Annotated in this window: 49 protein-coding genes (1 of these 49 running past the window's edge); 24 read left to right on the top strand and 25 right to left on the bottom strand. The window is 71.9% G+C overall.

The features are described 5' to 3' along the window. On the top strand, positions 1-2,575 hold a 2,575-nt coding region (locus AB0G16_RS16860), incomplete at its 5' end, for an ATP-binding protein (RefSeq protein ID WP_362805392.1). A 3-nt stretch (positions 2,576-2,578) separates the two neighbouring features. Further along, the gene (locus AB0G16_RS16865; RefSeq protein ID WP_362805394.1) at positions 2,579-3,211 is read left to right on the top strand and encodes a response regulator; all 633 of its coding nucleotides are present in this window, start codon (positions 2,579-2,581) and stop codon (positions 3,209-3,211) included. A 124-nt stretch (positions 3,212-3,335) separates the two neighbouring features. Here the strand turns inward: AB0G16_RS16865 and AB0G16_RS16870 are convergent, their stop codons facing one another. Continuing rightward, positions 3,336-4,679: an NYN domain-containing protein gene (locus AB0G16_RS16870; RefSeq protein WP_362805396.1), complete on the bottom strand. Its 1,344-nt coding sequence runs from the start codon at positions 4,677-4,679 to the stop codon at positions 3,336-3,338. 276 nt (positions 4,680-4,955) lie between these two features. Beyond that, entirely contained in the window at positions 4,956-7,460 is a 2,505-nt protein-coding gene (locus AB0G16_RS16875; RefSeq protein ID WP_362805399.1) for a sigma factor, read from the bottom strand. Positions 7,461-7,712: 252 nt separating this feature from the next. On the opposite strand from AB0G16_RS16875, the gene pyrE reads away from it, so the two are divergent. Further along, complete coding sequence (pyrE, locus tag AB0G16_RS16880) at positions 7,713-8,249, top strand: orotate phosphoribosyltransferase (RefSeq protein WP_362805401.1); 537 nt, start codon at positions 7,713-7,715, stop codon at positions 8,247-8,249. A 76-nt stretch (positions 8,250-8,325) separates the two neighbouring features. Here pyrE and AB0G16_RS16885 read toward each other — a convergent pair whose 3' ends face one another. Next, positions 8,326-8,745, bottom strand: coding sequence for a hypothetical protein (locus AB0G16_RS16885; RefSeq protein WP_362805403.1), 420 nt, complete (start codon positions 8,743-8,745; stop codon positions 8,326-8,328). Between the two features lie 294 nt (positions 8,746-9,039). Here AB0G16_RS16885 and fbaA point away from each other — a divergent pair, with 294 nt between their 5' ends. From fbaA to AB0G16_RS16905, 4 genes are all read left to right on the top strand, one after another. Then, complete coding sequence (gene fbaA / locus AB0G16_RS16890; protein WP_362805405.1) at positions 9,040-10,062, top strand: class II fructose-bisphosphate aldolase; 1,023 nt, start codon at positions 9,040-9,042, stop codon at positions 10,060-10,062. Positions 10,063-10,270: 208 nt separating this feature from the next. Continuing rightward, the gene (locus tag AB0G16_RS16895) at positions 10,271-10,690 is read left to right on the top strand and encodes a DUF3151 domain-containing protein (RefSeq protein ID WP_362805407.1); all 420 of its coding nucleotides are present in this window, start codon (positions 10,271-10,273) and stop codon (positions 10,688-10,690) included. Between the two features lie 323 nt (positions 10,691-11,013). Then, positions 11,014-12,297 (top strand): adenylosuccinate synthase, encoded by a 1,284-nt coding sequence (locus tag AB0G16_RS16900; RefSeq protein WP_362805409.1) that lies wholly within the window; start codon positions 11,014-11,016, stop codon positions 12,295-12,297. Positions 12,298-12,382: 85 nt separating this feature from the next. Next, positions 12,383-13,309, top strand: a complete 927-nt coding sequence (locus AB0G16_RS16905; protein ID WP_362805411.1) for a glycerophosphodiester phosphodiesterase family protein — start codon at positions 12,383-12,385, stop codon at positions 13,307-13,309. A gap of 85 nt (positions 13,310-13,394) precedes the next feature. Here the strand turns inward: AB0G16_RS16905 and corA are convergent, their stop codons facing one another. Further along, entirely contained in the window at positions 13,395-14,525 is a 1,131-nt protein-coding gene (gene corA / locus AB0G16_RS16910) for a magnesium/cobalt transporter CorA (RefSeq protein ID WP_362805414.1), read from the bottom strand. A gap of 529 nt (positions 14,526-15,054) precedes the next feature. On the opposite strand from corA, the gene purD reads away from it, so the two are divergent. The 5 genes from purD to AB0G16_RS16935 all read left to right on the top strand — a co-directional run bounded on the left by purD (position 15,055) and on the right by AB0G16_RS16935 (position 21,514). Further along, on the top strand, positions 15,055-16,299 hold the full coding sequence (purD, locus tag AB0G16_RS16915; protein ID WP_362805416.1) for a phosphoribosylamine--glycine ligase: 1,245 nt from the start codon (positions 15,055-15,057) through the stop codon (positions 16,297-16,299). Between the two features lie 82 nt (positions 16,300-16,381). Further along, positions 16,382-17,416: a hypothetical protein gene (locus tag AB0G16_RS16920; RefSeq protein ID WP_362805418.1), complete on the top strand. Its 1,035-nt coding sequence runs from the start codon at positions 16,382-16,384 to the stop codon at positions 17,414-17,416. 216 nt (positions 17,417-17,632) lie between these two features. Next, entirely contained in the window at positions 17,633-18,901 is a 1,269-nt protein-coding gene (murA, locus tag AB0G16_RS16925; protein ID WP_362805420.1) for a UDP-N-acetylglucosamine 1-carboxyvinyltransferase, read from the top strand. A 282-nt stretch (positions 18,902-19,183) separates the two neighbouring features. After that, positions 19,184-20,416, top strand: a complete 1,233-nt coding sequence (locus AB0G16_RS16930; RefSeq protein WP_362805527.1) for a GTP cyclohydrolase IIa — start codon at positions 19,184-19,186, stop codon at positions 20,414-20,416. 144 nt (positions 20,417-20,560) lie between these two features. Then, positions 20,561-21,514, top strand: coding sequence for an EamA family transporter (locus AB0G16_RS16935; protein WP_362805422.1), 954 nt, complete (start codon positions 20,561-20,563; stop codon positions 21,512-21,514). Positions 21,515-21,638: 124 nt separating this feature from the next. On the opposite strand, the gene hisC is transcribed toward AB0G16_RS16935, so the two are convergent. Continuing rightward, positions 21,639-22,700 carry a histidinol-phosphate transaminase gene (hisC, locus tag AB0G16_RS16940; protein ID WP_362805424.1) on the bottom strand — a complete coding sequence of 354 codons (1,062 nt, stop codon included), beginning with the start codon at positions 22,698-22,700 and terminating at the stop codon, positions 21,639-21,641. An 83-nt stretch (positions 22,701-22,783) separates the two neighbouring features. Here hisC and AB0G16_RS16945 point away from each other — a divergent pair, with 83 nt between their 5' ends. Next, the gene (locus AB0G16_RS16945) at positions 22,784-23,470 is read left to right on the top strand and encodes a Uma2 family endonuclease (protein ID WP_362805426.1); all 687 of its coding nucleotides are present in this window, start codon (positions 22,784-22,786) and stop codon (positions 23,468-23,470) included. 189 nt (positions 23,471-23,659) lie between these two features. On the opposite strand, the gene AB0G16_RS16950 is transcribed toward AB0G16_RS16945, so the two are convergent. The 5 genes from AB0G16_RS16950 to AB0G16_RS16970 all read right to left on the bottom strand — a co-directional run bounded on the left by AB0G16_RS16950 (position 23,660) and on the right by AB0G16_RS16970 (position 30,815). Next, entirely contained in the window at positions 23,660-24,328 is a 669-nt protein-coding gene (locus AB0G16_RS16950; protein ID WP_362805428.1) for an NUDIX domain-containing protein, read from the bottom strand. Positions 24,329-24,349: 21 nt separating this feature from the next. Further along, positions 24,350-26,206, bottom strand: coding sequence for a DUF4434 domain-containing protein (locus AB0G16_RS16955; protein WP_362805430.1), 1,857 nt, complete (start codon positions 26,204-26,206; stop codon positions 24,350-24,352). Between the two features lie 63 nt (positions 26,207-26,269). Then, positions 26,270-27,358 carry a glycosyltransferase gene (locus AB0G16_RS16960; RefSeq protein WP_362805432.1) on the bottom strand — a complete coding sequence of 363 codons (1,089 nt, stop codon included), beginning with the start codon at positions 27,356-27,358 and terminating at the stop codon, positions 26,270-26,272. A 19-nt stretch (positions 27,359-27,377) separates the two neighbouring features. Then, positions 27,378-28,640: a nucleotide sugar dehydrogenase gene (locus AB0G16_RS16965; RefSeq protein WP_362805434.1), complete on the bottom strand. Its 1,263-nt coding sequence runs from the start codon at positions 28,638-28,640 to the stop codon at positions 27,378-27,380. Positions 28,641-28,769: 129 nt separating this feature from the next. Further along, the gene (locus tag AB0G16_RS16970; RefSeq protein ID WP_362805436.1) at positions 28,770-30,815 is read right to left on the bottom strand and encodes a glycosyltransferase; all 2,046 of its coding nucleotides are present in this window, start codon (positions 30,813-30,815) and stop codon (positions 28,770-28,772) included. 167 nt (positions 30,816-30,982) lie between these two features. Between AB0G16_RS16970 and wecB the strand changes: the two genes are divergently transcribed. Beyond that, a complete protein-coding gene (gene wecB, locus AB0G16_RS16975) occupies positions 30,983-32,152 on the top strand; it encodes a UDP-N-acetylglucosamine 2-epimerase (non-hydrolyzing) (RefSeq protein ID WP_362805438.1) in 1,170 nt (389 codons plus the stop codon). A 63-nt stretch (positions 32,153-32,215) separates the two neighbouring features. Further along, positions 32,216-34,273 carry a glycosyltransferase gene (locus AB0G16_RS16980; protein WP_362805440.1) on the top strand — a complete coding sequence of 686 codons (2,058 nt, stop codon included), beginning with the start codon at positions 32,216-32,218 and terminating at the stop codon, positions 34,271-34,273. A gap of 510 nt (positions 34,274-34,783) precedes the next feature. Here the strand turns inward: AB0G16_RS16980 and AB0G16_RS16985 are convergent. The 5 genes from AB0G16_RS16985 to AB0G16_RS17005 all read right to left on the bottom strand — a co-directional run bounded on the left by AB0G16_RS16985 (position 34,784) and on the right by AB0G16_RS17005 (position 39,383). Further along, a complete protein-coding gene (locus AB0G16_RS16985; protein WP_362805442.1) occupies positions 34,784-36,031 on the bottom strand; it encodes a hypothetical protein in 1,248 nt (415 codons plus the stop codon). Positions 36,032-36,491: 460 nt separating this feature from the next. Then, positions 36,492-37,157: an RloB family protein gene (locus AB0G16_RS16990; RefSeq protein WP_362805444.1), complete on the bottom strand. Its 666-nt coding sequence runs from the start codon at positions 37,155-37,157 to the stop codon at positions 36,492-36,494. Further along, complete coding sequence (locus AB0G16_RS16995; protein ID WP_362805446.1) at positions 37,154-38,413, bottom strand: AAA family ATPase; 1,260 nt, start codon at positions 38,411-38,413, stop codon at positions 37,154-37,156. Before AB0G16_RS16995 ends, AB0G16_RS16990 begins: the two co-directional genes overlap by 4 nt. Positions 38,414-38,607: 194 nt before the next feature. Continuing rightward, a complete protein-coding gene (locus AB0G16_RS17000; RefSeq protein WP_362805448.1) occupies positions 38,608-39,099 on the bottom strand; it encodes an ATP-binding protein in 492 nt (163 codons plus the stop codon). Next, positions 39,096-39,383 carry a hypothetical protein gene (locus tag AB0G16_RS17005; RefSeq protein ID WP_362805450.1) on the bottom strand — a complete coding sequence of 96 codons (288 nt, stop codon included), beginning with the start codon at positions 39,381-39,383 and terminating at the stop codon, positions 39,096-39,098. Before AB0G16_RS17005 ends, AB0G16_RS17000 begins: the two co-directional genes overlap by 4 nt. Between AB0G16_RS17005 and AB0G16_RS17010 the strand changes: the two genes are divergently transcribed. Together AB0G16_RS17010 and AB0G16_RS17015 are read left to right on the top strand one after the other, a co-directional pair. Next, on the top strand, positions 39,374-39,937 hold the full coding sequence (locus AB0G16_RS17010; protein WP_362805452.1) for a DUF5753 domain-containing protein: 564 nt from the start codon (positions 39,374-39,376) through the stop codon (positions 39,935-39,937). The genes AB0G16_RS17005 and AB0G16_RS17010 overlap by 10 nt on opposite strands. Continuing rightward, positions 39,930-40,133 carry a DUF397 domain-containing protein gene (locus AB0G16_RS17015; protein ID WP_362805454.1) on the top strand — a complete coding sequence of 68 codons (204 nt, stop codon included), beginning with the start codon at positions 39,930-39,932 and terminating at the stop codon, positions 40,131-40,133. The genes AB0G16_RS17010 and AB0G16_RS17015 overlap by 8 nt, the downstream gene beginning before the upstream one ends. Before the next feature lie 213 nt (positions 40,134-40,346). Here the strand turns inward: AB0G16_RS17015 and AB0G16_RS17020 are convergent, their stop codons facing one another. Next, entirely contained in the window at positions 40,347-41,243 is an 897-nt protein-coding gene (locus AB0G16_RS17020) for a LysR family transcriptional regulator (RefSeq protein WP_362805456.1), read from the bottom strand. A gap of 110 nt (positions 41,244-41,353) precedes the next feature. Between AB0G16_RS17020 and AB0G16_RS17025 the strand changes: the two genes are divergently transcribed. After that, positions 41,354-41,920 carry a pyridoxamine 5'-phosphate oxidase family protein gene (locus AB0G16_RS17025; protein WP_362805459.1) on the top strand — a complete coding sequence of 189 codons (567 nt, stop codon included), beginning with the start codon at positions 41,354-41,356 and terminating at the stop codon, positions 41,918-41,920. An 86-nt stretch (positions 41,921-42,006) separates the two neighbouring features. After that, positions 42,007-42,579 carry a dihydrofolate reductase family protein gene (locus tag AB0G16_RS17030; protein WP_362805461.1) on the top strand — a complete coding sequence of 191 codons (573 nt, stop codon included), beginning with the start codon at positions 42,007-42,009 and terminating at the stop codon, positions 42,577-42,579. A 135-nt stretch (positions 42,580-42,714) separates the two neighbouring features. Here AB0G16_RS17030 and AB0G16_RS17035 read toward each other — a convergent pair whose 3' ends face one another. Further along, positions 42,715-42,987 carry a GlsB/YeaQ/YmgE family stress response membrane protein gene (locus tag AB0G16_RS17035; RefSeq protein ID WP_362805463.1) on the bottom strand — a complete coding sequence of 91 codons (273 nt, stop codon included), beginning with the start codon at positions 42,985-42,987 and terminating at the stop codon, positions 42,715-42,717. Between the two features lie 333 nt (positions 42,988-43,320). On the opposite strand from AB0G16_RS17035, the gene AB0G16_RS17040 reads away from it, so the two are divergent. Next, positions 43,321-45,306 (top strand): NAD(P)-binding protein, encoded by a 1,986-nt coding sequence (locus AB0G16_RS17040; RefSeq protein ID WP_362805465.1) that lies wholly within the window; start codon positions 43,321-43,323, stop codon positions 45,304-45,306. 68 nt (positions 45,307-45,374) lie between these two features. On the opposite strand, the gene AB0G16_RS17045 is transcribed toward AB0G16_RS17040, so the two are convergent. Both AB0G16_RS17045 and AB0G16_RS17050 read right to left on the bottom strand, forming a co-directional pair. Further along, on the bottom strand, positions 45,375-46,403 hold the full coding sequence (locus AB0G16_RS17045; protein WP_362805467.1) for an acyltransferase family protein: 1,029 nt from the start codon (positions 46,401-46,403) through the stop codon (positions 45,375-45,377). Positions 46,404-46,591: 188 nt separating this feature from the next. After that, entirely contained in the window at positions 46,592-47,398 is an 807-nt protein-coding gene (locus AB0G16_RS17050) for an SDR family NAD(P)-dependent oxidoreductase (RefSeq protein WP_362805469.1), read from the bottom strand. 161 nt (positions 47,399-47,559) lie between these two features. Between AB0G16_RS17050 and AB0G16_RS17055 the strand changes: the two genes are divergently transcribed. The 4 genes from AB0G16_RS17055 to AB0G16_RS17070 all read left to right on the top strand — a co-directional run bounded on the left by AB0G16_RS17055 (position 47,560) and on the right by AB0G16_RS17070 (position 51,481). Then, a complete protein-coding gene (locus AB0G16_RS17055) occupies positions 47,560-50,106 on the top strand; it encodes a nitrate- and nitrite sensing domain-containing protein (protein WP_362805471.1) in 2,547 nt (848 codons plus the stop codon). Beyond that, on the top strand, positions 50,103-50,510 hold the full coding sequence (locus AB0G16_RS17060) for a roadblock/LC7 domain-containing protein (protein WP_362805473.1): 408 nt from the start codon (positions 50,103-50,105) through the stop codon (positions 50,508-50,510). Before AB0G16_RS17055 ends, AB0G16_RS17060 begins: the two co-directional genes overlap by 4 nt. 67 nt (positions 50,511-50,577) lie before the next feature. Then, complete coding sequence (locus tag AB0G16_RS17065) at positions 50,578-50,925, top strand: DUF742 domain-containing protein (protein ID WP_362805475.1); 348 nt, start codon at positions 50,578-50,580, stop codon at positions 50,923-50,925. Further along, a complete protein-coding gene (locus AB0G16_RS17070; RefSeq protein WP_344891567.1) occupies positions 50,906-51,481 on the top strand; it encodes an ATP/GTP-binding protein in 576 nt (191 codons plus the stop codon). The genes AB0G16_RS17065 and AB0G16_RS17070 overlap by 20 nt, the downstream gene beginning before the upstream one ends. Positions 51,482-51,678: 197 nt before the next feature. On the opposite strand, the gene AB0G16_RS17075 is transcribed toward AB0G16_RS17070, so the two are convergent. The 6 genes from AB0G16_RS17075 to xylA form a co-directional block, all read right to left on the bottom strand. Then, positions 51,679-52,050, bottom strand: coding sequence for a DUF742 domain-containing protein (locus AB0G16_RS17075; protein ID WP_362805477.1), 372 nt, complete (start codon positions 52,048-52,050; stop codon positions 51,679-51,681). Continuing rightward, entirely contained in the window at positions 52,047-52,436 is a 390-nt protein-coding gene (locus AB0G16_RS17080; RefSeq protein ID WP_362805479.1) for a roadblock/LC7 domain-containing protein, read from the bottom strand. Before AB0G16_RS17080 ends, AB0G16_RS17075 begins: the two co-directional genes overlap by 4 nt. A gap of 126 nt (positions 52,437-52,562) precedes the next feature. Beyond that, a complete protein-coding gene (locus AB0G16_RS17085; RefSeq protein ID WP_362805481.1) occupies positions 52,563-54,893 on the bottom strand; it encodes a nitrate- and nitrite sensing domain-containing protein in 2,331 nt (776 codons plus the stop codon). Between the two features lie 205 nt (positions 54,894-55,098). Further along, complete coding sequence (locus AB0G16_RS17090; RefSeq protein WP_362805483.1) at positions 55,099-55,749, bottom strand: DUF998 domain-containing protein; 651 nt, start codon at positions 55,747-55,749, stop codon at positions 55,099-55,101. A 195-nt stretch (positions 55,750-55,944) separates the two neighbouring features. Continuing rightward, on the bottom strand, positions 55,945-57,327 hold the full coding sequence (gene xylB / locus AB0G16_RS17095; protein ID WP_362805485.1) for a xylulokinase: 1,383 nt from the start codon (positions 57,325-57,327) through the stop codon (positions 55,945-55,947). After that, positions 57,324-57,671, bottom strand: partial view of a xylose isomerase gene (gene xylA, locus AB0G16_RS17100; RefSeq protein WP_362805487.1) — the 3' end only. Its footprint extends 804 nt past the window's final position; the window shows 348 of its 1,152 coding nt (coding positions 805-1,152); the start codon falls outside the window, past its right edge; the stop codon is at positions 57,324-57,326. Before xylA ends, xylB begins: the two co-directional genes overlap by 4 nt.

Raw genomic sequence — 57,671 nt, forward strand, 5'->3', positions numbered from 1 at the left:
CCGCGAGGTCGGCACCGAGGGCCAGCTCGGCGGCCAGGCCCGCGTACGCGGCGTCTCGGGGGTCTGGAAGGACCTCACCGACAACGTCAACTCGATGGCCAACAACCTCACCTACCAGGTCCGCAACATCGCCGAGGTCACCACCGCCGTCGCGTCGGGCAACCTCAACCGCAAGATCGACGTGAACGCCCAGGGCGAGATCCTGGCGCTGAAGACGACGATCAACACGATGGTCGACCAGCTCTCCTCCTTCGCCTCCGAGGTCAGCCGGGTCGCCCGCGAGGTCGGCTCCGAGGGCAAGCTCGGCGGCCAGGCCCGCGTCGAGGGCGCCGAGGGCATCTGGCGGGGTCTCACCGAGAACGTCAACGAGCTCGCCGCCCGCCTGACCACGCAGGTGCGCGCCATCGCCGAGGTCACCACCGCCGTCGCCACCGGCGACCTGACCCGTTCCATCACCGTCGACGCCGAGGGCGAGATCGGCGAGCTGAAGGACAACATCAACATGATGGTGGCGGTGCTGCGCGACACCACCACCGCCAACCAGGAGCAGGACTGGCTGAAGTCCAACCTGGCGAGGATCTCGCGCCTCATGCAGGGCCACCGCGACCTGATGGAGGTCGCGAGGCTCATCATGAGCGAGCTGACCCCGCTGGTCTCGGCCCAGTACGGCGCCTTCTACCTCGCCGAACCGGCCGGCGACCACGACCTGCACCTCATCGCCGGGTACGGCGTCCGCCCCGGCAACGGCCCCCGGCAGCGGTTCGCGACCGGGGAGGGCATCGTCGGGCAGGCCGCGCTGGAGGGCCGGGGGATCATCCTCGGCAACGTGCCCGCCCGCTACCTGACCGTCGACACCGGCCTGAGCACCTCCACGCCCGCGCAGATCGTCGTGCTGCCCGTGCTGTTCGAGACCCAGGTGCTCGGCGTGCTGGAGCTGGCCTCGTTCAACGAGTTCAGCGAGGTCCACCACGACTTCCTCAACCAGCTCGTCGAGACCATCGGCGTCACGATGAACACGATCATCGCCAACTCCCGCACCGAGGACCTGCTGACCGAGTCGCAGCGCCTCACCACGGAGCTGCAGGAACGCTCCGACGAGCTCCAGCGCCAGCAGGAGGAGCTGCGCCGCTCCAACGCCGAGCTGGAGGACAAGGCCGCGCTGCTGGCCAAGCAGAACCGGGCCATCGAGATCCAGAACTTCCAGATCGAGCAGGCCCGCCGGACGCTGGAGGAGCGCGCCGAGCAGCTCGCGGTCTCCTCGCGCTACAAGTCCGAGTTCCTCGCCAACATGTCCCACGAGCTGCGCACCCCGCTGAACAGCCTGCTGGTGCTGGCCAAGCTGCTCACCGAGAACGCCGACGGCAACCTCACCGCCCAGCAGGTGGAGTTCGCCCGCACCATCCACGGCGCGGGCTCGGCCCTGCTGCAGCTCATCAACGACATCCTCGACCTGTCCAAGGTCGAGGCCGGGCGGATGGACATCCACCCCCAGCAGATCTCGCTGCCCAAGCTCGTCGACTACTTCGAGTCCACCTTCGCCCCGCTGGCGCAGGACAAGGGCCTGTCGTTCACCGTCGAGGTGGACCCGTCGATCCCGCAGGAGCTGCGCACCGACGAGCAGCGCCTGCAGCAGGTGCTGCGCAACCTTCTCTCCAACGCGATCAAGTTCACCCCCAAGGGCGAGGTGAGGCTGCGCGTGATGCACGCCGGGCGCGCCGTCGCCTTCGTCGACGACACCCTGCGCGGCGCCGACGGCATCCTGGCCTTCGAGGTGGTCGACACCGGCATCGGGATCGCCTCCGACAAGCTTGAGGTCATCTTCGAGGCGTTCCGCCAGGCCGACGGGACCACCAGCCGCAAGTACGGCGGCACCGGCCTGGGGCTGTCGATCTGCCGGGAGATCGCCCGCCTGCTCGGCGGTGAGATCCACGTGGTCAGCCAGCCCGGCGAGGGCAGCACCTTCACCCTCTACCTGCCGCCCTCCTACGGCGGGCCGCTGGCCTCGCGCGACGGCGGGGCCAGCGCCCTGACCTCCTCCCCCCGCGGCCCCGAACTCCTCGCCGTGACCGAGGAGCCCGAGGAGCTGCCGGCGCTGCCGCTCAGCGACGACATGCCGCTGCCGCACTTCCCGCAGGGCGAGGGCAAGCCGTGGAAGGGCGACGACCCGCTGACCGGCGCGAAGATCCTGATCGTGGACGACGACATCCGCAACGTGTTCGCCCTGACCAGCGTGCTGGAACGCTACGGCTCCACGGTGATCTACGCGGAGAACGGCCGCGAGGGCATCGAGCAGCTCGAACGCAACGAGGACGTCGCCCTGGTGCTCATGGACATCATGATGCCGGAGATGGACGGCTGGGCCACCACCTCCGCGATACGCCGGATGCCCCAGTTCGCGGACCTGCCGATCATCGCGCTAACCGCTAAGGTCATGCGAGGCGACCGGGAGAAGAGCATCGCTTCCGGCGCCTCCGACTACGTGCCCAAGCCCGTTGACGTCGACCGCCTGCTCGAACGGCTGCGCGGCTGGCTGACCCGGGGCAAGCCGGCCGGCGACCCGAACGAAGGCGTGTGATCGATGCCGGACAGAGCCAAGATCCTCCTGGTCGACGACCGGGAGGAGAACCTCATCGCGCTCGAGGCCATTCTCAGCTCGCTCGACCTGATACCGGTCCGCGCGAAGTCCGGGGAGGAGGCGCTGAAGGCCCTGCTCGGCACGGAGTTCGCGCTGATCCTGCTGGACGTGCGCATGCCGGGCATGGACGGGTTCGAGACGGCCGCCCACATCAAGCGGCGCGAACGCACCCGCAACATCCCGATCATCTTCCTGACCGTGGTCGACAGCGCTCCCGACTACGCCTTCCGCAGCTACGCGGCGGGCGCGGTGGACTACCTCACCAAGCCCTTCGACCCGTGGGTGCTCAGGGCCAAGGTCGCGGTGTTCGTGGAGCTCTACAACATGAACCGCAGGCTGGCCGAGCAGGCCGCCATGCTCCGCGAGCGCGTCGGCGCCGAGCTGCCCGCCGGTGAGCCGGCCGACCAGGCGGCCGTGCTGCCGGAGCTGTCGCGCCGCCTGGCCGCGGTCGAGGAGGAGCTCGTACGGGTCGTCGAGCTGGTCCGCAAGAACGGCGATCCCGGCCTGGCGGGCCCGGTCGCCGACCTGTCGGGCCGCCTGGACCACCTGCGCGCCGGTTTCGACGCCCTGACCTGACGGGCGCTCCGGCGCCGTGAGGGTCCTCCGGCGGGTGAGGGCCCGGGGGCGGTGCGGGCGCGCGGGCCGCCGGAGGGCACCGAGCGGCGCGGCTCCGGCTCCGCGCGGGCGCGCCAAGGGCGTCTCAGCGCCGGGCGCGCTCCAGGGCGTCCCAGAAGCCGCGGCGCAGCGCGTGGCGGACCTCGTCGTGCAGCAGGAAGTCGATCGGCAGCGACGAGCCCTGGAGCAGGCGTGCCTCCAGGTCGGAGGGCATCCGGGGCTTGCGGGCCAGGACGGCCTCCAGCCACAGGGCGGGCGCGTCCTTGGCGACGGACTCGCCGAAGTCGTGCCCTTCCTTGTGCGCGGCCTGCACCGCGTCGGAGAGGGTCGTCGCCGCGCCCGTGCCGGTGCTCTGCTGCGGCACCGGCGCGGCGTGGGGACCGGTGTAGGCGCCCATCTGCGACGGCTGGTACGCCGGCATGCCGCCGGTGTTGCCCCCCACGTTGCCGCCGGTGTTGCCGCCGACGTTGGTGCCGGTGCCGCCGCCGGCGTTGGTGCCGCCCAGCGAGTACTGCGGGGCGGCCGTGAGCGGTCCGGTACGACCACCCGGGGCGGCGTGGGACGGCGTGGAGGGCGCCGGGGACACCGGGGACACCGACGCCGAGGACGGCGGAGAAGCCGTGGACCCCTGGGGCCCCGGCACCGGGGGCGCCGGAGCGGGCGGGGTGGGCGCGGAGGCCTGGGGGAGCGGCGACTCCTGGGGGTAGGCCTGGTAGGCGGGGGGAGACGGCAGCGCGGGCTGGGCGTGGGCCGCGCGGGACGTCTGGACCGCCGGGACGGGAGTGGTGACCGGGCTGCCGATCGGGGAGCCGTTGCCGCCGCCCGCGCGGGAGCCCGTGGACTGGCCGTTGGTGCCGTGCCGGTGGCCGTTGGCCGCCAGGGCGGGCGTCTCACCGCCGACCAGGCTGACGTGCGGGCGCAGGTGACCGGCGCCGATCTCGATGAGGTCGTCGCACTCCTGGCGCAGCGTCCGGGAGACCGCCCAGTTCCCGTCCGCGCTGATGTGGACCACGGTCACCCGGACGCCGAGGTCCTGCGCGTCGCACACGACCTGCGCCAGGTCCTCGTCACCGCTGACCACGACCGCGTCGCAGACCGCGCCGTTGCGGGCCAGCGTCATCAGGTCCCGGTGGACCTGGGCGTCGACGCCCTCGCGGCGGCCGGGGCGGATGCGCGACAGGCGGAGCTTCAGGCCGGGGATGTCGGCCAGCGTGTCGTGCTCCGGGGTGCGGCGGCCCTCCACGGTCGCCTCGTACCAGTAGCAGCGCAGCAGCGGCAGGCCGGTGCGCTCCCTCGACAGCTTGTTGAGCAGCTGGAGCAACCCCGGATAGTCCCAGGCGACCGACTCGCGGTGACGGGTCCCGTGCACCGCCATCGCGCCGTCGGCCAGCAGGTAGCCGGCGTCCACGAACAGCGCGCAACGATCCACACGACACCGCCCTTCCTACGTGGCCCGATCCTTCGGCTCAGACAGGCCTGAAACGGCCCCTGAGAGTCTGGACAGACGGCCCTTCCTCAGGGTAATCAAGCGGCTGACCCTTGGAGGGTGAATCCCGACGATTCCACCCGCGCTCGACCAAACGTTGGAGTGTTCACCGAAGACCGTACCAGTTCGTCCCGTTCACAGACCGGCTCGATGAGACACGCGCGCCCGCTCCCCGACATCCTGTCATCCGCACCCCGGACTCCGGGAGTGTCGCCCGCGTCAGGGGGTCGTCCGGACGCTCACCGCCGCCACGCCGAACAGCAGGACGTCCTGGCGCGTGCTGAGCTCCAGCACCGGGTCGTGGCCCAGCGGGGCGCGGAAGCGGTCCACGTCCGTGCCGAACGTCGCCCCGCCCCGCGCGCCGGCGGCGGAACCGTCGAACGGGTTGCGCGGGTCGCGCTCCCCTCCGGCGGGCCGCAGCGTCCGGCCGCCGATCCGCACCCGGTCGCCCCGGACGTCCGCGTCGCCCTCCCAGGTCACCAGCGCCATCCTCGCGGCCACGCGGGCGGGCCTCAGCCCGTCGAGCGGCACGCGCACGGAGCGCCGCCCCGCTCCCAGCACGGTCGCGTCGTCCACGACGACGGCCTGGCTGTACGGGCGGCGCGGATCGGCCACGATGACCACCAGGCCCCACCCCGCGTGCCGCGACACCCCCGGCCGCACCGAGGCGTCGGCCACCCAGTACGTCCCGTCGACCCTGTCCAGCAGGCGCGTCACGTCGGCGAACGCCTGGTACCCGCTCCCCACGGGGAGCTCCCTGTGGACCACCTGCTCCGCCCCGACCCGCGTGTACTCCCTCTCCCCGGGGGCCTTGAACCTGACGTGCCCGCCACCGGGCGCGCTCGCCGACCAGTACAGGCCCGCCCAGACCACCTTGCCGCCCGGCGGCAGCACGAGACGGGCGGCGCTCGAGACGCGCGTCGACGGGTCGTCGTCCCGGTCGAGGGGCCGCATCTCCCAGCCGTTGTTGTCACGCCTGCCGCCCCGCCGCGCGCGGGCGCTCTCGCACTCCGGGCGGGAGGAGGAGCAGCTCAGCAGGGTGTTGCCGATCGCGGAGACCGCCACCCGGCCGTCGGTGGCGAACCTGGCCGGGGCGCCCGTCACCCGCACCCCGGTGCGCGCCCCGGCCGTGGTCCGCGTCCCCGGGGCGGAGACCGTGACCGAGGGCGCCGCCCCCGGGGCCGCCTGGTCCGACACCAGGACCCGGAGGAACACCGCCGTGATCCGGCCCCCGGGGAGCGGCCCGCGGACGCACCTGGCCCCCCTGCTCCGGGCCCGGCAGGACCAGCCGTCGACCGTGCCGACGGGTGTCACGGCACCGACGGCCTGCCCCCTGCGGGAGGCGGGCGGCAGGCTCACGCCGCGCGGCAGGACGACGTCGGCGACGACCTCCCCGCTCGGCCCGCCTCCGGCGTTGCGCAGCCGCACCGCCACGATGCCCGCCTTGGACCTGACCAGGGCGCCGAGCACGTCGATCGTGGCCACCAGGTGGGGCGGCGGCGAGCCGGGACTCACCCCGGCGGCCCCGGGCGCCGGGGCACCCGGGACATCCGGGGCGCCTGAGGCGGCCGGGGCGTCCGGGGCACCCGGCCGGGCGGTGACGTCCCCGGGGGGCACCAGCGGCTCGCGGGCGCCGGGGGCCGGCGTGGCGGCTCCGGGCGTGACGGCTCCGGGCGTGCGGGCGGGGCCGGTGCCGGGGATCGGGAAGGCGACGATCGGCTCGGTGGCCGCGCTCGGCGAGGGCGCCGTCCGCCGGCCCGGCGTCAGGACGACGACCGCCGCCACCAGGACCACGACCGCGACGATGACGGTTCCGGCGGCGAGGGCGAGCCGCGTGGAACGTGGCGTCCTGCGCCAGAGACCGGGCAGCCCGCCCCCGTCCGCCGCGCCCGTCCTGGCGAGCGCCGCCAGATAGGCGGGGAAGGCGGGACCGACGATGAGCGGGCCGACGACGGAACGCATGCTCCGGCCGATGCCGGTCGCCTCCGCGAGCACCGCCCGGCAACCGGAGCAGCCGTCGAGGTGCTCGTTCACCACCCTGGCCTGCGCCCGGCCCAGGCTGCCGCGGACGTGGGGGCCCATCCTGGCCAGCACGGGCCTGCACTCGGGTACGTGGGTCTCGGCCAGATGGATGCGCAGGCACGCCTGGCGCATCCCCTCCCTGGCCCGGTAGGCGAGCGCCTCCGTGCCGCCGACCGTCAGCCCCAGCAGGAGCGCGGTGTCCTCGGGCGGGGTCTGTTCGACCTCGGCGTGCCACAGGACGAGCTGCCAGCGTTCGGGCAGCGAACGGAAGGCCCTGGCCACCGGTGAGCGCTCCAGGACCGCCGACGACGGGTCGGCGAGGGGCGCGCCCGGGCCGGGGACCGCCGCCCCCTCACCCGCGGGTTCCGCCCCGTCCCCGGCGGCATCCTCGCCGTCGGCACCGTCCCCCGGGGTCTTCCCGTCACCGCCCGCGGCGCGGTCCCCGGCGGCGCGGCGGAGCGCGGTGAGCAGGTGGATGCGGAACGCCTGCTCCGGGCCGTCTCCCCGGTCGATCACGCGGTGGATCCTGACGAACGTCTCCTCCGCGACGTCCGCGGCCTCGGTCTCGCCCGGCACGAGCAGGCGGGCCAGGGCGTGCGCCGCGGGAGCGTGCCGCCGGTGGAGCGCCCGGTACGCGGCCGGATCCCCGTTCCTGGTGGCGGCCAGCAGCTCGGCATCGCCTTGAGATGTTTTCCCACTCATTGTGACCTCGCCATTACCCATGGTTGCCTGCCGGATGATCCCGCAGTCCGTGGCGGGAGTAAACCCGGATCGCACTTTTGCCCCCGTCGGGCCCGCACCCGGGCCCGTCACGCGTCCTCCCCCGCTCCGCCGCGGGTCCGCCGCGGGTCCGTCGCGGCTCCGTCGCGGGTCCCGCGCCGGACCCCTGTGCCGGGCCCCGCGAGGGGGGTGGGCCCGACCGGGTGGCGCCGGAGCCGCCCTAACCTGTGTGCCATGAGCGATCGCGAGAGCCTGCTGGCGGAGATCAAGGGCAAGGGCGTGGTGCACGGCAAGGTCGTGCTCTCCTCGGGCCGGGAGGCCGACTTCTATGTGGACATGCGCCGGGTGACCCTCGACGGACAGGCCGCGCCGCTGGTGGGCCGGGTCATGCTCGACCTGACCGAGGACCTGGAGTACGAGGCGGTCGGCGGCCTGACGCTGGGCGCCGACCCCGTGGCGACCGCCATGCTGCACGCGGCCGCGGCCCGGGGCAGGACCCTGGACGCGTTCGTGGTCCGCAAGGCGCAGAAGGCCCACGGCATGCAGCGCCGTATCGAGGGCCCGGACGTGGCGGGGCGGCGGGTGCTGGCGGTGGAGGACACCTCCACGACCGGCGGGTCACCGCTGACCGCGGTGGAGGCGCTGCGTGAGGCGGGTGCCGAGGTCGTGGCGGTCGCCACCATCGTGGACCGGGGGGCCGGGGCGGCGATCGCCGAGGCCGGACTGCCGTACCGGACCGCCTACACCCTGGCCGACCTCGGCCTGGACTGACGGATCGGCGTCCCCTCCCGGGCCCGTCCTCGCCGGGGGCACCGGCGGAGGAGACGCGGGCCGGGAAGGGGGCGTGTCAGTCGCGGGCGGCCGTGAACTCCTCGCGCCCCCCGCTCCCGGCGGGAGGGCGAACGGCCCCGTTCACCTGGACGCGCACGGCTGCGGAGTCCGCCAGCACCACGTCGACCTTGGGGTCGAAGGACTGGAACCGCTCGCCGAGGGTCATCTCCCGGTCGAACAGCACGTCGCCCCCGGTGACCTTGAGGAAGACGGTGGGGCAGTTCTCCCGCAGGCACTCGACGAGGACCGTGGGGACCCGTCCGGCGGCGGACGGGGAGGCGAGGGAGGAACGGACGGCCTGGGTGGGCGCCGGGGGCGCCGGGGGCGCCTCCGTGTCGGAGGCGAGGCTGCCGATCAGCGACAGGACGCCGAACGCGATCAGGACGACGAACGCCAGCACCGCGAGTCCGAGAAGGACCAGGCGCGCGATACCCATGGGGTCAGACCTGTGGCGTCCCACATTGTGGAGGTTAGCGGTTCATGAGGAGGTTTCACGACTGACCGGGCGAATCGGCACGACCCGGCGGGCCGGTGACCAACGGGTGGACAGGCCGGTGGGCGACGGCGCCCGGACCGCTACCGTAGACCGGAGGTTCCCGGCGGACGGCCGCACCGGCCGAAGTGGCGGGGTGCGCTGTCCCGCCGTGAACGAACCCGGGATACTGGCCTACGGGCCATGTCCTCATGCCCCGCGCCTGCTGTTCACAGCCGTCTCCAGGGAGATGACACGATGCCTATCGCGACCCCAGAGGTCTACGCCGAGATGCTCGACCGGGCCAAGGCGGGAGGTTTCGCCTACCCGGCCATCAACGTGACCTCTTCACAGACTCTCAACGCCGCGCTCAGAGGGTTCGCCGAGGCCGAGAGCGACGGCATCATCCAGGTGTCCACCGGTGGCGCCGACTTCCTGTCCGGCACCACGGTGAAGAACATGGTGACCGGCTCGGTGGCGCTCGCGGAGTACGCCCGCGTGGTCGCGGCGAACTACCCCGTGACGGTCGCGCTGCACACCGACCACTGCCCCAAGGACAAGCTGGACGGCTTCGTCCGCCCGCTGCTGGACATCTCCCTCGAGCGGGTGGCCAGGGGCGAGGACCCGCTCTTCCAGTCGCACATGTGGGACGGTTCCGCCGTTCCGCTGGACGAGAACCTGGAGATCGCCAAGGAGCTCCTGGAGAAGACCGCCCGCGCGAGGATCGTCCTTGAGGTGGAGATCGGCGTCGTCGGCGGCGAGGAGGACGGCGTCGTCGGCGAGATGAACGACAAGCTCTACACCACCACCGACGACGCCCTGGCGACCGCCGAGGCCCTCGGCCTGGGCGAGCGTGGCCGCTTCATGCTGGCCGCCACCTTCGGCAACGTGCACGGCGTCTACAAGCCGGGCCACGTCAAGCTCCGCCCGAGCGTGCTCAAGGACATCCAGGAGGCGGTCGGCACCAAGTACGGCAAGGACAAGCCGTTCGACCTGGTCTTCCACGGCGGCTCCGGCTCGCTGCTGGAGGAGATCCACGAGGCCATCTCCTACGGCGTGGTGAAGATGAACATCGACACCGACACGCAGTACGCCTTCACCCGCCCGATCGTCGAGCACATGTTCAAGAACTACGACGGCGTGCTCAAGGTCGACGGCGACGTCGGCAACAAGAAGGCCTACGACCCGCGCTCGTACGGCAAGGCCGCCGAGACCGCGATGGCGGCGCGCATCGTCGAGGCCGCGCAGCACCTGAAGTCCGCCGGGACCAAGCTCTCCTGAGGACGCGCCCTCCCGCGCCGCGACCGGGCCGCGAACGTTCCGCGAGCCTGTCGTGGACCTGGCCGTGAACCAAGCCGTGAAACCGTCGCGAACCCGTCGTGAACGGGTCGCGAGCGGGGGACCAGGAGCGGGCTGTGAGATCGGCTCCCGGAAAGTCTCCGGGGGCCGATCTTGGCCTGACGCGGGTACACCAGGTAGGACTGTGGTTATGGAATCGCACGAGAACCTCCTCGCGGGCCCGCCGCCCACCCTCCTTCCCGATCTGCCAGAAGCCCGGGAGGCACTGGAATCCGGCGCCAAGGCATCTGACGTCGCCGCGCGTTTCCCGGCCCATCCGGCCGCCTGGGCGACGCTCGCGGACGAGTACTTCGCGGCCGGGCACGCCGTGACGTCGTACGCGTTCGCCCGCACCGGCTACCACCGCGGGCTGGACCAGCTCCGCAGGGCGGGCTGGAAGGGGCACGGTCCCGTCCCCTGGGAGCACCCGGCCAACCAGGGTTTCCTGCGATGCCTGCACGCGCTGGCCCGTGCCGCCCAGAGCATCGGCGAGAAGGACGAGGCCGAGCGCTGCTTCCAGTTCCTCAAGGACTCCAGCCCCACGGCGTTCGACGAGCTCACCGGTCAGTGAGCCGGCGCCCTCCGGATCCGGCCGGGTCCCGGCCCGGACGTCGGCCCGGACCCGGGCCCCTGGGACCCGGGCCCATCCCCGGCCGGCCCGGGCACGGGACCCCGGCACCGGGCCCGGCCCGAGCCCCGAACCCGCCCTGACCCCGCCCTGACCCTGCCCTGAACTGGCCGGATCCGGGCCCGCTCCACCGCCGGGATCTTCCGCCCCGCCCTCCGGCGAGGAGCGGGAGATCCCCATTTCGGACGCCGTCGGGTATTCTCTCCTCGCAAGAGCCCCTGTCGCGATTGCGCCAGGGGTTTTCGGTTTTGCGGTTGGAGATCACGATGCCGGCTGTGGTTCTCGTTGGTGCCCAGTGGGGCGATGAGGGCAAGGGGAAGGCGACCGACCTGCTCGGTGACCAGGTCGACTACGTCGTCAGATACCAGGGAGGCAACAACGCGGGACACACGGTCGTCATCGGCGACCAGAAGTACGCGCTGCACCTGCTGCCGACGGGGGTGCTCTCCCCGGACGTCGTCCCGGTGATCGGCAACGGCGTCGTCATCGACCCGGGCGTGCTGCTGAGCGAGATCGACGGCCTGGCGGCCCGGGGGGTCTCCGCCGAGCGGTTGCTGATCTCCGCCGACGCGCACCTGATCATGCCCCACCACAAGGCCCTGGACAAGGTCACCGAGCGCTACCTGGGCAAGGCCAAGATCGGCACGACCGGTCGCGGCATCGGTCCCGCGTACGGCGACAAGATCTACCGGATGGGCGTGCGGGTGCAGGACCTGCTGGACCCGGGCATCCTGCAGAAGAAGATCGAGGTCGCGCTGGGCGAGAAGAACCAGATCCTCACCAAGATCTACAATCGCCGGGCGATCGAGCCGGACAAGGTCCTGGAGGAGTACCTCGGCTACGCCGAGCGCCTCACCCCGCACATCGCCGACACCTCTCTGGTCCTCAACAGGGCCCTGGACGAGGGCAAGGTCGTGCTGCTGGAGGGCGGGCAGGGCAACCTGCTCGACATCGACCACGGCACGTACCCGTTCGTCACCTCCTCCTCGCCGACGAGCGGCGGCGCCTGCTCGGGGTCGGGCATCCCGCCGACCCGGCTGACCCGCGTGATCGGCATCCTGAAGGCGTACACCACCCGGGTGGGGTCGGGCCCGTTCCCGACCGAGCTCGACGACGAGATGGGCGAGTGGCTGCGCACCACCGGCGGCGAGTACGGCGTGACCACCGGGCGCAACCGACGCTGCGGCTGGTTCGACGCGGTCATCGCCCGGTACGCCACCCGGATCAACGGCGTCACCGACTACTTCCTCACCAAGCTGGACGTGCTGTCGGGCCTGGAGACGATCCCGGTCTGCGTCGCGTACGAGGTCGACGGGGTGCGCCACGAGGAGATCCCGATGACCCAGACCGACTTCCACCACGCCAGGCCCGTCTACGAGGAGTTCCCCGGCTGGAAGGACGACATCACCGGCGTCCGCAGCTTCGAGGACCTTCCCGCCAACGCGCGGGCGTACGTCAGGGCGCTGGAGGAGATGAGCGGCTCGCGCATCTCGGCCATCGGCGTCGGCCCCGGCCGCACCGAGACGCTCCAGATCCACCCGATGATCTGATTTGGGCCCCCGCGGCTCGCGTCCGGACGGAACGGGGCGCGAGCCGTACCGGGGAATCGGCGCGTGAGCTGGATAAGGTCCCTGTGTGCATGCCGAGATCCACGGTCACCGAGGAGCCCGCGGGCTCCGCCCCGAGAACACGCTGCCCGGTTTCGCCCACGCGCTGGAGGTGGGCGTCGACGCGCTGGAGCTCGACGTCGCGCTGACGGCGGACCGGCGGCCGGTGCTCACGCACGACCTCACCGTCTCCCCCGTGACCAGCGCCGACGTCCGCCCGGCGGTGCACGGCGACCCGCTCTTCCCGTACGTGGGCAGGCCCGTCGGCGAGCTCACCCTGGCGCAGTTGCGCACGCTGGAGTGCGGGGTGCGGGTGCCGCGCACCCCCGAGGACCGCTTCGCCGCGACCCAGGTCCCGGTGCCGAACACCCGGATGCCGACGCTGGGCGCGGTGCTGGCGCTGATGGACGCCTACGGCGCCGACGGGGTACGGGTGCACGTGGAGCTCAAGTCGGACCCGACCAGGCCGCACCTGAGCGCCGATCCGGCCGAGTTCACCGAGCTGGTGGTCGCCGAGCTGGACCGGCACCGCAGGCTGGACCGGTCGGCGATCCTCAGCTTCGACTGGCGGATCCTGCGGATCGCCCGTTCGCTGACCCCGGCGACCCCGCGCTACGCCCTGATCGAGCGCGCCACCATGGCCGACGCCTGGCTGGACGGCCTGCGCCTGGAGGACTTCGACGGCGACGTCGCGGCCGCCGCCGCCGAGGCCGGGGGCACCGTCCTTTCCCCCGAGCACGTGCTGGCCGACCCCGAACTCGCCCGGCGGGCCGAGAAGGCCGAGCTGCCGCTGGCGGTGTGGACCGTCAACGAGCCCGCCAGGGCGGCGGAGCTGCTCGACCTCGGGGTGGCCGCGATCGTCACCGACTACCCCGACCGGATGATCGATCTGTGGTCGGAGCGGGGGATGCGCGTCCCCGCGCCGGTCACCCCGACGCGCTCGATGAGCGCCTGATGACGCGCCGGGCCGGCCCGTAACCGGGTGACCGGGCAGACCGGCCGGGACGCGAGGGGACGGGCAGGGGGCCGGGGCGGCCCCCTCACATCCAGCCGTTGCGGCGGAACCCCCGGTAGAGCAGCGCGCAGGCGATGATCATCACGCCGATGACCAGCGGGTACCCGAAGACGGAGTCGAGCTCGGGCATGTGCTCGAAGTTCATGCCGTAGATGCCGGCGATCATCGTGGGGACGGCCATGATGGCGACCCAGGAGGAGATCTTCCGCATGTCCTCGTTGGCGAGCGCGTTGGAACGGGCGAGCGCGGCCTGCAGCACGGAGTTGCACAGCTCGTTGGAGGACTCGACCTGCTCGCAGGCGCGGGCCAGGTGGTCGACGACGTCGCGGAAGTACTCGCGCATCTCCGACGGGATCATCCGGCGCTGGGCCAGCGTGGACATCGGGGCCTGCAGCGGCATGACGGACCGCTTCATCTCGATCATCTCGCGCTTGAGGTTGTAGATCCGGCCGATGTCGCGGGCGCTGACGTCGGCGAAGACCATGGCCTCGACGTCCTCCAGCTCGGTCTGCATCCGGTCGGCCACGGCGAGGTACCTGTCGACGACGTGGTCGGCGATGGCGTGCAGCACGCCGGTGGGGCCGCGGCCCAGGAGCTTGGGCTTGTCCTCCAGGCGGTCGCGGACCTCGGTGAGCGGGCAGTGCCTGCCGTGCCGCACGGTGACCACGAAGTCGGAGCCGACGAAGACCATGATCTCGCCGGTGCCGATGATCTCGCTGGTGGCGGTCAGCACGTCGTGTTCGAGGTAGGCGACGGTCTTGAGCACCACGAACACCGAGTCGCCGTAGCGTTCGACCTTGGGCCGCTGGTGAGCCTTGACGGCGTCCTCGACGGCGAGCGGGTGCAGGGCGAAGACCTCCGCCAGCCACTCGACCTCGGGGGCGTCGGGCTCGTGCAGACCGACCCAGACGAACGCGTTGCCCTTGGCCGAACCGCTCTCGGCGGCGGCGTTGTGCGCGCGGACGCGTTCCAGGGCGTCGGGGATGCCCAGGGCGTCGATCTTCTTGCCGCCGATGTAGGCCGCGTACTCGACGAGCGAGTCGCTCGGCGGGACGCAGACGCCGGTCATCCGCTCACGGAGCGAGACCGAGGGGGCGTGCGGGGCACGGATCGTGCGGACGTGCTTGATGCGGGGAAAAAGAAGCGAGGAGCGCATGGCGAGCCTTTCCCGCCCGACCCGGCGGGATTCCGCACGCGCGATCTCGCCTCAGGCGGAGGCGGCCGGGCACGCGGCGCCGATCGGGCACCGAGACGAGGTGGTCGGAAGTGCGCACAGCAGGCGTGCGCGGCACGTACTGCTGGGATCGCCAGAGGACATCCCGAACCACCTCCAATCGGCAGGAGACACGCAAAGCCACCTGAACCTAACACGGTCGGGGGCTTGGTCTCAGCTTACCCACAGGTTCAAGCACCGATCATGCACAACCTGCCAAAATTCGCACCCGCTTTCCGGCCGTCCTCCGCGTGTACGACCGCGCCGCGGGCACGTGAGCCTCCGTCCGGGGGACGGGGACGGGGAACGGAAGGAACGTGATCACCACCGCCCGGCCGGAAGGGGACGCCCGGCCCCGGGGGCCGGCTCCAGCGCCCGGCTCCGGCCACCGGCGCGGGGCCGGGGAACGGCCCGGCTCCGGCGACCGGCACGGGTCCGGGGGACGGCCCGGCGGGACGATAGGCTTCGGCGAGTGCGCGTTCTTGTGATTGGATCCGGCGGGCGAGAGCATGCCCTGTGCCGGTCGCTGGCGGCCGACCCCCAGGTCACCGAGGTCCACTGTGCCCCGGGAAACGCGGGTATCGCGGAGGTCGCGACCCTGCACCCGGTGTCCCCGGCCGATCCGGCCTCGGTCACCGGCCTGGCCCTGGGGCTCGGCGCCGACCTGGTCGTGATCGGGCCCGAGGCGCCCCTGGTCGCCGGGGTCGCCGACGCCGTGCGGCAGGCGGGCGTGCCCTGCTTCGGGCCCTCGCGCGAGGCCGCGCTGATCGAGGGCTCCAAGGCCTTCGCCAAGGAGGTCATGGTCGCGGCCGGCGTGCCCACCGCCCGGTCGCGCACCTGCGTCACCCCCGGCGAGGCCGCCGCCGCGCTGGAGGAGTTCGGCACCCCGTACGTGGTCAAGGACGACGGCCTGGCGGCCGGCAAGGGCGTGGTGGTCACCGACGACCGCGACGAGGCGCTCCGGCACGCCGCCGCCTGCGGCCGGGTCGTCATCGAGGAGTTCCTCGACGGCCCCGAGGTGTCGCTGTTCGCGCTCTGCGACGGCTCCACGGCCGTGGCGCTGCAGCCGGCCCAGGACCACAAGCGCGCCCACGACGGCGACCGCGGGCCCAACACCGGCGGGATGGGCGCCTACACGCCCCTGCCCTGGGCCCCGGACGGCCTGGCGGAACAGGTGATGGCCGAGACCGTCCTGCCGACGATGGCCGAGCTGTCCCGGCGGGGCACGCCGTACGCGGGCGTGCTGTACGTGGGGCTGGCCCTCACGTCCAAGGGGCCCAAGGTGATCGAGTTCAACGCCCGGTTCGGCGACCCCGAGACCCAGGTCGTCCTGGACCGGCTCCGCACGCCCCTGGCGTCCCTGCTGCTCGCCTGCGCGAACGGGACGCTCGCCGGGGCGGGCCCGCTCTCCTGGCACGACGGGGCCGCGGTGACCGTGGTGATCGCCGCCGAGAACTACCCGGGCGAGCCGGTGCGCGGGGACGTGATCGAGGGCATCCCCGACCCGGGGCGGAACGCCTACGTGCTGCACTCGGGCACCGCCCTCGACGGCGACCGGCTCGTCTCCGCCGGCGGCCGGGTGCTCAGCGTCGTCGGCACCGGTCCCGACCTGCCCGCGGCGCGGGCGGCGGCCTACGAGGCCGTGGGGCGCGTCCGCCTGCGCGGCTCGCACCATCGCACCGACATCGCGGCCCGCGGCCTGACGGGGCAGGTGTAGCGCCGCCCGATCCGCATGTCCCGCCGAGCCCGGGGCAGTCGGTGCCCGCCGTCCCCGCCCCCGCCGTCCCCCCGGAGGAGCCATGTCGCTCGACCCCGCGATACCCCCCGAGCGGATCGGCGACACCGGCGGGCTGCGCTGGCCCGGCACCTGGAGGGTGTACGTGGCCACCAGGAGCGAGGAGATCAGGGCCGAGGCCGAACGGGCCCTGACCATGCGCGACGAGGCGGGCCAGCTCGTCTCGGTGGGTGAGGGCATCGGCACGCACCTGGCCCGCGCGGAGACCTACGCGCGCAGCAGGCACGGCCTCCGGCGCTGGCTGACCGGCCAGGCCATCGAGGGCGCCTGGTCCAACGTCCACAGCGCGACCGTGATGCTCTACGGCGTGCTGCCGACGGCCGAGCTGTGCGGGCGGGCGCCGGAGGTGGCCGCGATCGGCCGGGCCTACCTGCCCGGCGACGACCCCCGGCTGGTCCACCTGCAGGCCAGGCTGGCCGCCGGGAACCTCGGGGAGGACGACCGGCCGCTGATGCAGTCGGTGCTGCGGGCCGCCTACACCGCGCAGGCGATGGAGACCGGGCGGGTCCGGAGCTTCCGCAACCTGCTGCTCGGCGGGGTGGTCATGCTGACCCTGATCGTGCTGGGCGTGGTGGTCATCGGCGCGATCTGGCCGCACGTCATCCCGATGTGCGGCGACCGGTCGGTGATCCGCGCCCAGGGGCTGATGCCGGCCCAGATCTGCCCCACCGGCGGCCTGCAGCCCGGCCACGGCGACGTCCCGCTGGTGGCGCTGATCGGCATGCTGGGCGCGGCGCTGGCCACCGCCGCGTCGCTGTCCACCCGCTCGGAGCTGTCCACCCGCTACTCGCTGGCCGTCGTGCAGAACCTTCTCAAGGCCCCCGCCGGGGTGGCCACCGCCGTGCTCGGGCTGCTGATCCTGAACTCGGGCTTCGTACCGGGCTTCGCGGGGCTCGGCTCGCAGCCCGCGATCCTGGTCTGGGCGATGGCCTTCGGGTACGGGCAGCAGGTGGTGACCCGCTTCGTGGACCAGCGGGCCGACAGCCTCCTGTCGGCCGCCTCCCCGCTCACCACCGCGGGAGGCCGCCCGTCCCGATGAGCCACGGCTGAGCCACGGCTGAGCCACGGCCGCCCGCCCCGGCGGGCGCCGGCGCGGGTCCGTCGTGACCTGGGGGGCGACTATCGGCCGTCCGGCGGGTAGTTCAGCACCGAAGTGGCCGGTTCGGGGGCATCCAGCGGCTACTGTTGGCCGATAACCTCGGCTGCCGCCCCGCGCCACACGAATCACCGAAATCACTCCCAAGGAGCATTACGCATGGTCCGTTACCGCGTGCGCGGTGGCAACCCACTTCGTGGAACCGCCTTCATCCAGGGTGCCAAGAACGCCGTCCTTCCCATGATCGGCGCCGCGCTGCTGGCGTCCAGGGGGCGCACGGTCCTGCGCAACGTCCCCATCATCGAGGACGTACGGCGCGCGGTCGAGCTGGCCCAGACCGTCGGCGCCACCGTCGAGCTCCACGAGGCGGAGCGCACCCTGGTGATCGACGCCTCGACGCTGAGCAGCCCCGTGCTGCCCGCGGAGATCGCCCGCCGCTTCCGCGGCTCGGTGCTGTTCGTGCCCGCCCTGCTGCACCGTCTCGGTGAGGCGATCATCGAGGGCGTGGGCGGCTGCAACCTCGGCAGCCGCAACCTCGACTTCCACTACCTGGGCTACAAGCGCCTGGGCGCGATCGTGGACGAGGGCGACTCGGTCATCCACGTCAAGTCGGCGGGCCTGACCGGCGCCACCCTGTACCTGGACACCCCCTCGCACACCGGCACCGAGAACCTGATCATGGCCGCCGCCCTGGGGCGCGGCACCACCGTGATCGAGAACGCGGCGCTGGAGCCCGAGGTGCTCGACGTGATCGACATGCTCTCCCGGATGGGCGCGAGGATCAGCGGCGGCGGCACCGGTTTCATCACCGTGGAGGGCGTCGAGGAGCTCCAGGCCGTCGAGCACACCGTGATGCCGGACCGTCTCGACGCGGGCGTGTTCGCCATGGCCGCCGCCATCACCGGCGGCGAGGTCAACCTGGTCGGCGCCGACCTCGACCACCTCGGCGTGGTCCGCTACAAGCTGGAGCAGATGGGGGTGGAGTTCGCCGAGCACGGCGCCGTTCTCCACGTGCGCAGGGACCGCCCGCTGCGGCCGATCAACGTCATCACCGACACCTACCCCGGCTTCGCCACCGACCTGCAGTCCCCGATCATGACGGTCGCCTGCCTCGCCGACGGCGCCAGCTACATTCATGAACGTATCTTCGACGGTCGTTTCGCCCTGGCCTCAGAACTGAACAAGATGGGCGCCGATATTGAGGTGAAAGAGAACAGCGCGGTCGTTCGCGGCGCCACTCCACTCACCGGAACACAGGTGACGGCCCACGATCTGCGCTCGGGAATCGCCCTCGTGCTCGCCGGCCTCGCCGCCGAAGGCGAGACCGTGATCGAGTCGGGATATCTCATCGACCGGGGGCACTCTTATCTGGCCGAGCGTATGCAGTCGCTGGGGGCCGACGTGCGGCGAGAGATTTCTGCATCGTAATCGACGGGTTTGAGCCGCTCAAAAACCGCTCTGACCTGTGTAAACGGTGCCAGTCATGGCTTTAACCCGGAAGTTGCTTCCGGAATTGGCCGCAAATCGGGCGTGACATTACGGCCCTCGCGAGCGATCGTTCCAAAAGAGAGCCGAAAACAAACGGACGGCATGATGGGACGAACATTGGTCGAGCGGGGCGAAGAAGCGCCACGAGTGTCACGCCCGGGTGCCCTGACACCGGATCTCACCATCGGTGTGGTGGGCCCTCATGACCTCGTCGAACGGGTGATGTTGATGGGGCACGCGGCCGCCCCGTTACCCTGCCGCCTGGTGGCGGCGGCATACCGTGACGAGCAGGAGGCCGCGGACAAGGTCACCCGACTGGGAGCCGGGGTGGACGCATGCCTGTTCGCCAGCCCGGTCCCCTACGACCTGGCCCGGCGATCGGGGGTGCTGACGATGCCCGCGACGTACGTGCAGCTCGGCGGCGCGGCACTGATCGCCGCGCTGGCGAGGGCGGCGCTGGACGAGCGGATGGATCCGCGCAGGGTCAGCATCGACGTGTTGAGCAGAGCCGAGGTCGAGGAGGCCTACAACGATCTGAACCTTCCCTCCGGGGACGTGCAGAGCCGCGACGAGCCGGGCGCCACCGGCACGATCGCGGCCTTCCACGAACGCCTCGCCCGCCAGGGCAGTACGAGCGGGGCGCTCACCTGCCTGCCCGCGGTCGCCGACCGCCTCCAGACCGCCGGGGTGCCCGTGGTCAGGATCCGCCCCACCTCCGCCGCGGTGCGCACGGCGCTGCACACGGCGGCCTTGCTGGGCGCGCACCACCGGCTGGAGGAGTCACAGCTCACCGTGGTCCTGGTCGAGGTGCCCACGCTGCGCGAGCCGGTCCGCCGGGCCGCGCCGCGCTACTGGCGCGACGAGCTCCGGCTCTCCCTGCACCGGCTGCTGGTGCAGGAGGCGAACCGGATCAACGCGTCGGTCACCGCGGTGGACGACCACAGCTACATGGTCACCGCCACCCGCGGCTCGGTGGCCGCGGCCACCGAGGGGTTCCGGGTCCTGCCGTTCGCCGCGCGGGTCCGCGACGAGCTCGGCCTGGCGGTCGAGGTCGGCGTCGGCATGGGCCGCACCACCCACGACGCCGAGTCGCACGCCAGGGCCGCGCTGGCGCGCACCCAGGCGGGCAAGCAGGCCCAGGGGTTCGCGGTCGACCGGGAGGGCAGGGCGCTGATCCCCGCGCCCAGGATGCCTCCCCAGGGCACGGGCCCGCTCAAGCCCAAGGGCGTGGAGGTGCTGGCGCGGCTGGCGGCCAAGCTGGAGGGCGGGGACACGGTGGTGGACGCGGAGGGCGCCGGCAAGATGCTGGGCGTCACCCCGCGTACGGCACGGCGGTTGCTGCGCACGCTGGTAGACGAGGGACTCGCGTGGCCGCTCCCGCCGAACCGCACGCCGCAGCCGGGACGCCCCAGGCAGCTCTACCGGCTGATCGTGGAGAAACTCGGCACCCGCTGAGCTCCGGGTAACGCCCGTTCTCGCGACCGGGAGGCCTCCGCCGCAACCGGCCGGCGGAACCTCCCAGGTCGCGGCCCCGCCGCGGGTCCGAGGACCGAAACCCGCGATAGGGGATGTCGGGCCGAGCCGCTATTGTCATGAGCCATGGGTCATGACAGTGCTGACGGCCGTAAGAGGCTCCTCGTCTGGGGCGCTCTGGCGATCGTGTACGTGGTGTGGGGTTCCACCTACCTCGCGATCAGGATCACCATCGAGACGCTTCCGCCGCTGCTCAGCGGGGCGGGTCGTTTCCTCGTGGCCGCGCTCGTGCTCGGCGTCGCGGTGCGCCTGCTGAAGGGGCGCCAGGCGTTCCGGATGACCTGGAAGCAGGCGGGCGGGGCGGCCCTGATCGGCCTGCTGCTGCTGAACGGCGGCAACGGCCTGGTCGCCGTGGCCGAGCAGCACATCTCCAGCGGGCTGGCGGCACTGCTGGTGGCCTCGGTCCCGCTCTGGCTGGTGATCCTCAGGATCCTTACCCGGGACCGGCCGCAGATCCTGACGCTCACCGGGGTGCTCGTCGGGTTCGGCGGGGTGGCGGCGCTCTCGCTGAACGGCGGGGGCAGCGCGGCCGACGGCACCGGGATCGTGATCATCCTGCTGGCGTCGCTGTCCTGGTCGGTCGGCTCGTTCCTGTCGTCGCGCATCCCGATGCCCGCCGACCCCTTCGCCGCGAGCACCGTCGAGATGGTCGTGGGCGGCGCCGGGCTCGCCGTGAGCGCGGCCCTCGCGGGGGAGCACGTGGACCTCGCCACCGTCTCCACCCGCTCGTGGATCGCGCTGGCCTACCTGATCCTGGTCGGATCGCTCATCGGCTTCACCGCGTACGTGTGGCTGCTGGGCAACGCCCCGATCTCGCTGGTCTCCACCTACGCCTACGTCAACCCGGTCGTGGCTGTCCTGCTGGGCGCCCTGGTGCTGAGCGAGCCGGTCACCGGATCGATGGTCGCGGCCGGCGTGGTGATCGTCATCGGGGTCGCCCTGGTGGTCTCCACCGAGCGCCGGGGGAACGCCGGACCGCCCAGGCCCGAGAAGCCCCGGCAGGAGCCCGCGGCCGTGTAGGGCCGTGCGGCCCCGGCAGGGCCCCCGGCCGTGCGGCCCCGGTCCCGGGCCACGCGGGCCGGGAGCGGGACCGTACGGCCGGGAGCGTGACCGTACCGGCCGGCGGCGGACGCCGCGGGCGCGGTCAGGTGTCCCGGAAGGCGGCCGCGGCGGCCAGAAAGGTGTCGTTGGCCTCGGGGTCGCCGATGGACACGCGGGCGCCCTCGCCGGCGAAGGGCCGTACCGCGACGCCCTCGGCGGCGCACGCCTCGGCGAAGTCGAGGGTGCGCTCGCCCAGCCGGAGCCAGACGAAGTTGGCCTCGCTCACCGGCACCTCCCACCCCTGGGAGATCAGCGCCTCGCGGACCCGGCCGCGCTCGGAGACCACGGTGTCGACCCGCTTCAGCAACTCGTCCCCGGCGGCCAGCGAGGCGATCGCGGCGGCCTGGGCGAGGTGGTTGACCGCGAACGGGACGGTCGTCTTGCGGACCGCGCCGGCGACCGGCTCGCCGCCGATCAGGTACCCCACCCGCAGCCCGGCCAGCCCGTACGCCTTGGAGAAGGTGCGCAGCACGGCCACGTTCGGCCGCTCCCGGTAGACGGTGAGCCCGTCGGTGACCCCGGGGTCCCTGACGTACTCGCGGTAGGCCTCGTCCAGCACGACGAGCACACTCTCGGGCACCCGGTCCAGGAACGCCTCCAGCTCCGCCGCCTGGACGACCGTGCCGGTGGGATTGTTCGGGTTGCACACGAAGATCATCCTGGTGTGCGGGGTGATCGCGTCGGCCATGGCGTCCAGGTGGTGGGTCTCCCCCAGCAGCGGGACCCGCACCGAGGTCGCCCCCGCCAGGTCGGCCAGGAGCGGGTACGCCTCGAAGGAGCGCCACGCGTAGATCACCTCGGCACCCGGCTCGCTCACGGTCTCGAAGAGCTGCTGGGCCACCGTCACCGAGCCCGCGCCGAGCGCCACGTGCTCGGCCGGCACCCCGTGGTGCTCGGCGAGCGCCTCGGTCAGCGCCGTCGCGGCCGGGTCGGGGTAGCGGTGCATCGTGGTCGCGGCCCGGGCGACCGCCTCGACGACCGAGGGCAGCGGCTCGTAGGGGGACTCGTTGGAGGAGAGCTTGTAGGAGCGACCGTCGGCTGACACCACGGCCTTACCCGCCCGGTAGGCGGGCATCGTGTCCAGGATCGCACGGAAACGAGGCATGGCCTTACTTTAGGAGCAGCGGGCGGATGGGGCATCATCCTGTAACACTGGAGGTGAGAGGCATGCCCGACCGGGAGGACGACATGAGCATCGCACCACTGGCCGAGAGGCCGGGCGCCGAGGCGCCCGAGGCCGAGGCGCCGGACGCCGGGGAGCCGGACGCCGGGGCGGAGTCGCCGGAGGCGAGCTCACCCGAGCGTGAGCCGCTTCCCGCCTGGGTGTTCCCCCCCAAAAGGGGCTTCGTGGCCGGCGACCTCGACCGACTTCGGGGGATCCCTCCGCACACGGAACTCGTCGATGGCACTCTCGTCTTCGTGAGCCCCCAGACCAACTTCCACATGTCTATGCTCTTTCTCCTGGAGAGTGAGCTCCGTCGAGCCGTTTCGGCCGATCTGCGCGTTCGCAGGGAGATGACCGTGACGCTCGGAAAGCGTCAACGTCCCGAGCCGGACATCGTGGTGGTCCACGCCGAAGCCGTAAAAGGGCCGAAGCAGACCGCCTACCGGCCGGAGGACGTCGTCCTGGCCGTCGAGGTCGTCTCCGCCGAGTCGGAGGTCCGCGACCGGGAGCGCAAGCCCGTCATCTACGCCCAGGCGGGCATCGTCCACTTCTGGCGGGTCGAGGAGACCGACGACCGCCCGACCGTCTACGTCTACGAGCTCGACCCGGCGACCAGGACCTACGCGCTCATGGGCATCCACCACGACCGGCTGAAGGTCAGCGTCCCGTTCGACGTCGACGTCGACCTGACGGAGGTCGACGACCTCTGATCGACGGCCTCCGGCCGGTGAAAGGGCTCCACGGCTCACTGTGGGAGAGCTCCGATCCGCCCCGGTCATCGCTCGGACACTTCTGGACCTCGGCGAGTCCTGCTCACCCCTCGAACCCCGGGAAGTCACGGTCACACCCTCCACCCCTTTTCGGGCGTGAGGACCTTCCCGTCCACCCCGCTCCCTGCATCACTCCCTCAGGGAGCGCAGCATCGGCGGGTGGAGCATCACCGCGGGGCCGCGGCGGTAGAGCTTGGCCGGGCGGCCGCCGTCGCGGGTGGTGGTGGCGCCGGTGGGCAGCAGGAACCCCTCGGCCTTGGTGACCTTGCGGTGGAAGTTGCGCGGGTCCAGGCCCCGCCCCCAGACGATCTCGTAGACCCGGCGCAGCTCGGCGACGGTGAACTCGGGCGGGCAGAAGGCCGCGCCCAGCGGGGTGTACTCCAGCTTGGCGCGGGCCCGCTCGATCCCGTCGACCATGATCCGCCGGTGGTCGAAGGCCATCTCGCGCAGCAGCGCCGCGACCGGCTGCCAGCTCATGTGCGCCTCGGTGGAGGCGGGCAGGTCCGGGGCGAGGCCGAGGTAGGCCACGCTCAGCACGCGCTGGCGCGGGTCCCGGTCGGGGTAGCCGTAGGTCTGCAACTGCTCCAGGTGCACGGGGGCGCCGGGCAGGCCCGCCCGTTCGGCGAGGACCCTGGCCGCCGCGGCGGGCAGGTCCTCGTCGAGCTGGATGAAGCCGCCTGACAGGGCCCAGCGTCCCTCGTACGGCGGGTTGTCGCGCCGCCAGACGAGTGCGCTCAGCACCTGGCAGCGCACCGTGAGGACGACCAGGTCCACGCTGACGGGAATGCGCGGAACCATGGCAGGCACGTTACACCCCGGTCAGGTCTGCGCGCGGACGTGCAGCGGCCCGGCGGCGGCGCGTCCGTCGGGCGCGATGACCGTCAGACGGATCCAGGTGTCCTCCGGCACCCGGGACCAGTCGAACGGGATCCACGCCGTCCGCATCCCCAGCGGCAGGTCGGGCGGCGGGGCGGTCAGGTCGACCCCGGCCACGGCGACGACGTGGGGCTCCTCGCGCCCCTCCCAGGTGATCGAGACCGTGGAGCCCATCGGGATGCCGTACCCGCGGATCTCCACGCCGTCCTGGATGTCGCGCCGCACGCGCACCGCGTCGGCCGCGATGGGCCGGTCGTGGTCGCGGGCGATCTCCTCGGCCAGGGACGGCGAGCCGCAGGTGTAGAAGTCGCTCCACATGTAGGAGACGACCTTGGAGACGTAGCGCCCGACCTGGGTCACGGCCGTGTCCAGCCGCTCCTTGTCGGTGCGTCCCCGGCCGGAGCCGGCCGCGCACGGCTCCTCCTCGCCGCCGGACGGCTCGAACGACTCGACGTTGGCCCAGAGCTGCACGTCGTGGCCCTGCTCGACCATCCTGTTGCGGGCCAGGTACATCTCCCGGTAGTAGTCGCGGGTCGAGCCGTGGTAGGCGTCGCCGTTGGTCTCCTCGCCGACGACCGTCCGCAGCCGCTCGTCGACCTTCTTCCCGCGCTCGTCCGGCCAGAACAGCCCGACCTTCCCGGTGCCCCGGCTGTCCTGCGGCGCGACGATCCCGACGCCGGTCCTGGCCAGGGCCTCGAACCCCCGGGCGACCTGCTTGGGGGTGGCGCTGAAGGGCCGCTTCCTGCGCGCGTCGAGGTAGGGGCTGACCAGGACGGGCCTGCCGGGCATCTCCTGCTCGACGATCCCGTGCTGGGAGGCGTACACCTTGAGCGTGGGGTGGTCGTCCTCGGCGTCGCCGGCGTACTTCATGTCGCGCATCTGCAGCTCGAACGGCTGGTAGAAGCCGCCCAGCGACGCGCGGTCCTGGAAGCGGGTGCCGTAGTCCTGCAGGATCCGCCGGGTGAGGGTGGTGAGCGTGTCGGTGCCCTGCTTGGCGGCGCGGGTCTTCTGCGCCGGGTCGCGGGGGGCCAGCGGCAGCGCCGGGAAGACCTTCACCCCGAACTTGTCGCCGAGGTCGAGCAGCTCGGTGAGGCTGTCCTCGTGCGCGCCGGCGACCAGGATCACGTGGTAGCCGCGCCCCTTGGCCCTGATGTTCGCGCAGCTCGCGTCGTCGGTGCCGTCGTCGGTGGCGACGATCCGGTAGAAGACGGTCTTCCTCGTGACGATCCTCCGCTCGAACTCGGGGCAGCGGAACAGGCCGGGGCCGAACGCCTCGTCGGTGCGGTAGACGAACGTCCAGCTCACCCGGTTGCCGGGGTTGGCGGCCTTGAGGTCGTTCTCCGCCGCCAGCGCGCACGGCACCCCGTCCTCCTCGCAGGGCTCGTAGCGCGGGTCGATCTCGCCGTCGCCGCTCAGCACCCGGCCGGCGTCGTCGAGCCGGCGGGCCTGCAGCCCCCAGCCGATCCGGATCACGGTGTCGCCGCCCACCTCGTGGATGGCCCGGAACTGCCGCCGCCAGGTGCAGTGGTCGGCGGTGGGGATCAGCCAGTAGCCGGTGACCGCGTACGGCGCGCGGGTGGCCGTGTCGAACGTTCCACACGGGTCGGTGAACTCCGTCGTCCCGGGCACCGGGGCCGAGGCGGACGGGGACGACGCGGCCGGGGGGGCCGCCGACCGGGAGGAGGCCGCCGCCGACGTGCTCCGGCCGGTCGGGGAGTCGTCCCCGGCAGGCATGGTCACCACGAACACCGCCACGGCGACGAGGATCGCCGCGCCCAGGAAAGCGATGAGCCAGCGCACGTTCAGGACACTACCGTTCTCGTGATCAGGCAGACATAAGGAGCTCGGTCGTGCGGGACGTCGTCAGCTCTTGACGCCCGCCCACGCCTCCAGCTGGGCGACGAAACGGCGGGCCGAGTTGGGCCAGTGGTGGTTCGCACGGGCCGCCGCGTACCCGCGGGCGCCCCGCGCATGCCGCTCCCGGGCGTCGTCGCGCAGGGAGAGCACGGCCTGGGCCACCGCCTTGGGGTCGCGCCAGGGCACGACCACGCCGCTGTCGTAGCGCTCCACCAGCTCCACCGCGCGCGGCGACGGGGTGGTGATCACCGGGATGCCGTGGGCCATGTACTCCATGATCTTCGTGGGCATGGAGTGCCGGTAGTTGGGCTCGTCGTGCAGCAGCGACAGGCCGGCCAGCGCGCCGTCGAGCCGCTTGAGCGCCTCGTCGTTCGGCATGAAGTCGCGCCACTCCAGCACGCCCTCGGCCACCGCCTCGTTCAGCATCGGCCGCGACTGCGGGTCGGCGTAGCCGATCAGCTCGACCGCCACCCGGTACGGCTGGAGCAGCCGGGCCACCTCGACGGCCTCGCGCACCCCGCGCGCCTCCGACAGCCACCCCAGGTAGACGACGCGGTCGTCGCCGGGCGGGGTCACCTCGTCGGGCACCCAGGTCTCGTTGGGGACCACCAGGTGGGCCTGGCGGAACCGCCCGGCGTAGGCGGTCTCGGCCAGCAGCAGGTGCAGGTGCCGCTCGGCCGTGCCCTCCAGCAGGCGGGCCAGGAACCGCACCGGCGGACGCAGGAACGCCGGCAGCCAGGGCTTCAGCGAGAGCGTGGCCGGGGTGTCCTCGTGAACGTCCCAGACCACCGGGGGCCGCTTGCGCACGCCCACGACCGCGAGCAGCAGCTCGGGGTCGTGGACGACGACCAGGTCGACCTGGCCGCGCATCCTCTTGAAGACCTTGCGCGCGGCGCGGACGGCCGAGAGCCGCTTGCGCTCGGCGGCGCGGGGGAGGTCGACGCCGTTCACCCAGGAGCGGGCCATCACGCCCCGCGCCGTGTACGGGGCCGCGTACGTGACCTCATGACCGGCGTCCACGAGCGCGCGGATCTGCCGGTGCAGGATCCGGGCGTCCTCGGGGTGATGCACCACCGTCATGACGAGCACGTGCACTGCGCGCAGCCCTCCGTCGCTAGAGCCGCTCGACGCGTTCACCCTCGGCGAGCACGCCGCGGGTGTCGAGCACGAGCTTGCCGTGGTCCTCGACGACGGAGAGGTCGAAGGCGGCGTGCTGCTGGAGCAGCAGCGTCACGTCGGCTTCGGCGACCGCCGTCGCGAGGTCTTCCTCACGCGTCACCTGGACGTCGTCGACCCGCCACTCCTTGACGTAGGGGTCGACGAAGACCAGTTCCGCGCCCAGTTCCAGCAGCGCCCGCGCGACCGGCAGCGCCGGGGTCTCGCGCTCGTCGGCGATGTCGGGCTTGTAGGTCACGCCGAGCAGCACCACCCGGGAGCCGTTGACGGGCTTGCGGTGCCGGTTGAGCAGGCGCTGCACGCGGGCGACCACGTACGACGGCATCCGCTCGTTGATCTCCTGGGCCAGCTCGACGAACCGGAACGGGTAGCCGAGCTTGCGGACCGTGTAGGAGAGGTAGGACGGGTCGACCGGGATGCAGTGACCGCCGACCCCGGGGCCGGGGAGGAACTTCTGGAAGCCGAACGGCTTGGTGGCCGCGGCCTCGATCGACTCCCACAGGTCGACGCCCAGCTCGTCGCAGAAGATCGCCATCTCGTTGACCAGGGCGATGTTGACGTGGCGGTAGGTGTTCTCCAGCAGCTTGGCCATCTCGGCCTCGCGGGTGCCGCTGACCGGCACGACCTGCTCGACGAAGCGGGCGTAGAACGCGACCGCGCGGTCCTTGCAGGCCGGGGTGTAGCCGCCGACGACCTTGGGGGTGTTGCGCAGGCCGTACTTGGGGTTGCCCGGGTCGATGCGCTCGGGCGAGAAGGCGAGGTGGAAGTCGGTGCCCGCGGTCAGGCCGGAGGTCTCCAGGATGGGACGGGCGACCTCGTCGGTGGTGCCGGGCCAGGTGGTGGACTCCAGGACGACCAGCGTGCCCGCGCGCAGGTTGCGGGCGACGGTGCCGGTGGCGCCCTCGACCGACGACAGGTCGGGGCGGTGGTCCTCGTCCAGCGGGGTCGGCACGCAGATGACGACGGTCGCGCTGTCGGACAGCACGGCCTCGTCCAGCGTGGCGGTGAACCCGGCCGCCAGCATGTGCTCCAGGTCGGCGTCGGTCAGGTCGTCGATGTAGGACCTGCCGGCGTTGAGGGCCTCGACCTTGTCGGGGTCGAGGTCCAGGCCGACGACCCGCAGACCCGCCGCCGTGGCCTCCTTGGCCAGGGGCATGCCGACGTAGCCCAGACCGATGACTGCCAGGTCGTAGGCAGTCACAGGATGACCTTGGAAAGCCGGAAACAACACTTCATGGTCGCAAAGGCTATCTCAAGTACGAACGAGCCACGCCTAATGCGATTGAACCCATCGCAAACGGACGGCATCCCCGTTACCAACATGAGACCATCAACCGGCGATCGATTGGTAAATGTCACGGTACGTGGCTGCGATGCGGCTCCACGTCCGCTTGGCCGCCACCTCGGCCCGCCCGGCCTCGCCCATCTCGGCCCTGCGGGCCGGGTCGTCGCGGAGCCCGGCGATGGCCTTGGCCAGCGCCTCCGGGTCCCCGGCGGGCACCAGCAGCCCTGCGCCCTCCGAGCCGACCAGCTCCGACAGGGCCGGCAGGTCGCTGAGCACGACCGGCTTGCCCAGCGCCATCGCCTCGACCGGCTTCAGCGGCGTGACCAGGCGGCACACCCGCAGGTCCTCTCGGGGGCAGACGAAGATGTCGATGGCGGCCTGGGCCTGCAGCGCCTCGTCCGGGCCGACGCGGCCGGGCAGGATCGCGACGTCGCCCAGCCGGAGCTCCTCGATCTGCTCCAGCAGGGCCGGGCGCTCGGCGCCGTCCCCGACGAGCAGCACCCTGACCGGCGCGCCCTCGTCGCGCAGCAGCGCGGCGGCGTTGATCATGGTGGCGAAACCCTCGTAGGCCACGATGCTGGAGACCGAGCCCATCACGATCTCGCCGGGCTCGATACCGTAGGCGGCGCGGAAGGCCGCGCCGTCGTAGTCGGCGGCGAGCAGCGCGTCGTCCACCGCGTTCGGCGCGAGATAGATCTTCTCCCGGGGCACCCCGCGTTCGGCGATCTCCGTGGCCATCGTCTCGGCCAGGGTGACGACCGCGTCGGCCGAGCGCATGATGAACGCCTCGCGGTCGCGCTGCAGCAGGTGCCGCTGGCTGCCGACCCGCTTGGGGTCGCGGGAGGCCCAGGTCTCCTCCAGGAAGCCCCGCACCTCGTACACCATCGGCGTGCCGGTCCGCTCGCGCACCGCCAGCGCCACCGAGCCGTTGCGGTGATCGGTCGCGGCGTGCAGCACCTGCGGCCGCAGGGTCCGCACCAGCTCGGTCACCTCGCCGGCGCCCCGGATCATGCGCCCGTGGCTCTCGAAGGGCACCTCGCCGCTGGGGATCAGCCGGTGGTAGGGGATCCCGTCGATCTCCTCGTACGGCGTCGCGTCGGCGTGGCCCTGCATCATCGGCCAGCCCCAGCTCGTCACGACGTGCGGGTCCAGGCCGGCGGCCTTCTGCGAGGTGACGATCCGGTGCGTGCGCACGGTGTACCCGGCCTGCGTGTACGGCAGCGCGTTGGTCACGCAGTGCAGCACCCGGCCGGGGAACCGCTCGCCCACGATCACCTTGCCCTTGGGCGGGATCGGGTTCGGCTGGATCGCGGCCAGCTCGCCCGCGTAGTAGGCGGCCCGGCGCTTGATGAAGGGGTACCGGGTGTGCGCCTGCAGCACCGCGACGGCCTCGCTCATCCGGCCGGAGTCGAAGTGCTCCTTGGCCTCGGCCCAGGGGCCCTTCACCATGCGCATGCCGAGCTTGCGGACGACGACCCTGGCGCGGCGCGCGACCGGCCAGGCGAACCGGCCCACGACCGGGCGCATCCGCGGCGGCAGCGTCTCGGCGGCGGCCTGCGCCACCCGTACCGGGTCGGACTTGACCTTCGTCACCACGACGCGGGAGACGATCACCGGGTGCTGGACGAATCCCCTGAGCAGGCCGCGCAGCCCGGCCCGGGACGACTTCGCCGACACCGAGGGCACGCCGGTCACCTGGGAGGCGTCCGCGACCGGTGAGACCGGCTCGACGGTGACCGTGCCGGGGTCGGCGTCGTCGAGGGGGGTCTCGGAGGGGGCGGGGGTGCCGGGGGCGTGGTCCTCGGCGTTCTTCGGCGGGTCCGCGTCTGTGGACTGCGGCGGGCCCGTGTCCGTCTTCGGGCGCTGTGGCGCGTCCTCGGCCGGGGTCCGGGGGGTGTCCGTGTCCGCTTCCGGGGCCTGTGGCGCGTCAGCGTCCGGGGTGGCGGCGTCCGGGGTGGCGGCGTCCGCGTCGGTCTCCGTGGGCGGCTCTACGGCCGGGGATGTCGCCTCGGCGGGAGACGTCGCCTCGACGACCGGGGACGTGGCCTCTGAATCTGAAGGAGACGTCGCCTCGACCGCCGGGGGTGTCACCGGCGGGTAGGGGCTCGACGGAACCGAGGGCGTCGGCCGGCCCGGTGGCTTCGCCGGGGCCGAGTTCGCCGGAACCGAGGGGGAGTCTGGCCTGCTGGCATCGGATACCACGCGGTGACCGTACCATAGGCAAGGTTTGCCCCACTGCCGCATGAAAGGCGAGGTCAATGAGGGACTCTGCCCATCCGGGCGCTGCTCAGGACCCCGGCGATCCCCTCGTCCTGCACGTGCTCGGAGCACGCCCCAACTTCGTCAAGGCCGCCCCGGTGGTGCGCGCGCTCGCCGAGGCGGGCGTGCGGCAGGGCATCGTGCACACCGGCCAGCACTACGACGCGCTGATGTCGGACGTCTTCTTCGCCGACCTCGGCCTCCCCGAGCCGATCGCCAACCTGGCCGTCGGTTCCGGCTCGCACGCCCGCCAGACGGCGGCCCTGCTGGTCGGGCTGGAGGACGTGATGACCGAGCAGCGGCCGGCGCTGGTCGTCGTCTACGGCGACGTGAACTCGACGCTGGCCGCGATCCTCGTCTGCGCCAAGCTGCACGTGCCGACCGCGCACGTGGAGGCGGGGCTGCGCTCCTTCGACCGGGAGATGCCCGAGGAGGTCAACCGGATCGTCACCGACGCCCTGTCCGACATCCTCTTCGCCACCTCGCCGGACGCGCTCTCCCACCTGGCCGCCGAGGGCGTCGACCCCGCCAGGGTCCACCTCGTCGGCAACCCGATGATCGACAGCCTCTTCTCGGCGCTGGACCGCCTCGACCCCGCGCCGGTCCGCTCCCGGCTCGGCCTTCCCGAGCGGTACGGGGTCGCCACCCTGCACCGCCCCGGAAACGTCGACGACCCCGCCTCCGCCAAGGAGCTGGTCGACGCCGTGCTGGAGGTGAGCGCGCGCCTGCCGCTCGTGGTGCCGCTGCACCCGCGCGGGCGCACCCGCCTGGCCGAGGCCGGGCTGGTCGACTCCGAGAACCTGCGCATCGTCGATCCGCTGGGGTACGTGGACTTCCTGTCGCTGGTGCGGGGCGCGACGCTGGTCGTCACCGACTCCGGCGGCGTGCAGGAGGAGACGACCATGCTGGGCGTCCCCTGCCTGACCGTGCGGCCCAACACCGAGCGGCCGATCACCATCACGCACGGTACCAATCGTCTGGTCACCCCTGCGCAGCTTCCCGCCGCCGCCGACCGGGCGCTGGCCGACGGCGCCGTGACGCCCTCGGGCGAGCTGCCCCCGCTCTGGGACGGCAAGGCCGGTCCCCGGATCGCCCGGGTGATCGAGACCTGGCTGCGCGGCGGCAACCTCTCACCGGCCGGGCAATCCGTATCGCCCAAATCCCTCTAAAGCGTCTATCGCGGCGCGGCTGACGCCGTACCCTGGCACGACCCCGGACAAAGGCGATCCCCCATGAGCGAAGAGACCCCCGAAGAGCCGAAGTTCCAGCGTCTCGGGCCGATCAACTGGCTGCCCGAGGAGCGCAAGACCGTCGAACGCTTCGAGGAGCGTGTCCGGGACCTGGAGCGGCGCCTGGCCATCGCCGAGGCCAAGGCCGACTACGCCCAGTGGAAGCTGGAGTCCACCAAGGTCCAGCGCCCCTACCGGGTGGCCGAGGCGCTCACCGCGGCCAAGGGGTCGGGGGTCGGCGCGCTGCCGGGGAAACTGCGCTCGGCCATGCAGGCGCGGCGCGGGCCGAAGCCGCCCCGGCCGGTGACCGAGGTGATCGAGGAGCTCGACCGGCGGGGACCGTCGGTGGACGTTCCGGAGGTCAAGTGGCCTGTGGGACCGATCGTCCGTTCCGACTTGAAGGTCGCGGTCATTCTGGACGACTTCTCCCGGATGGCGTTCCGCTACGAGTGGGACCAGATCGAGTTCGGGCTCCGCGACTGGCCGGAGATCTTCGCCGAGCGGCGGCCGGAGCTGTTGTTCGTGGAGTCGGCCTGGTACGGCAACCAGGGCCGGTGGCGCTACCAGATGACCGGGACGAACGCCCCCAAGGCGGAGCTGCGCGCCCTGCTCGACTGGTGCCGCGCCGAGGGGATCCCCTCGGTCTTCTGGAACAAGGAGGACCCGCCGAACTTCGACTTCTTCATCGACACGGCCAAACTGTTCGATCATGTCTTCACCTGTGACGGCGACATGGTCCCCCGCTACCGCGAGGTGCTGGGGCACGACCGGGTGGACGTGCTGCAGTTCGCCGCGCAGCCCCGGGTGCACAACCCGATCCAGGACAAGCGCGGACGCGTGCACGACGTGGTCTTCGCGGGCATGTACTTCCGGGACAAGCACCCCGAGCGGCGCGAGCAGATGGAGACGGTGCTCGCCCCGATCCGCGAGCTCGGCCTGCACATCTTCGCCCGCAACGGGACCGTGGACGAGAAGTACGCCTGGCCCAAGGAGTACGTCCCGCACATCGTGGGCGAGCTTCCGTACGACCGGATGCTGGCCGCGTACAAGATGTACAAGGTCTTCCTGAACGTGAACTCGGTGCTGGAATCGCCGACCATGTGCGCCCGCCGGGTCTTCGAGCTGTCGGCCTGCTCGACGTCGGTCGTCTCGGGCTGGTCCCGTGCCATCGAGGAGACGTTCGGGTCGCTGATCCCGATCGCCCGTGACGAGCTGGAGTCCTACAACCAGGTCCTGCACCTGATCAACAGCCCCGAGCTGCGGGCCCGTCAGGGGCACCTGGCCATGCGCGAGGTCTTCGACAAGCACCTGTTCTCGCACCGGGTGGACCAGATCCTGACGGTCCTCGGCAGGCCCGTCGAGCAGCGGACCCGGTCGATCTCGGTGGTGCTGCCCACCAACCGCGCCTCCCAGATCGAGCACGCGATCTCCTCGGTGGCCCGGCAGGTCCATCGGCCCGTCCAGCTCGTCATGGTGCTGCACGGGCTGGACATCGACCCCGTGGTGGTGGCCGACAAGGCGCGGATGGCCGGGATCACCGACGTCGTGGTGCTGCCCGCCGACCGGTCGCTGTCGCTGGGCGCGTGCCTGAACATGGGCATCGCCGCCGCCGAGGGCGACCTGATCGCCAAGATGGACGACGACAACCTCTACGGCGAGCACTACCTGTCGGACCTGGCGCGCGCCTTCGACTACTCCGACGCCGAGCTGGTGGGCAAGGGCGCGCACTACGCCTACTTCGAGGGCAGCAACGCCACCATGCTGCGCCTGCCGGGGCTGGAGCACCGCTACGCCTTCCTGGTGCAGGGCGGCACCTTCCTCGGCAAGGCCGACATGTTCCGGCACTACGGGTTCGAGGACGTCACCCGAGGCGAGGACACCCGGCTGGTGCGCCGGCTGAAGGAGGACCGGGTGAAGATCTACTCCGCCGACCGGTTCAACTTCGTCTACTGGCGCAGCGGTGACGCGGGCATGCACACCTGGCAGGCCGACGACATCAAGCTCACCCGCAACGCGCAGTTCTCCTTCGCGGGCCGCCCCGACGACCACGTCATGATCTGACGTTGGTGGAGCGGTTCTTTCCTGAGGAACGGATACGAACGACCGTTTCGCCAGGCGTGTAGCGGTGTTCGTCGGTTGTCCGGCCGGTGGGTGCTGTGTTCGCGCTCCGGTGGGCGGGTGCTCCGGGCGGCCGTCGTCGGTGGCGGTCCGGTGGGTTCAGGCCTCCGGCCTGGCGGGCGCGCCGGTCGCGGGCCTTTATAAGCCGTCCGGAGCACCCACCCACCTCCGCGCACGTCTTTCCTCGCCGTACGCCTGCGGTCCGTAGCGGATTTCTCGCGGGCCGCCCATCGGGCTCTGCGACGCTGAAGCGATCCGTACGGGTCGTCCAGGGTCCGTCGCCGTAGCTGACGCGTCGGTGCGGGAAGGAGCGCAGCGTGCTCGCCGTAACCGTCACATCTCGTCCGACCGATGTCCTCAGGCCTCGGCCGGCAGCTCCCGCTCACCGGCAGTCGGTCGGCTGCCGGTGACCAGGAGCGGCTTGCTAGGAGTCGATCACTCGGGCCTGGGTGGTCAGCAGATGACCAGGACGAGGGAGACGACGGTGCAGTTGGCCGAGGCGTTGTCGTTGGCCGGGTTGGGGTCGGCCGGGGCGCTGGTGGTGCGGGTTCCGGTGACGGTGACGGTGCCGAGCGACAGCAGTGACAGCGGCACCCGGAACGTCTTGTTCACAGAGGTCCCGTGGGCGATGGCGCCGTAAGCACAGGTGACCGTGGATCCCGCGGCGGTGCAGCCGGCCGACAGGTTCGTGGCGGACGCGCCGGGCGGCAGGGTGGCCTTCACGGTGGCGGAGGTGACCGCGTTGGGGCCGTTGTTGCGGGCGGTCAGGGTGTAGCGCAGGTAGGGGATCAGAATGCCGAGGTTGGGCTGGGCGCCCAGGTCGACGTCGGTGTCGGCCGTTGGCGGGACGCCGGCGGGGGCCCAGTCGGTGGCGAACTGGAAGCCCGGCACACCCGACAGCAGGGTCTTGCCGGTGCCGTCGGCGTTCATCGTGTAGATGTCGCCGTTGGAGTTGTAGGCGATCTTGGTGCCGTCGGGTGACCACTGCGGGGTGTCGGCGCCGACGGCGTCGTTGGAGATGTTGGTCAGCCCACTGCCGTCGGCGTTGATCGTGTGGATCTGCCCACCGCCTCCCATGATCGGTCCCAGCCCGAAAGCGATCTTGGCGCTGTCCGGGGACCAGTCGGGCCCGAACGCGTCGCTACCGGAGGGCACACTCGTCAGCTGGGTCACGCCGGTGCCGTCGGGGTTGACGGTGTACAGGTTTCTGTTCGAACCGTAGACGATCTTGGTGCCGTCGGGTGACCAGGCGGGGAAAGAGCCGCTGACGCCCAGGGCGGTCGCGCCGGTCCCGTCAGCGTCGATGACCTTCAGCCCGCCGAAGGTGCCGTAGACGATTTTGGTGCCGTCCGGGGACCAGTCGATCCTGCTGTCGAGGATGCCCTCGGTGCTGATCTGGACCTCTCCGGTGCCGTCTACGTCCATCGTCCACAGGTGCTGGGTGTCGGTGAACCGGGTGAAGGCGATCTTGGTGTTGGTGGCATTCACGACCGCGTTGCCGTCATCGACGGCGTTGTCGACGACCTTGGCCAGGCCGGTCCCGTCAGGATTGATCGAGTAGATCTCCTTGTCCGGTTCGCCGCCCTGATCGGTGATGTAGATCTTGCCGTTGACACCGGGGAACGCGGCATGAGCCGTCGGCGGGGCGATGACCTGCGGACCCAGTACGGGCAGTACGAGCGCGGCCAGAAGCACGCACACACGGCGGACGCGCAAAGAGGGAGGGGAACTCACGAAGGGGGTCTCCAGTTCGGTCTCTCCGCACCGCCCCGGCCGGGACCCCGGCCGGGCCCCTGTCCATCCGCGAGCGACGCGGCCCTACCTGGACCACGCTCGCCACGACACCACGAGTACCGGCCGGGGACGGGTACGTCCTGGGAGCCGCCGCCCCGGCCTGGTCCTGGATCAGCGTCCGCTCACCGCGCGAATACTGCCAGTAGTACATGTGACACCTAAGCGTCACATAACAAGATCTAATAGGGGAATTGCGCTTGATTTGCCCTCCGGCTCGGCAGAACGGACGCTGATGAAAGTCTCCTGTCAGGAACGCCCACCCGCTCCGGCTGGGCGAGCGTGCGCTTGGCCACCGTACGACTCCGATATGACGTAGGGACCCCACGGTGGCAGCGCGTTGAAGAGGAAACGATCGCCGCATCGGGCTTCAGTAGGAGGTGATCCCGAGGCCCTGCTCGACGAAGTGGAAGACGTCGGTGTACGGGTCGCGGTTCGGCAGGGGCACATGGTCGCCGTGCTGGGCGTTCATCCGGAGGGCGCGTCGCTTCGCCTCGGTGTAGCGGCCCATGACCTGCTCCGCGTACACCTCCTTGATCTTTTCCGCCTCGTTCCTGAAAGGAAGGCGATCGGTCACCAGGTCACACACCTGGTTGAAGGTGCCGGCCACATCTTTGTGGTGCAGAAGTCTCCATACCTCGAAGCATGGGTGCGAGAAGGCGATGCGGACCTTTCCCTGGCGAGCCTGTTTGAAGGCTCGACCGAGTTCTTGGTGGTCGTCCCGGTCGAACAGGCACCAGACCTGGGGACGGATCTCCTCCCGCAGCCGGTTGCGCTCCGCCTCGCGGGTCAGCCTGTGCATGAGCGGCACCGCCGCCTCGACCAGGTCGATCGGCTTGCGCTGGGAACCCCCTGCACCGGCGTTCGCGATGTGCACCTCGACAGGTAGCCTCTGCTCGCTGAGAAGCTGCTTCATGATGTCGATGTACGAAGGCTCGGTGAGCCTGCCTTCGGTGAAGACGTGAACGACCCGGTTGCGCTTGTCGCGCCGCTGTCCGGACGGCTCCAGCACGTCCTTCCCTCGCGCACGCGTCATTGAGCCCGCTCTGCGGTGTGCCGGTGCCTGCGCGTGCTCACGGCGGACAACCGCCGGGCGAACTGTCCCTCCACGACGGAGGGAACCCCGCCGAAAGCTCCGGCAAGGTAGGACTCCATCAGGTTCTCGTCCTCTCCCGGTTCGGCTGCCGTCAGGGGATAAAGTTCCGTGGCGCCGCCCTTGTCCTTCTCCGTCAGCCACACCTGACCCGGTTCCAACAGCCGCTCCCCGCTTGGGGTGGTGAGCAGCGACGGATCGTGTGAGGTGAAGACGAGCTGCGCGCCCCCGGGGTTGGCGTGCGGGTCGTGGAAGAGCCGGACGACCTCGGCGGCGAATCGCGGGTGCAGGCTCGCGTCCAGCTCGTCGACGAGCAGTACGGCCCCCTCATCGAGCGCCAGCAGCAGGGGGCCGAGCAGCGCGAACCAGGATCGAGTGCCGAACGACTCACTCCGCCAGTCGAAGGCGACGTCCTCGGCGGCCGACCGGTGGGACAGCCGCACCGTCGGCCGGTTCTTGCCCTCCTGGACGACCTCTGCGCCGGTGATCCCCAGATCCGCCACCCTCAGCAGTTCGTTGATCCGGCCTGCGCGGCTGCCGGAGAGCTCTCGCAGGGTGAACTCCTCCCGTTGCTCGCGCTCCTCCTCCGGGTTGACGATCCGCAGGTTGCGACGGAACCAGTGGAAGAGCGCCGAGAGTTGCGGGTGGTTGTCGGTACCGGCTGTGGACAGCACCAATGTGTTGGAGCGTGTGCGCTTGGCCAGCTGTGCCCGGTCCTTGATCCGATTGCCCGGCCATTCGTACACCCCGGCTCGCGAGGCGTCACGGTCGAGCCACACCTGACGGTGACCTCGGGGGTAGCTGTGGATCCACTCGGCCTCGACGCGTCTTGAGCTCAGCTCGAATCCGTACGTCCAGCGCACCTCGTCCAGCACGAGGTCGGCCTCGAAGAAGCTCGGCTCGCTCTCGCCCTTGGGATCGAGCCCGTAGGGCTTGCGCTGGGTTCCCTCGAACGAGGCCCAGTGGGCATAAGAGTCGAGAACTGCCGCTCGCATATCGGTCAGTGCGGCCAGGACATTCGATTTTCCCGAGGCGTTGGCGCCGAAGATGCCGACCAGCGGGAGAACGCCTGCGGAACGGCTCCCACCGAGTGCTGTCTCCCGCGCCACCGCGCTCGGCTCGTGTTCGGGGACGACGAAGGACAGCTCCTGCTCGTCGCGTAACGACCGCACGTTGGCGACACGGAACCGGAGCAGCACGCTGTCCCTCCTTTCACCCCATGGTTAGGGTAACTGTCCGATCTTCAAGTGGCGCGCTCCGGCGACGATCACGCTTTGATGAGTTTCGAGAAGGGCTCGTCGCACCGATGTCACTCACGGTACGCGGCATGCCCGTCTGCTCGGTGCGCCGTCGTGCTCGCCGTGGCCGAGGATTCGCGGAAGGTGGTGGTCGGTCAGGTGGGGAGGGGGTCGCTTCCGTCGGCCGCGACGCGAAACCAGACGGCGGTGCCCGCGTCGGTGTCGTGGTGGACGCCCCAGCCGGTGGCCATGGCCTCCACCGGGAACAGGCCGCGCCCGCCGTCGCTGTCGAGTCCGGACGCGCGGACGAAGGGCAGGCTGGTCGCCGAGCCCTCGTCGATCACTTCGGCGTGCACCATGCCGCCGCCGAGGCCCAGGCACACCGTCACCGATCCTGCCGCCCTACGGCCGGAGCCGGAGTGGACGACGGAGTTCGTCACGACCTCGCTGAGCAGCAACACCACGTCGTCGAGGGCGGTGTCGGAGACTCTTCCGTTCAGAAGGTGTCGCGCCCAGGCGCGCATCGTCGCGACCGAGGAGGGGGTTCCCGCGAACTCGGCGTGACCCAGCGGGTGCAGGACGGCCCAGCGGTCCGAGGTCGTCCACTGCCGCTCGTACCGGCAGGCGGCCTGTGCGGGTGTGCTCATGCGATCGCCGCCGAGACGATGACGTCGGCCGCGTTGTCGGCTTCGGCCCACACCGCTTCACCGGGCCGCCACACCCGGGCCCACCAGGGGCGCCAGACGAAGACCCATCCCCGGTCTCGACGGACGACCGTGATGCGGACACGGGTCTGGCTCCCGGACATGACCTCCAGGATCGGTTGTCCTGCCCGAGGAAGTACCAGCGAGGCGCCGACCCCCAGCTTCCGCAGATCCCAGCCCAGCCTCACCAGATGAACGAACTCCTCCTGCGGATCTCGTGTGTTCACGTGTCGGCCTCCTACTGCCTATCCATCAATGGGAGGTGCAGCTTGTTCCGGGTCTACTGCAGACCGAGGACTATGCTCGCGTGGTGATCGGCGCCGGGAGGCCCGGACCGTATGACGGCGAAGACGTCCATCGGCGAGTCAGGGCCCGTATGGCACGCCGCACACTGCTCAACCGACCTGATGCGCCGGAGCTTTACGCGGTGATAGACGAAGGCGTCATTCGTCGTCCTATCGGGAATTCTGCGCTGATGCGTGACCAGTTGGAAGCGCTGTTGACTGCCGCACGGCGTTCCAATGTGACGATTCGGGTTCTTCCCTACAGCGCCGGGGCGCATGCCGGCCTGGAGGGGGCGTTCACTGTCCTGTCCTTCACGGAAGAGATCGACCCCGCCGTCGCCTACGTCGAAGGCACGGCCGGTGACGTCTATATCGAAAGCTCAGATCAGGTAGATCGCTATAAAATGGCATTCGCACGCATCTGTGATGCGGCTCTGTCCCCGGAAGCGTCCATGGGGCTGATCACCGAGGCGAAGGAGCGGTTATCCCATGACTGATCTGACGAATGTCCTCTGGCACAAGAGCAGTCTGAGCGGCAGCGGCAACAACTGCGTCGAAGTCGCTTCCGTCCCGGGCTTGGTGGCCGTCCGCGACTCCAAGGACCCTGGCGGTGCCACGCTCGTCTTCTCGCCACGTGACTGGACCGCCTTCCTCGGCCGCGTCAAGACTGGAGACTTCGACGCACGCCCCTGAGCGGGGAGGCGGTCCGAAGACGTCCCGGGCCATGGTGACGCGCCCGCCCGGGCCGGAGCACCGTCAGGTCTTCCGAAGGTCATCGTGCGATCAGGTCAGGTCCTCTTCGGCCGGTGAGGCGTCGTGTGTGGACGCAGGACCGTGAGCGAGCCTTCCGCGACACCACGGCGAAGGGGAACCGGTCGGCCTCAGGGCAGGGCGCGACCACCCCTGTCATGATCGCGCATGTCCGGCCCGGGGTTTCTGGGGACCGGACGGCGGCGTGAGGTGGTGGAGGAAGGCCTCGGCGATGGGCCTGAGGCGGTCGGGGCGCCAGACCACGGCGTAGTCGAACGTGGCGTCGCCCTCCACGGGGACGCAGACCAGGCCGGGGCGCGGGTAGAGGTCCGGCGTCTGGGCGCCGACGAGGGCGACGCCGTGGCCCGAGGTGACGTAGGCGAGGATCTCCTGGAAGCCGGGCAGGGACACGGTGTCGCGGCCGGGCACCGGCAGATGGTGATCGATCCAGTAGCCGGGCAGGTCGTCGGCGAAGAAGACCCTCTCGCGCGCGATCTCGTCGTGGCCGACGCGGCTGCGGCGCGCCAGCCGGTGGTCCTCGGGAACGGCGAGCATCACCGGCTCCGACAGCAGCACCGGCCCGGCGGCGAGGTCCGGCTCCCGGACCGGCAGGGGCAGCACCGACAGGTCGACCTCCTCCCGGCGGAGGGGGCCGAAGAGGTCGGCGAGCGCGGTCTCGCGGATGGCCACCCGGCGGCCGGGCACGCGGCGGCGGAAGCCGTCGGCGAACGGCAGGAGGACCTGGGCCACCGCGGCCGACATGTAGCCCACGTCCAGCGTGCCGACGATGCCGTGCCCCGCCGCGGTCGCCCGTGCGATCGCGGCCTGGACCTGCGCGTGCGCGGGCCGCAGGTCGTCCAGGAGTTGCCTGCCGAGCGGGGTCAGCTCGACCCGGCGGGTGGTGCGGTGGAACAGCGGCGCGCCGAACCGGCGCTCCAGCTTGGCGACGGTCTGGCTGATCGTCGCGGCCGAGACGTGGAGACGTTCGGCCGTACGCGCGAAGTGCAGCTCCTCGGCGAGCACGAGGAACACCTCGATGTCCTGACGCTCCACCGTTCCCTCATTCTTCAGCAGGGGCGAACAATTGTTCCAGATTTCGTGATTGATGAGACCCGACGGTGAGCGCGAGGATGGGCGGCACATCGAAGATCACGGGAGGGACGATGACGGACACGAGCGCGGCGGGCGGGCCGGCGCCCGCGGGTGGGCACGGGACCGCACCGATCGAGGATCTCACCGCCGGGCCTCTCGCCCGGCCGGTGACCGGCATGTGGGAGACGGTTCCCCGGTTGCTCGGCGACAACCGCTACCTCGTGCTCGCCACCGCCGACGGCCGGGGGCGTCCGTGGGCCACCCCCGTCTTCTTCGCCGTCCGCGACGAGGACCGGCTCTTCTGGGTGTCGTCACCGGACAGCAGGCACTCCCGCAACATCGCCGAACGCCCGGACGTGGCCGTCACGGTCTTCGACTCCCACGCGCCCGTGGGCGGCGCCGAGGCGCTCTACCTGGAGGCGACCGCCGGCCCCGCCGACGATCCCGCCGAGGCCGTGGCGGCGCTCAACGCCCGCCTTCCCGCGGGCAAGGAGCTCACCGGAGACGACCTCGCGCCGTCCGGCTCCCTGCTGGCCTACGGTGCCGACGTGCGAAGGCACTTCGTCCTGATCCGGGGTGGGGACTCGCGCTTCGACAACGTCACCGACGCGCGGCTCCACGTCACCCGCCCCCGGTAGGAGGGCCCGGCCATGGCCGCGGGCGTCCCGCGCGGGGCGCACGTCGATCGTGAGATTCATCGTCGGTACGGGAAAGAAGGCACACCGTGGGCAAGCTCGTCTATTCCATGATCACGTCGCTCGACGGCTACACGAGCGACAGGGACGGTGACTTCGGCTGGGGCCGTCCCGATGAGGAGTCGCACCGGTTCGTCAACGAGCACGGGCGGTCGATCGGCACGTACCTGTACGGCCGCCGGATGTACGACACGATGTCCTACTGGGAGACCGCGCACACGGTGCCCGGTCAGGAGCCGTTCATCCTGGAGTGGGCGCGGGTCTGGCAGGCCGCCGAGAAGATCGTCTACTCCACGACGCTGCGCGAGGTGACCGGCGGGCGGACCCGGATCGAGCGGACGTTCGACCCCGAGGCGGTGCGGAGGCTGAAGGACGAGACCGAGCTCGACATCGCCGTCGCCGGGCCGCACCTGGCGGCGCAGGCGATCCGGGCCGGACTGGTCGACGAGTACCACCTGTTCGTCGGACCGGCGATCGTCGGCGGCGGCACCGCGTTCTTCCCCGGCGACGTGCGCGTCGACCTGGAACTGCTGGACGAGCGGCGCTTCGGCAACGGCGTGGTCCATCTGCGCTACGGCGTCAGGGACGCCGGGCAGGGGTGAGGCGTGCGGGCGGCGCGGAACGCGACGACGCCCCCGCCCGGATGACTCCGGGCGGGGGCGTCGCGGTGCCGGGGGTGGTGGTCTCCGGATTCCCTCGGGATCTCCCCTTGGGAACCGGCCACCCCCGGTCACGTACTAGCGAACCCCGCGCCTGCCGTAGAGGTTCACCGCCAGGATGACACCGACCGCGGCGACGGCGACCTGGAGGAGGATCTCGATCCAGTCGATCCCGGACGTGCTGTCGACCCCGATGGCCCTGGCGATCGCGGTGCCGATGAAGGCGGCGACGATGCCGACCACGATCGTCAGCCAGATCGGGATGCCCTGCTTGCCGGGCACGACGAGCCGGCCCAGGAAACCGATGATGGCACCGATGACGATGGCGGTGATGATGCCGGTGATTGTCATGTTCCACGCTCCCTGTCTGCTCAGCTGCCAGGCGTATGCCCTGGAAAAGAGGAACAACACATAACGGAGTGATCTCAATCGATAGCCGCCGGTCACGGAACCGTCACGTAGTGGTCCGGTCGGTCATGGCACCGCCGGGGAGCCGGACCCGACCGACGGCACCGCCGGGGATACGGTCGCATGATACCCATTTATCCGTTTTAGTCGACAGACGTCTTTCGATAAGCCTTATAGGGGATATGTCATAAAAGACAGCCAAAGGCATGGGTAAAAACTTCTCGGATGCCCAGCGCGGCGGTCGGCGAGATCCCTTCAGATAGGGAGGATCGCCCCATGACCGATCCTCGCGAGATCAACCCACGTAAGGCTCTGGAACTCGGCATGGACCGGCTCATCTCCCGTCGAGACATCGTCGACGGGGTCATCGCGACCGCCGGGATCGCGGCGTGCTCCCCGCCCCGTCCGGAAGGGCGGGACGGCCACGGCGGGCGGGACCGCCTCGTACGCGCGCACTGGCCGGTGGGCACCGTCCTCCACCCGTCTCCACCCCTGGGCTCGCGCGGCGGGGGCACGGGACCTGCCGGTCTCGCCCGTGTCCTGCGCGACCCCCGGTTCCGGCCGCCGGCGGGCACCCCCGAGCCCACCGGCGAGCACTACGACCTGGTCGTGGTCGGCGCCGGGGTCAGCGGTGTCAGCGCGGCGTACCGGTGGCTGGAGCAGGCCCCGAGGGCGCGGATCCTGATCCTGGACGACCACGAGGAGATCGGCGGGCACGCCCTGCGCCACGGGTCCCCCGCGGGTGGCAGGGGAGGGTCTCCGGTGGCGTACGACGGGGCAGGATGCGCCGAGGAGCAGGCGGCGTGGACACCGGAGGGCAGGGAACTGCTCGGCAAGCTGGGTCTCCGCTCCCGCGGACCCGGCAGGCACGCCGACCACGACCCGTACCCGGACACGCCGATGCACGACAGCGTCTTCTGCGACCGGGAGACGTTCTCCTCCGAGAGGCTGGTCGTGTTCACCCCGGGGCGGGCCGGGCGGTGGATCACCGATCTCCCCGTGACCGAGCAGGCCAGAAGGGACCTGCTGAGGCTGTACCGCGACCCGCCCGACTGGTTCCCGGGCCTGTCCCCCGAGGAGAAGCAGGAACGGCTGTCCCGGCTGACCTACTCGGGTTTCCTCGGGAGCGTCTGCGGGGTCCACCCGGACGTGCTGAGATTCGTCAGGACCATGCCGGTCGAGAGGCGGGGTTACGGATCCGACGCGCTGGGCGCGATCGACGCCTGGGGAGAGGCCGACGAGTACCGGTACGCCGGGTTTGCGGGGCTGGGACTCGACAGGTCCAAGCCGTCCCGGTACAACTCCCCCACCGTGATCAAGGAGTGGGGGGCGGGTGAGTCCCCCGCCTGCCGCTTCCCCGGGGGCAACCAGGCGATCGTCCGGATGATGATCGCCCGGATGATCCCCGGCTTCGCCACCGCCACCGGCGCCGAGGGCATCATGACCGCGCTCTTCGACCACACCGTGCTCGACCGGCCGGGGAACCGGGTCCGCGTGCGCCTGCGCAGCCCGGTGGTCTCGGCGGCCAACGACGGCCCGGCCGGGACGGCGGTCTCGGCCACGGTCGGCTACGTCGACGGTGAGCGGGTGCGGTCCGTGCGGGCCGGTGGGGTGATCATGGCCTGCTGGAACGCGGTGATCCCCTACCTGGTCGGCGACCTGCCGTCCGCGCAACGGGTGGCGCTGCATCGGGCGATCAAGGTCCCGGTGGTGCACGCGGAGGTCCGGCTCCGCCGGTGGCGGGCCTGGAGGGAGCTCGGGATCAGGCACACCCGTTTCACCGGCGCGTACTGGTGCGCGGCCGGGCTCGCCGCCCCCTCCGGGCCGGGCGGCCGCCGGCGCGGGGACGGTCCGGTCAGGCCGGACGAGCCGATCACCGTGCACATGGCCGGCGCTCCCGTCACGCCCGGCATGTCCCCCGCGCTGGGCTCGGTCTCGGGGAGGTACGCCCTGATGGCGACGCCCTACCACTACCTGGAGTACGGCATCCGCGACCAGCTCGCCCGGCTCCTCGGCCCGGCGGGGTTCGACCCGGCCCTCGACATCGAGGCGATCACCGTCAGCCGCTGGGGGCACGGCTACGCGCCCGAGTACGCCACCCCGTGGGACCTGGCGTTCTATCCCGACGGCCACCCGCCCGCGGCCACCGCCCGCCGGACGCACGGCCGGATCGCGATCGCCAACTCCGACTCCGTGCCCTCGGCCCGCACGGACGCGGCGGTCACCGCGGCCTATCGGGCGGTCGCGGAGTTGCAGGGCTGAACCGCGGGGGGCGCGGGAGGCGCCGGGGGCCGCGGGAGGCACGGGGATCGTGGGGAGGTCCGGGCGGGTCAGGCCGGTCTCCTGAGCCGGGTGAAGGCCCAGCTCATGTCCGGTTCGACCGCCCAGCGGGTGGCGCGCCGCACCGGTGTCGTGCACAGCAGGGCGGCGAGCCCCGCCCCGAGGAGCGCCACGGCCACCACTCCCGGCACGGTCTGCGACCAGTCCCCGTAGAAGCGCTCGGCGACCTTCACCACCATGCCGTGGAGGAGATAGGCGTACATGGTGGCCGTGCCGAGCCCGGAGTAGCGGGTGTGCCGGGACGGGGTGACCGCCAGGAAGGCGGCGACGAGAAGCGCGCCCGCCGCCAGCATGCCGAGGCGGATCAGACTGCCGGTGAGGTCGTCGACGCCGATCACGTCGTTGGCGTGCCGCCAGCGGATCCACTCGGTCTTGACGTGGGTGTGCAGGACGAGCGCCGCCACCGCCCCGGCGGCGAGCGTGACCGCCCCGGCGATCCGCACCGGTCGCCGCCGCAGCCACGCGAAGTGCTCGGGACGCAGCATGAGCCCGAGCACGTAGAACGGGAGCAGGCCGAGGGTGCGGTTCATCGACAGCTCGTCGGGGAGCCTGCTCATGCCCGACAGCAGCGACAGCCCGACCGCCACCACGAGCGGCCACCTGAGCTGCTGCCAGACCGGGGTGGAGAGCCGCCACAGGAACAGCGACATCAGGAACCAGGTCAGGTAGTACGGGTCCAGGAGGCTGATGTCGAGCTTGCCGTACAGGACGAGGCGCGGCAGCGAGTAGAGCAGCTCGAAGATGACGTACGGCACGGCGAGGGTGCTGATCAGCTTGCGCGCCTTGCCCGAGGAGAAGGTGAAGTTCCGCGACAGGTAGCCGCTGAGCACGATGAACAGCGGCATGTGGAAGACGTAGACGTAGAAGTAGGCCGCGTGCGCGACCGGCACGTCCCGCAGGTCCTCGATCAGGTGCCCCGAGACGACCAGCGTGATCGCCAGGAACTTGGCGTTGTCGAAGAAGGGGTCCCTTCGCGTGGCGGGCGGAAGGACGACCCGCAGCGGGGTTGGGGCGCTCACAACCCTCGGACCGTAGCCGCGCCCGCCCAACGCACGGCGAACGGCCGGTGACCTCCGGGCGGCCGGTACGCGACCGGCCGGCGCCGGTCGCCCGGCCGGGGCCGTGTCCCCGGGCGAGGCGAGGCGGTGTCACCGGGTGAGACCGTGTCAGCCGGGTGAGGCCGCCGGGTGTCCCACCGAGGCGGTGGTCAGGCGACCGCGGTGGCGCTGGCCTCCCAGAGGGCGCGGGCCAGCGCGGGGTCGCTCATCCTGGCGGGGACGGCGGCCGGGGCGCTCTTGGCGAAGTACCGGCCGGGGTGGGCGGCGCCGTCCGGATGCGTGGCCAGATGGACCATGGTGCTCGCCCCCTCCTCCACGCTCCGGCCCATGCCGGGGACGTTCTTCACCATCCACATCATGAACGTGGCCGGGGCGAACTCCGTCTTGATCACCCCGGGGTGGAAGCAGGTCGCGGTGACCCCGGTGCCCTCCAGACGCCGGGCCAGCTCGACCGTGAAGAGGGCTCCCGCCTGCTTGGAGTCGCCGTACTGCAGCCAGCCGCTCCAGCGGCGGCGCTCGCGGTCGAGGTCGGAGGGGTCCAGCCGCCCGGTCCTGGCCGCCCGGGAGGAGGTGGTGATCACCCGGCTCCCCAGCCGGTCGAGCAGCAGGGTCGTCAGCAGGAAGGGGGCCAGGTGGTTGACCTGGATCATCGTCTCGTGACCGTCGGGGGTGAGCGTGCGTTCGGTGGTCATCACCCCGGCGTTGTTGACCAGGACGTCGATCCGCCCGTAGCGCGAGCGCAGTGTCGCGGCGAGTTCGCGCACGTCGTCCAGGCGGGTGTAGTCACAGGTGAAGGTGTCCGGGACCCGGTCGCTCACCGCCCGCACCCGCTCCGCCGCCCGCGCCGTCCTGCCGGGGTCGCGGCCGACCAGGACCACGTCCTGCCCGCGCCGGGCGAGTTCCACGGCGGCCGCCTCGCCGATTCCGGCACTAGCCCCCGTAATAACACTAATCATCAAATCCCTCCCCCTGCGCGGAAACCTTATTCGGTGCTAGTCTCCTGTGCGATCTTCCGGAGGCGTAATCCATCCCAAAGCGGCACGAGCCTCCACACGCTCAGGGGTTGGGACGAGTGGACATGGGCTCTAGGAACCGCTCGATTCGGTTCAAGATTTTCTTGCTGCTGCTCCTGCCGCTGCTCTCCCTGAGCGCGCTGTGGGGATTCGCCCTCAACCTGACCATCGGCGACGGGATCTCCCTGCTGAGGGCCAACACCCTCTACCAGACGGTGGGCGTCACCTCCACCGACCTCGGACTGCAGTTGCAGGCCGAGCGGACGCAGTCGTCGATGGTGGTCAGCTCCCGGGTCATCACCAGCGGGATGGGCGAGCAGCGCGCCCGTACCGACCGCTCGATCGAGGCGTTCCAGAAGGCGGCGGCCGGCGACGAAGCCGTCACCCCGGAACTCCGCGCCTCCCTGGACGAGCTGCTGCGCCGGCTCGACGGCCTGCCGAGCATCCGCTCCGGCGTCGACGGCGGCCAGCAGTCACGGCTGAGCGTGCTGTCGAGCTACAACCAGATCCTCGACGCGGTCTTCCTGGTGTACACCCAGATGACCGCGGTGCCCGACCTGTCGATCTTCCAGCAGGCCGCGGCCATGCAGGGGATGGGCAACGCCCACGAGATGATCGCCCGGGAGAACGCGCTGGTCAGCGGCGCGCTGGTCGACAAGCGGATGTCGGAGGAGGAGCGCAGGGCCTTCGGCGAGTACGTCACCACCCGGCGCTTCCTGCACAACCGCGGCGTGGCCTCGCTCGACGCCGAGCTGAGCGGCCCCTACCGCGACACGTTCCGCTCCTCGGTCTTCGAGAGGTTCACCGAGCTGGAGCGGGCCGTCGCCGGGGGGACCGGCGACCGCCTGCCCCTCGAGGCCGCCGGCTGGAAGGCGTCCGTGAACGAGGTCTCGACCTGGCTCGACAAGGTCAACGCCTCCTCAGCCCGCACGCTGGCGGACCGCGCCCAGGGGATGGCCACCGACGTCCTGATCCGGATCGTGATCGCCGGTGGCGTCGGCCTGATCGCGGTGGTCGCGTCGATCATCATCTCGGTCCGCTTCGGCCGCCGCCTCGCCTCCGAGCTGGCCGGGCTGCGCTCGGCCGCCCTGGACCTGGCGGACGTGCGGCTCCCCCGCGTCGTGGAGCGCCTGCGGCGCGGCGAGGAGGTCGACGTGCGCGCCGAGGCGCCGCCGATCCAGGCGGGCGGCTCGACCGAGGTGCACGACGTGGCCCACGCCTTCGGCTCGGTGCAGCACACCGCCGTCGAGGCCGCCGTCGGCCAGGCCAACCTGCGGCGCGGCGTCAGCCAGGTCTTCGTGAACCTGGCCCGCCGCAAGCAGAGCCTGCTCCACCGCCAGCTCGCCCTGCTCGACAGCATGCAGCGCCGGGCGACCGACCCCGACAGCCTGCACGACCTGTTCCGGCTGGACCACCTGACCACCCGCATGCGGCGGCACGCGGAGAGCCTGATCATCCTGTCCGGCGCGGCGCCCGGCCGGTCCTGGCGCAGGCCGGTGCCGGTGATCGACGTGCTGCGGGCGGCGATCGCGGAGGTCGAGGACTACACCCGCGTCAACGTGCTGCCCGTGGCCGACGTCTCGCTCGACGGGGCCGCGGTCGCCGACATCACCCACCTGGTGGCCGAGCTGATCGAGAACGCCACGATCTACTCGCCGCCGCAGACCACGGTGACCGTCCGCGGCGACGTGGTGGCCAACGGGTTCGCCGTCGAGGTGGAGGACCGCGGCCTGGGCCTGAGCCCCGCCGAGTACGAGGCCGTCAACGCGCGCCTGGCCGACCCGCCGGAGTTCGACCTGGCCGACAGCGACCGGCTGGGCCTGTTCGTGGTGGGTCAGCTCGCCTCCCGGCACGGCATCCAGGTCATCCTGCGCGGCTCGCCGTTCGGCGGCACCACGGCGATCGTGCTCCTTCCCCGGGCGTTGCTGGCCCAGCAGGACAAGCCCCTCACCCTCACCGCGCAGCGGACGTCGTACACCGCCGAGCGCGTGGACGAGCGCCCGGAGGGGCTGTTCGAGCCCGCCCCGCGTGAGGCGCTCCCGTCCGCGCCGGGCGGAGGCGGCCTGCCCCGCAGGACGCGTGGCGCCCCCGCCGTCCAGCCCGCGGCCGCCCCCTCGCTCAGCGTCGTCACCGACCTGCCCGCCCGCGCCCCGGCGCCCGGTCTCCAGGAGCGACCCGGCCAGGACGGCGGGGGCGAGACGGTCCGGGAGGCGCCCTCACGTCCGGCGTCCTCCCCCGGTGACCCGCGCCGGCCGGTGCCCTCACCGGCGGGGGCGGCCCTGGCCGGGGCGAGGGCCCCGAGGACGCCCCAGGCGGGCCAGGTCTCTCCCGAGACCCGGGAGGCGCCCTCCCGGGGCGGCGGTGCGACCGGCTGCCCGGCGGCGCGCCCGTCGGCCGTACAGCCTCCCGCCGGACCCGGCGGCCTGCCCCGCCGGGTCCGCCAGGCGAACCTGGCGCCTCAGCTCCGCCAGGAGGGCGAGGCGGCGCCCGCGGCACCGGCACCGGCACCGAAGGCCGAGCCGTGCGAGGAACGTTCACCCGACGAGATCCGCGCCATGTTCTCCGCCTTCCAGGCGGGCGCCCGGCGCGGACGCGAGGAACAGAACGACGAATCGCCACACCACACGACAGGCGACAAGGGGGACAAGTGACCGGAAGATCGACCAACACCGGCGAGCTGAACTGGCTCCTCGACGACCTGACCGGCAGGGTGGGCGCGGTGCGCCAGGCGGTGATCCTCTCCACCGACGGGCTGGCCGTCGGTTTCTCCAAGGGGCTCAGCCGCGAGGACGCCGAACATCTGTCCGCGGTCGCCGCCGGGTTCCAGAGCCTGGCGCGCGGAGCGGGACGCCAGTTCGGCGGCGGCGAGGTGCGCCAGACCATCGTGGAGATGGAGTCGGCCTTCCTGTTCGTCACCGCCGCCGGGCAGGGCACCTGCCTGGCCGTGCTGAGCAGTGCCGACGCCGACGTCGGCCACGTCGCCTACGAGATGGCGATGCTGGTCAAGCGGGTCGGCCAGCACATCTCCGCCAATCCGCGCCAAGGTCTCTCGTGAGCGGCGGACCCGGCGGGCGCGACCCCCAGGGCCCGCTGGATCGCCGGGCCCGCTGCGGGAGGTCCGGATGACGCACTGGATGGACGAGGAGGCCGGGCCCGTCGTCCGGCCGTACGCGCTCATCGGGGGTCGCACCCGTTCCTCCGGCGACACGCTGGATCTGGTCGCGATCGTCACCTCGACCCGCTCCGTCCCGCCCGGGGGATTCATCCCCGGGCCGGAACAGGAACGCATCCTCGCCATGGTCACCACCCCCACCTCGGTCGCCGACGTCGCCTCCGACCTGAACCTGCCGCTCGGCGTGGTCAAGGTCCTCCTCGGCGACCTGAAGGACCACAAGCTCATCTCGATCGGGCGCGCCTCCGCGAGCGAGCGCATTCTCAAGGAAGTGATCAATGGACTTCGGGCCCTCTGACGAACCCGTCGCCCTCAAGATTCTCATCGCGGGCGGTTTCGGGGTCGGTAAGACCACGCTCGTGGGCGCCATCAGCGAGATCCGCCCGCTCCGTACCGAGGAGGTGCTCTCCGACCGTGGGATCGGCATCGACGACGTCGACGGTGTGGAGGGCAAGACCACCACGACGGTCGCGATGGACTTCGGTCGCATCACGATCAGGGAGGGTCTGGTCGTCTACCTGTTCGGCACGCCCGGCCAGGAGCGGTTCTGGTTCATGTGGGACGAGCTGTCCTACGGCGCGCTGGGCGCGGTGGTGCTGGCGGACACCCGGCGGCTGACCGACTGCTTCCCGTCCATCGACTACTTCGAGCAGCGCGGCACGCCGTTCATCGTGGCCGTCAACTGCTTCGACGGCGCCGACCGGCACGAGGCCGAGGACGTCCGGGTGGCGCTGGACCTGGACGCGGACGTGCCGGTGCTCCTGTGCGACGTGCGGCGGCGGGTGTCGGCGAAGACGGTGCTGGTGACGCTGGTGGAGCACTCGCTGAAGGTACTGACGGCCAGCCAGAGCTGACCCGCCGGAGGCGGGGCCGAGCCCTCGGTGTCAGGGAGCCGAGGGCGCCGACGACGGCCCGAGGGCACCGACGACGACCGGGGCCGGGAGCCGAGAGGCCCGGGCCGCCCGGGCCTGCGCCGGCAGGGGAAGGCCCGGCGGGGCCGAGAGGGCCGGAAGCCCGAGAGGCCGGGCGGGACCGGGCGGGACCGGGACGGTCAGAGGGCCCGCAGGCCGCTGATCAGCTCCCTCAGCAGGCTGTCCGTGGGCGCCGACGACGCCGGCGCGGGCGACCGCACCAGGATGAGCCCCTGGTCGAGCATGTCGCCCAGCAGGACCTTGACCACGCCGATCGGCAGGCCCGCGTCCGCCGCGATCTCCACGATGGGCCTGGCCCGCCCGACCAGGCCGAGCAGCCTGCGGTGCTGCAGTCCCAGGCCCGCCCCGGCGGGGATGGGCGTCCCCGCCGCCGTCGCCGTCGAGAGCAGGTCCAGCGAGGAGGAGGACGTCCTGGTGCGCCCTCCGGTCATCGCGTAGGGGCGGACGACGGGACCGGCCTCCTCGTCGACCCACTCCACGTCGTCGGTCACTGCCCGGCCATCCTCGGCCCGGTGGCCAGGTGCTGGCCGACGCGGGTGACCAGGCGGGCCATCTCGTACGCGATCAGGCCCACGTCGGCGGCGCCGGTGGTCATGACCGACAGGCAGGTCCCCTGCCCGGCGGAGGTGACGAAGAGGAAGGCGGCGTCCATCTCCACCATCGTCTGCCGTACGGCGCCGCCGCCGAACTGCAGGCTCGTACCCTTGGCGAGGCTCTGGAACCCGGAGGCCACCGCCGACAGGTGGTCGGCCTCCTCCTTGGACAATCCTCGGGACGAGGCCATCATCAGCCCGTCGTTGGACAGGATCAGCGCGTGCGAGACGTCCGCCACGCTCGTGACGAAATCGTCCAGAAGCCAATGCAGCTCACCCGGCACGTGATGTAACCCCTTCCGGTCTGATGGTCTCGCTGGTCTCCGGCCGTCCCCGGCCCGGTGGCTCCGTCCTCGCCGGACCCGCCGGCCCGGCCAGTCCGGTCACGTGGTCACCGTCGTGGTCGCGGCTCATCGCGTGGCACCGCCGTCCTCGTCCTCGGCCCGGCCCCGGCGCCAGCCCGACTGCAGGGCGCTCATCAGCGCCCTCGCCTCCTCGGGGGAGCGTGCCCCGGCCCTCGTCTCCCCGGAGGAACGCGCGCCGGTCCCCGCCCCCTCGGCGGAACGCGCGCCGGCCCCAGCCCCGGAGGGGGCGCCCGGCCGTGGCTGCGGATCCGCTCGCCGCACCCTGCGGGGCAGCCCCTCGCCGGTGCGACGCGGTGGCTTCCACAGGTCCGCGGGGACCGGCACCGCGTGCTCCGCCGGTCCGGTCCGCCGGGACGGTCCGGTGCGCCCGGCCGGTCCGGCCCGCGTGGGCAGGACGGTGAGCACCGGCGGCGACGACACCGGCGCCACCGCCGACACCGGCGCCACCGCCGATTCCGGCGACTCCGCCGACTCCGGCGGTGACGGCTCCGCGGGCTCGGGGTCGCCGAGCAGTTCGCCCGGGATGACGAGGAGCACCCCGGTCCCGCCGTACGGCGAGGGGCGCAGCGTCACCCGGACGCCGTACCTGGCGGCCAGCAGCCCGACCACGGTGAATCCCAGCCGGTCGGTCTGGGCCGGGTCGAACTCCGGCGGGCTGGCCAGGCGCTCGTTGACGGCGGCGCGCTCGTCCTCGGTGAGCCCCAGCCCCCTGTCCTCGATCTCGACCGCGAAGCCCCGGGCCACCGGTTCGCCGCGGACCGAGACCTGGCTGTCCGGCGGGGAGAAGACGGTGGCGTTCTCCAGGATCTCGGCGAACAGGTGCATCATGTCGGCGACGGCGTTGCCGGCCAGGGTGGTGCCGCCCATGGGATAGATCCGTACCCGGGCGTAGTTCTCGACCTGGGCGGCCGACCCGCGCAGCACGTCCTCCATCGGCACCGGCGAGCGCCACCTGCGGCCCGCCGCCCCGCCGGACAGGATCACCAGCCCTTCGGCGTGACGGCGCATCCGGGTGGTCAGGTGGTCGAGCAGGAAGAGCTTCTCCAGCGCCTCGGGGTCCTCGGCCCGCTGCTGCATGCCGTCGAGCAGTTTGAGCTGGCGCTGCAGGAGCGACTGGCTCCGCCGCGCCAGGTTGCGGAACGCGTGGGAGACGCCCTCGCGCAGCCTGGCCTGTTCCACGGCGGCGTTCACCGCGCTGCGCTGGACGCTGTCGAACGCGGTGGCCACGTCGTGGATCTCGGAGGTGGTGCCCACCGGCTCCAGCGGGGGCGCCTCGGCCGCCACGTCCACCTTCTCGCCACGGCGCAGCCTGCCCATCACCCGCGGGAGCCGGGTCTCGGCCAGCTCCGCGGCGGCGCCGCGCACGGCGGCGAGTTCCCGGGTGATCCCGCTGCCGATCCGGTACGACACCAGCAGCGACGCGATCACCGCGATGAGGCCGATCAGTCCGACGACGCCCGCGCGGACGAAGGCAGTGGCCGCCGCGGGCGCGGCCCGGTCGACGAGCTCGGGGGCCACGACCTCCAGGGACCGCCGGTAGGTGACGTCCAGCGCGTCGCCGGCGGCGCGCCAGGCGGCGGGCGACACGCGGGCGCCGGACAGCAGCCGGTTCTCCAGCGCGGTGAAGCGGGCGTACGTGGAGGAGGCGATCATCTCCGAGAAGGGGCCGCGCAGCGCGGGGTCGAGTTCCGGCATCGCCTGTTCCATCAGGAAGATCCGGTTGGAGACGAGCCGGCCGAAAAGCCGGCTCTCGGTCTCCGTCATCGGCCCCTTGAGCGCCAGCACGCCGGCGGCCAGCGCCCGCTCGCGGCTGAGCAGGTCCACCGCCTGGTTCATCATCGTGATGCCCCGGGACTGGCGGTAGAGCGGGAGGTCGTTGGTGAGGCTCAGGGTGTTGAAGAGCCTGTGCAGGGCGTCCGGCAGCCGGGAGAACTCCTCGGAGAGCCCCACCGGGCCGATCCGGCCGTCGTCGATCCTGGCGCGGATCGCGTCGAGCGCCTCGGTCTGCCGCAGCAGTTCGGCGTGGTGCGTCCGCATCTCGTCGGACATCTTCGAGCGGGCCGCGTCCCCGGCCGTCTCGTCGCGGAAGCGGGCGCGTGCCTGGTCGGTGACGGCGCGCTGCGCCGCCATGGTGCGGTGGTCGGCGTCGGAGCGGGTGGCCAGGAACTCGGCCGACAGGATGTGCTCGCGCTGGACCTCGCTGCCCAGCTCACCGGCGGGCTTGCCCACCGTCGCGTACAGCGTGCCGATCGAGAGCAGGCTCATCGAGTCACCGACCGTGACGATCGCGGCGAAGCCCCAGACCGCCACCAGCGAGGTCAGCGGGATCACCAGCAGCACCGAGAGCTTGAATCGGATGGACGTGCTCGATGCCATGTCACCTCGACGGCTCGCTCTGGGATCGCCGGGGAACACCCCGGGCGATCTCTAGATCGTCGAAGAGAATAGCACCGGTGGCTTCTCTTATTTGTATTCTATTTGTGACATGTCAGGAAATGGTAATAAGGGAGAGGAAAAGGAACCCGTGACGGTGTGTGGTCGCCGGGTCGTCCCATGACGGGGCCTGGGGATCGTGCGCGGGTCACCCCAGGACGGCGTGTGACGCCGGGGCGGCGCTCCGCACGCGGCTCGGCCGCGCCAGCCGGACCGCGGGAACGGCGGTCAGCGCGGCCCCGATCCCGACCAGGCTCCACTCGACGAGGCCGATGAGCACGCCCTGGCCCGGGAGCGCCACGTAGGTGAGGGCCAGCAGGCCGAACCCGCCGGCCAGCGCCAGCCACTCCACCACCCTGGCCACCGGCCGCCACCGCTCGTCGGCGTTGAACCGCGCCGCCATCAGGCCACCGGCCGCCGGCATCGCGACGAACGCGGCCATCGCCACGAGGTGGTGCGCCTGGGCGACGGCCTCCATGGCGCCCGCGGGCAGGACCGCGGGCAGCGCCGCGACGAGGATCAGGCCCGCGCCCCACACGAGCGTCAGCCTCTCGGCCGGCAGGCCCACCCGCGCCCTCGCCACCCGCAGTGCGGCCACCACGGCGAGGGCCGCGACCCCGAGCGACGCCAGCATGAGCGAGGTCGCCCCTCCGCGGTCCAGCACCGCGTACTCGCTGACCGGCAGGTTCAGCGGGTCGGCGTACGAGGCCGGGCCGATCTGTCCCACGACGGCGGCCAGGGCGGCCGTCACGAGCGCGGCACAGGCGATCAGGGGGTAGAGCCTCTTCGACGCGAGCATGGGTCAAGACTGTCCGCCGGAGGGCCTTCCGGACATCCGGCGGCACCCCTGATCCAACCCTGAGCCACCCCTGAGACGGCCCGGGATCACCCCGGGACCGCCCTCTCGCCCCGGGATCACCGGCCCCGCCGGGGGATCACCCCTCGGCCCGGGACGACCGCCCGGACGCGGGGGCGCCTCGGCGGGGCCGGTGGCTCAGCGCAGGGCGCGGGCCTCGGCGTAGCGGGCCCTGACCTCGGGAGCGGGGTCGGCCTCGTAGTGCTCGGCCCCGCCCGCCTCCCAGACCGGGGGCTCGTCCCCGCCGAGCAGCCAGGCGGCCTGCCGTGCCGCCCCGTCGGCCACGTACTCCCCGGGCTCGGGGACGACCACCGGCCGCCCGAAGACGGCCGGGGCGATCCGCCGTACCGCCTCCGACCGGGCGCCTCCCCCGATGAGCAGCACCCTCGCCGGGTCCAGTCCGAGGGCGTCGAAGGCGTCGGCGAGGTGGCAGAGCAGTCCTTCGACCGCCGCCCTGGCCAGGTACTCGGGGGTGGAGGTGGCCAGCGTCAGGCCGTGCAGCGAGCCGGTGGCGGTGGGCAGGTTGGGGGTGCGCTCACCCTCCAGGTACGGCACGTACACCAGACCGCCCGCGCCCGGCGGCGCCGACAGGGCCAGCCGGTCGAGGTCACCCAGGCCGACCCCGAGCATCCGCGCGGTGGCGTCGAGCACCCTGGCCGCGTTGAGCGTGGCCACCAGCGGCAGGAACCGGCCGGTGGCGTCGGCGAAACCCGCCACCGCGCCGCTCGGGTCCGCGCTCGGGCTCTCCGCGACCGCGAAGGCCGTCCCCGAAGTGCCGATCGAGACCACCACGTCGCCGGGGAGCGCGCCGACCCCGAGCGCCGCGGCCATGTTGTCGCCCGTCCCCGGGGCGAGCCGCACCGTTCCGCCGGCGGGTACCCCCGAGACGGGCCGTACCTCTCCGGCCGGGTCGCGGGGGCCCAGCACGGCCGGAAGCTCAGGGAGCGCGCCGAAGGCCTTCTGGAGCAGGTCCGTCCGGTAGGCGCCGGTCGCGGGCGACCAGTAGCCCGTGCCCGAGGCGTCTCCCCTGTCGGTGACGAACTCGCCGCCCAGCCGCCAGGTGAGCCAGTCGTGCGGCAGGCAGACGCGCTCGGTGCGGCGGGCCGAGTCCGGCTCGTGCTCGGCCAGCCAGCGGAGCTTGGTCACGGTGAACGAGGCGACCGGCACGCTGCCCACCGCCTCGGCCCACCCCCCGGGACCGCCCAGCTCGCCGACCAGGTCGGCGGCGGCCCCGGCGGAACGGGTGTCGTTCCACAGCAGCGCCTTCCTGACCACCCGGCCGTCGGCGTCCAGGCAGACCATGCCGTGCTGCTGGGCGCCGATGCTCATCGCCTCGACGCCGTCCAGCCCGCCGGCCCGCTCCAGCGCCTCCCGCAGCGCCTCCCACCAGGCGGCCGGGTCCACCTCGGTGCCGTCGGGGTGGGCCGCGCGTCCCTGCCGGACCAGGGCGCCCGTACGGGCGTCCCTGATCACCACCTTGCAGCTCTGGGTCGAGGAGTCGACCCCGGCCACCAGCGTCATCCGCGGACCCCGAGGAGGTGCTCGACGGCGAGCTGGTTCAGGCGGGTGAAGTGGAAGCCGCGCGCGGCCACCGCCTCCAGGTCGAAGTCGTCGCGCTCCAGGTCCGCGAGCGTCTCGCCCGGGGCGAGCGTGGGCTCGGAGAGCTCGGCGACCTTGCTCGCGGCGAGCGCCTCGGCGACCTCGGGGTCCGCCCGGAAGGCCTTCACCTTCTCCTTCAGGATCAGGTACGTGCGCATGTTGGCCGCGGCCGAGACCCAGACGTCGTCGGCGTCCTCGGTGCGCAGCGGCTTGTAGTCGAAGTGCCGGGGGCCGTCGTAGCCGCCGTTCTCCAGCAGGTCCACCAG

It is taken from the genome of Streptosporangium sp. NPDC023615 (genome assembly GCF_040640155.1).
GTDB lineage: Bacteria > Actinomycetota > Actinomycetes > Streptosporangiales > Streptosporangiaceae > Streptosporangium.

What these genes read in the sequence shown, in the direction of transcription:
- AB0G16_RS17000 (WP_362805448.1), bottom strand. Translation starts at nt 39,099, where the DNA reads ATGAGCACACCCGCACAGGCCGCCTGCCGGTACGAGCGGCAGTGGACG.
- AB0G16_RS16990 (WP_362805444.1), bottom strand. Translation starts at nt 37,157, where the DNA reads ATGACGCGTGCGCGAGGGAAGGACGTGCTGGAGCCGTCCGGACAGCGG.
- AB0G16_RS16885 (WP_362805403.1), bottom strand. Translation starts at nt 8,745, where the DNA reads ATGGGTATCGCGCGCCTGGTCCTTCTCGGACTCGCGGTGCTGGCGTTC.
- AB0G16_RS17065 (WP_362805475.1), top strand. Translation starts at nt 50,578, where the DNA reads ATGACGCACTGGATGGACGAGGAGGCCGGGCCCGTCGTCCGGCCGTAC.
- AB0G16_RS17025 (WP_362805459.1), top strand. Translation starts at nt 41,354, where the DNA reads ATGACGGACACGAGCGCGGCGGGCGGGCCGGCGCCCGCGGGTGGGCAC.
- AB0G16_RS16930 (WP_362805527.1), top strand. Translation starts at nt 19,184, where the DNA reads ATGTTGATGGGGCACGCGGCCGCCCCGTTACCCTGCCGCCTGGTGGCG.
- AB0G16_RS16920 (WP_362805418.1), top strand. Translation starts at nt 16,382, where the DNA reads ATGTCGCTCGACCCCGCGATACCCCCCGAGCGGATCGGCGACACCGGC.
- hisC (WP_362805424.1), bottom strand. Translation starts at nt 22,700, where the DNA reads ATGCCTCGTTTCCGTGCGATCCTGGACACGATGCCCGCCTACCGGGCG.
- AB0G16_RS16895 (WP_362805407.1), top strand. Translation starts at nt 10,271, where the DNA reads ATGGAATCGCACGAGAACCTCCTCGCGGGCCCGCCGCCCACCCTCCTT.
- AB0G16_RS16900 (WP_362805409.1), top strand. Translation starts at nt 11,014, where the DNA reads ATGCCGGCTGTGGTTCTCGTTGGTGCCCAGTGGGGCGATGAGGGCAAG.
- AB0G16_RS16945 (WP_362805426.1), top strand. Translation starts at nt 22,784, where the DNA reads ATGAGCATCGCACCACTGGCCGAGAGGCCGGGCGCCGAGGCGCCCGAG.
- AB0G16_RS16980 (WP_362805440.1), top strand. Translation starts at nt 32,216, where the DNA reads ATGAGCGAAGAGACCCCCGAAGAGCCGAAGTTCCAGCGTCTCGGGCCG.
- AB0G16_RS16935 (WP_362805422.1), top strand. Translation starts at nt 20,561, where the DNA reads ATGGGTCATGACAGTGCTGACGGCCGTAAGAGGCTCCTCGTCTGGGGC.
- AB0G16_RS17050 (WP_362805469.1), bottom strand. Translation starts at nt 47,398, where the DNA reads ATGATTAGTGTTATTACGGGGGCTAGTGCCGGAATCGGCGAGGCGGCC.
- fbaA (WP_362805405.1), top strand. Translation starts at nt 9,040, where the DNA reads ATGCCTATCGCGACCCCAGAGGTCTACGCCGAGATGCTCGACCGGGCC.
- AB0G16_RS17035 (WP_362805463.1), bottom strand. Translation starts at nt 42,987, where the DNA reads ATGACAATCACCGGCATCATCACCGCCATCGTCATCGGTGCCATCATC.
- AB0G16_RS16950 (WP_362805428.1), bottom strand. Translation starts at nt 24,328, where the DNA reads ATGGTTCCGCGCATTCCCGTCAGCGTGGACCTGGTCGTCCTCACGGTG.
- AB0G16_RS17015 (WP_362805454.1), top strand. Translation starts at nt 39,930, where the DNA reads ATGACTGATCTGACGAATGTCCTCTGGCACAAGAGCAGTCTGAGCGGC.
- AB0G16_RS17070 (WP_344891567.1), top strand. Translation starts at nt 50,906, where the DNA reads ATGGACTTCGGGCCCTCTGACGAACCCGTCGCCCTCAAGATTCTCATC.
- xylB (WP_362805485.1), bottom strand. Translation starts at nt 57,327, where the DNA reads ATGACGCTGGTGGCCGGGGTCGACTCCTCGACCCAGAGCTGCAAGGTG.
- AB0G16_RS16865 (WP_362805394.1), top strand. Translation starts at nt 2,579, where the DNA reads ATGCCGGACAGAGCCAAGATCCTCCTGGTCGACGACCGGGAGGAGAAC.
- AB0G16_RS17085 (WP_362805481.1), bottom strand. Translation starts at nt 54,893, where the DNA reads ATGGCATCGAGCACGTCCATCCGATTCAAGCTCTCGGTGCTGCTGGTG.
- AB0G16_RS17090 (WP_362805483.1), bottom strand. Translation starts at nt 55,749, where the DNA reads ATGCTCGCGTCGAAGAGGCTCTACCCCCTGATCGCCTGTGCCGCGCTC.
- corA (WP_362805414.1), bottom strand. Translation starts at nt 14,525, where the DNA reads ATGCGCTCCTCGCTTCTTTTTCCCCGCATCAAGCACGTCCGCACGATC.
- wecB (WP_362805438.1), top strand. Translation starts at nt 30,983, where the DNA reads ATGAGGGACTCTGCCCATCCGGGCGCTGCTCAGGACCCCGGCGATCCC.
- AB0G16_RS17040 (WP_362805465.1), top strand. Translation starts at nt 43,321, where the DNA reads ATGACCGATCCTCGCGAGATCAACCCACGTAAGGCTCTGGAACTCGGC.
- AB0G16_RS16875 (WP_362805399.1), bottom strand. Translation starts at nt 7,460, where the DNA reads ATGAGTGGGAAAACATCTCAAGGCGATGCCGAGCTGCTGGCCGCCACC.
- pyrE (WP_362805401.1), top strand. Translation starts at nt 7,713, where the DNA reads ATGAGCGATCGCGAGAGCCTGCTGGCGGAGATCAAGGGCAAGGGCGTG.
- murA (WP_362805420.1), top strand. Translation starts at nt 17,633, where the DNA reads ATGGTCCGTTACCGCGTGCGCGGTGGCAACCCACTTCGTGGAACCGCC.